General features: G+C 56.5%; 51 protein-coding genes and 2 pseudogenes (1 of these 53 running past the window's edge). 33 read left to right on the top strand and 20 right to left on the bottom strand.

Annotated features, from left to right (window positions below):
• The 3 genes from DRW39_RS17775 to DRW39_RS17765 all read left to right on the top strand — a co-directional run.
• A protein-coding gene (locus DRW39_RS17775) for a SusC/RagA family TonB-linked outer membrane protein (RefSeq protein ID WP_116108430.1) crosses the window boundary here: on the top strand, positions 1-1,325 show its end. The gene continues 1,831 nt to the left of window position 1, outside the view; the window shows 1,325 of its 3,156 coding nt (coding positions 1,832-3,156); its start codon lies off the left edge, out of view; it ends in the stop codon at positions 1,323-1,325.
• 37 nt (positions 1,326-1,362) lie between these two features.
• A complete protein-coding gene (locus DRW39_RS17770; protein WP_116108429.1) occupies positions 1,363-3,462 on the top strand; it encodes a RagB/SusD family nutrient uptake outer membrane protein in 2,100 nt (699 codons plus the stop codon).
• A gap of 417 nt (positions 3,463-3,879) precedes the next feature.
• A complete protein-coding gene (locus DRW39_RS17765) occupies positions 3,880-7,002 on the top strand; it encodes an Ig-like domain-containing protein (protein WP_116108428.1) in 3,123 nt (1,040 codons plus the stop codon).
• Between the two features lie 198 nt (positions 7,003-7,200).
• On the opposite strand, the gene DRW39_RS17760 is transcribed toward DRW39_RS17765, so the two are convergent.
• Positions 7,201-8,847 carry an N-acyl-D-amino-acid deacylase family protein gene (locus tag DRW39_RS17760; RefSeq protein WP_116108427.1) on the bottom strand — a complete coding sequence of 549 codons (1,647 nt, stop codon included), beginning with the start codon at positions 8,845-8,847 and terminating at the stop codon, positions 7,201-7,203.
• Between the two features lie 205 nt (positions 8,848-9,052).
• Here DRW39_RS17760 and DRW39_RS17755 point away from each other — a divergent pair, with 205 nt between their 5' ends.
• The 10 genes from DRW39_RS17755 to DRW39_RS17710 all read left to right on the top strand — a co-directional run bounded on the left by DRW39_RS17755 (position 9,053) and on the right by DRW39_RS17710 (position 20,997).
• On the top strand, positions 9,053-11,983 hold the full coding sequence (locus DRW39_RS17755) for a T9SS type A sorting domain-containing protein (RefSeq protein ID WP_116108426.1): 2,931 nt from the start codon (positions 9,053-9,055) through the stop codon (positions 11,981-11,983).
• A gap of 326 nt (positions 11,984-12,309) precedes the next feature.
• On the top strand, positions 12,310-12,888 hold the full coding sequence (locus tag DRW39_RS17750) for a GNAT family N-acetyltransferase (protein ID WP_116108425.1): 579 nt from the start codon (positions 12,310-12,312) through the stop codon (positions 12,886-12,888).
• A 75-nt stretch (positions 12,889-12,963) separates the two neighbouring features.
• Complete coding sequence (locus tag DRW39_RS17745; RefSeq protein ID WP_116108570.1) at positions 12,964-14,151, top strand: argininosuccinate synthase; 1,188 nt, start codon at positions 12,964-12,966, stop codon at positions 14,149-14,151.
• Positions 14,148-15,113, top strand: coding sequence for an N-acetyl-gamma-glutamyl-phosphate reductase (argC, locus tag DRW39_RS17740; protein WP_116108424.1), 966 nt, complete (start codon positions 14,148-14,150; stop codon positions 15,111-15,113). The genes DRW39_RS17745 and argC overlap by 4 nt, the downstream gene beginning before the upstream one ends.
• A gap of 111 nt (positions 15,114-15,224) precedes the next feature.
• A complete protein-coding gene (locus tag DRW39_RS17735; protein ID WP_116108423.1) occupies positions 15,225-16,370 on the top strand; it encodes an aspartate aminotransferase family protein in 1,146 nt (381 codons plus the stop codon).
• Positions 16,371-16,561: 191 nt separating this feature from the next.
• A complete protein-coding gene (locus DRW39_RS17730; RefSeq protein WP_116108422.1) occupies positions 16,562-17,506 on the top strand; it encodes an N-acetylornithine carbamoyltransferase in 945 nt (314 codons plus the stop codon).
• Between the two features lie 57 nt (positions 17,507-17,563).
• Positions 17,564-18,982: a TonB-dependent receptor gene (locus tag DRW39_RS17725; RefSeq protein ID WP_116108421.1), complete on the top strand. Its 1,419-nt coding sequence runs from the start codon at positions 17,564-17,566 to the stop codon at positions 18,980-18,982.
• 248 nt (positions 18,983-19,230) lie between these two features.
• Positions 19,231-19,647 (top strand): BrxA/BrxB family bacilliredoxin, encoded by a 417-nt coding sequence (locus DRW39_RS17720; protein WP_116108420.1) that lies wholly within the window; start codon positions 19,231-19,233, stop codon positions 19,645-19,647.
• 87 nt (positions 19,648-19,734) lie between these two features.
• Entirely contained in the window at positions 19,735-20,166 is a 432-nt protein-coding gene (locus tag DRW39_RS17715) for a DUF2141 domain-containing protein (protein ID WP_157976197.1), read from the top strand.
• Between the two features lie 15 nt (positions 20,167-20,181).
• The gene (locus DRW39_RS17710; RefSeq protein WP_116108418.1) at positions 20,182-20,997 is read left to right on the top strand and encodes a sulfurtransferase; all 816 of its coding nucleotides are present in this window, start codon (positions 20,182-20,184) and stop codon (positions 20,995-20,997) included.
• Here DRW39_RS17710 and DRW39_RS17705 read toward each other — a convergent pair.
• Complete coding sequence (locus tag DRW39_RS17705; RefSeq protein ID WP_116108417.1) at positions 20,986-21,897, bottom strand: NDP-sugar synthase; 912 nt, start codon at positions 21,895-21,897, stop codon at positions 20,986-20,988. The genes DRW39_RS17710 and DRW39_RS17705 overlap by 12 nt on opposite strands.
• A 33-nt stretch (positions 21,898-21,930) precedes the next feature.
• A complete protein-coding gene (locus DRW39_RS17700) occupies positions 21,931-22,593 on the bottom strand; it encodes a hypothetical protein (RefSeq protein ID WP_157976196.1) in 663 nt (220 codons plus the stop codon).
• Between the two features lie 231 nt (positions 22,594-22,824).
• Between DRW39_RS17700 and DRW39_RS17695 the strand changes: the two genes are divergently transcribed.
• From DRW39_RS17695 to apaG, 6 genes are all read left to right on the top strand, one after another.
• Complete coding sequence (locus DRW39_RS17695) at positions 22,825-23,454, top strand: SH3 domain-containing protein (RefSeq protein WP_116108415.1); 630 nt, start codon at positions 22,825-22,827, stop codon at positions 23,452-23,454.
• 24 nt (positions 23,455-23,478) lie between these two features.
• On the top strand, positions 23,479-24,390 hold the full coding sequence (locus DRW39_RS17690) for an LpxD N-terminal domain-containing protein (RefSeq protein ID WP_116108414.1): 912 nt from the start codon (positions 23,479-23,481) through the stop codon (positions 24,388-24,390).
• A gap of 64 nt (positions 24,391-24,454) precedes the next feature.
• Complete coding sequence (locus DRW39_RS17685; RefSeq protein WP_116108413.1) at positions 24,455-26,677, top strand: RelA/SpoT family protein; 2,223 nt, start codon at positions 24,455-24,457, stop codon at positions 26,675-26,677.
• 19 nt (positions 26,678-26,696) lie between these two features.
• Positions 26,697-27,158, top strand: coding sequence for a Fur family transcriptional regulator (locus DRW39_RS17680; protein ID WP_116108412.1), 462 nt, complete (start codon positions 26,697-26,699; stop codon positions 27,156-27,158).
• Between the two features lie 94 nt (positions 27,159-27,252).
• Entirely contained in the window at positions 27,253-27,630 is a 378-nt protein-coding gene (locus DRW39_RS17675) for a DUF3127 domain-containing protein (RefSeq protein WP_116108411.1), read from the top strand.
• 108 nt (positions 27,631-27,738) lie between these two features.
• Positions 27,739-28,131, top strand: a complete 393-nt coding sequence (gene apaG, locus DRW39_RS17670; protein WP_116108410.1) for a Co2+/Mg2+ efflux protein ApaG — start codon at positions 27,739-27,741, stop codon at positions 28,129-28,131.
• Between the two features lie 9 nt (positions 28,132-28,140).
• Here apaG and DRW39_RS17665 read toward each other — a convergent pair whose 3' ends face one another.
• On the bottom strand, positions 28,141-28,905 hold the full coding sequence (locus DRW39_RS17665; protein ID WP_116108409.1) for a segregation and condensation protein A: 765 nt from the start codon (positions 28,903-28,905) through the stop codon (positions 28,141-28,143).
• 173 nt (positions 28,906-29,078) lie between these two features.
• Positions 29,079-29,594 carry a GAF domain-containing protein gene (locus DRW39_RS17660; RefSeq protein WP_116108408.1) on the bottom strand — a complete coding sequence of 172 codons (516 nt, stop codon included), beginning with the start codon at positions 29,592-29,594 and terminating at the stop codon, positions 29,079-29,081.
• A gap of 66 nt (positions 29,595-29,660) precedes the next feature.
• On the opposite strand from DRW39_RS17660, the gene DRW39_RS17655 reads away from it, so the two are divergent.
• Entirely contained in the window at positions 29,661-30,674 is a 1,014-nt protein-coding gene (locus tag DRW39_RS17655; protein ID WP_116108407.1) for an SDR family oxidoreductase, read from the top strand.
• A gap of 174 nt (positions 30,675-30,848) precedes the next feature.
• On the opposite strand, the gene DRW39_RS17650 is transcribed toward DRW39_RS17655, so the two are convergent.
• The 6 genes from DRW39_RS17650 to DRW39_RS17625 all read right to left on the bottom strand — a co-directional run bounded on the left by DRW39_RS17650 (position 30,849) and on the right by DRW39_RS17625 (position 36,506).
• On the bottom strand, positions 30,849-31,688 hold the full coding sequence (locus DRW39_RS17650) for a DUF2911 domain-containing protein (RefSeq protein WP_116108406.1): 840 nt from the start codon (positions 31,686-31,688) through the stop codon (positions 30,849-30,851).
• A 282-nt stretch (positions 31,689-31,970) separates the two neighbouring features.
• On the bottom strand, positions 31,971-33,170 hold the full coding sequence (locus DRW39_RS17645; protein ID WP_116108405.1) for an acetyl-CoA carboxylase biotin carboxylase subunit family protein: 1,200 nt from the start codon (positions 33,168-33,170) through the stop codon (positions 31,971-31,973).
• A gap of 74 nt (positions 33,171-33,244) precedes the next feature.
• Positions 33,245-33,679, bottom strand: coding sequence for a pyridoxamine 5'-phosphate oxidase family protein (locus DRW39_RS17640; protein WP_116108404.1), 435 nt, complete (start codon positions 33,677-33,679; stop codon positions 33,245-33,247).
• A gap of 99 nt (positions 33,680-33,778) precedes the next feature.
• On the bottom strand, positions 33,779-35,053 hold the full coding sequence (locus DRW39_RS17635; protein ID WP_116108403.1) for a TRAP transporter large permease: 1,275 nt from the start codon (positions 35,051-35,053) through the stop codon (positions 33,779-33,781).
• Complete coding sequence (locus DRW39_RS17630) at positions 35,050-35,526, bottom strand: TRAP transporter small permease (protein WP_116108402.1); 477 nt, start codon at positions 35,524-35,526, stop codon at positions 35,050-35,052. Before DRW39_RS17630 ends, DRW39_RS17635 begins: the two co-directional genes overlap by 4 nt.
• A complete protein-coding gene (locus tag DRW39_RS17625; protein WP_116108401.1) occupies positions 35,523-36,506 on the bottom strand; it encodes a TRAP transporter substrate-binding protein in 984 nt (327 codons plus the stop codon). Before DRW39_RS17625 ends, DRW39_RS17630 begins: the two co-directional genes overlap by 4 nt.
• Positions 36,507-36,629: 123 nt before the next feature.
• Between DRW39_RS17625 and DRW39_RS17615 the strand changes: the two genes are divergently transcribed.
• From DRW39_RS17615 to DRW39_RS17605, 3 genes are all read left to right on the top strand, one after another.
• On the top strand, positions 36,630-37,187 hold the full coding sequence (locus DRW39_RS17615; protein WP_116108399.1) for a thioredoxin family protein: 558 nt from the start codon (positions 36,630-36,632) through the stop codon (positions 37,185-37,187).
• 50 nt (positions 37,188-37,237) lie between these two features.
• Entirely contained in the window at positions 37,238-37,819 is a 582-nt protein-coding gene (locus DRW39_RS17610; protein WP_116108398.1) for a Crp/Fnr family transcriptional regulator, read from the top strand.
• Positions 37,820-37,912: 93 nt separating this feature from the next.
• Positions 37,913-38,995, top strand: coding sequence for an SDR family oxidoreductase (locus DRW39_RS17605; protein WP_116108397.1), 1,083 nt, complete (start codon positions 37,913-37,915; stop codon positions 38,993-38,995).
• A gap of 172 nt (positions 38,996-39,167) precedes the next feature.
• On the opposite strand, the gene DRW39_RS17595 is transcribed toward DRW39_RS17605, so the two are convergent.
• Positions 39,168-39,740, bottom strand: coding sequence for a Crp/Fnr family transcriptional regulator (locus DRW39_RS17595; protein WP_116108396.1), 573 nt, complete (start codon positions 39,738-39,740; stop codon positions 39,168-39,170).
• A gap of 86 nt (positions 39,741-39,826) precedes the next feature.
• Between DRW39_RS17595 and DRW39_RS17590 the strand changes: the two genes are divergently transcribed.
• From DRW39_RS17590 to DRW39_RS17580, 3 genes are all read left to right on the top strand, one after another.
• Positions 39,827-41,137: an NAD(P)/FAD-dependent oxidoreductase gene (locus DRW39_RS17590; RefSeq protein WP_116108395.1), complete on the top strand. Its 1,311-nt coding sequence runs from the start codon at positions 39,827-39,829 to the stop codon at positions 41,135-41,137.
• A gap of 374 nt (positions 41,138-41,511) precedes the next feature.
• Positions 41,512-42,366 carry a helix-turn-helix domain-containing protein gene (locus DRW39_RS17585; RefSeq protein WP_157976195.1) on the top strand — a complete coding sequence of 285 codons (855 nt, stop codon included), beginning with the start codon at positions 41,512-41,514 and terminating at the stop codon, positions 42,364-42,366.
• A gap of 88 nt (positions 42,367-42,454) precedes the next feature.
• On the top strand, positions 42,455-43,189 hold the full coding sequence (locus tag DRW39_RS17580; protein WP_116108393.1) for an SDR family oxidoreductase: 735 nt from the start codon (positions 42,455-42,457) through the stop codon (positions 43,187-43,189).
• 102 nt (positions 43,190-43,291) lie between these two features.
• On the opposite strand, the gene DRW39_RS17575 is transcribed toward DRW39_RS17580, so the two are convergent.
• The 3 genes from DRW39_RS17575 to DRW39_RS17565 all read right to left on the bottom strand — a co-directional run bounded on the left by DRW39_RS17575 (position 43,292) and on the right by DRW39_RS17565 (position 44,949).
• A complete protein-coding gene (locus tag DRW39_RS17575; protein WP_116108392.1) occupies positions 43,292-44,014 on the bottom strand; it encodes a DoxX family protein in 723 nt (240 codons plus the stop codon).
• Positions 44,015-44,229: 215 nt separating this feature from the next.
• Positions 44,230-44,460 (bottom strand): helix-turn-helix domain-containing protein, encoded by a 231-nt coding sequence (locus tag DRW39_RS17570; protein WP_116108391.1) that lies wholly within the window; start codon positions 44,458-44,460, stop codon positions 44,230-44,232.
• Between the two features lie 3 nt (positions 44,461-44,463).
• Positions 44,464-44,949 carry a DUF2975 domain-containing protein gene (locus tag DRW39_RS17565; protein WP_116108390.1) on the bottom strand — a complete coding sequence of 162 codons (486 nt, stop codon included), beginning with the start codon at positions 44,947-44,949 and terminating at the stop codon, positions 44,464-44,466.
• Between the two features lie 195 nt (positions 44,950-45,144).
• On the opposite strand from DRW39_RS17565, the pseudogene DRW39_RS22930 reads away from it, so the two are divergent.
• From DRW39_RS22930 to DRW39_RS17540, 5 genes and pseudogenes are all read left to right on the top strand, one after another.
• Positions 45,145-45,327: pseudogene (locus tag DRW39_RS22930) on the top strand (SDR family oxidoreductase); the annotation flags it as partial.
• Positions 45,328-45,687: 360 nt separating this feature from the next.
• Positions 45,688-48,552, top strand: coding sequence for an ELWxxDGT repeat protein (locus tag DRW39_RS17555; RefSeq protein WP_198664931.1), 2,865 nt, complete (start codon positions 45,688-45,690; stop codon positions 48,550-48,552).
• An 83-nt stretch (positions 48,553-48,635) separates the two neighbouring features.
• Positions 48,636-49,550: a DUF3147 family protein gene (locus DRW39_RS17550; RefSeq protein ID WP_116108388.1), complete on the top strand. Its 915-nt coding sequence runs from the start codon at positions 48,636-48,638 to the stop codon at positions 49,548-49,550.
• Positions 49,551-49,724: 174 nt separating this feature from the next.
• A complete protein-coding gene (locus DRW39_RS17545; RefSeq protein WP_116108387.1) occupies positions 49,725-50,282 on the top strand; it encodes a Crp/Fnr family transcriptional regulator in 558 nt (185 codons plus the stop codon).
• 181 nt (positions 50,283-50,463) lie between these two features.
• Entirely contained in the window at positions 50,464-50,859 is a 396-nt protein-coding gene (locus DRW39_RS17540) for a RidA family protein (protein WP_116108386.1), read from the top strand.
• A gap of 577 nt (positions 50,860-51,436) precedes the next feature.
• Here DRW39_RS17540 and DRW39_RS22925 read toward each other — a convergent pair.
• Positions 51,437-51,985, bottom strand: a pseudogene (locus DRW39_RS22925) (DUF6584 family protein).
• 226 nt (positions 51,986-52,211) lie between these two features.
• Between DRW39_RS22925 and DRW39_RS17535 the strand changes: the two are divergent.
• Positions 52,212-52,430 (top strand): hypothetical protein, encoded by a 219-nt coding sequence (locus tag DRW39_RS17535; protein ID WP_157976194.1) that lies wholly within the window; start codon positions 52,212-52,214, stop codon positions 52,428-52,430.
• Between the two features lie 289 nt (positions 52,431-52,719).
• On the opposite strand, the gene DRW39_RS17530 is transcribed toward DRW39_RS17535, so the two are convergent.
• Entirely contained in the window at positions 52,720-53,220 is a 501-nt protein-coding gene (locus DRW39_RS17530) for a hypothetical protein (protein WP_116108384.1), read from the bottom strand.
• 472 nt (positions 53,221-53,692) lie between these two features.
• The gene (locus DRW39_RS17525; RefSeq protein WP_116108383.1) at positions 53,693-55,537 is read right to left on the bottom strand and encodes a T9SS type A sorting domain-containing protein; all 1,845 of its coding nucleotides are present in this window, start codon (positions 55,535-55,537) and stop codon (positions 53,693-53,695) included.
• A gap of 508 nt (positions 55,538-56,045) precedes the next feature.
• Between DRW39_RS17525 and DRW39_RS22330 the strand changes: the two genes are divergently transcribed.
• Entirely contained in the window at positions 56,046-56,207 is a 162-nt protein-coding gene (locus tag DRW39_RS22330; RefSeq protein ID WP_157976193.1) for a hypothetical protein, read from the top strand.
• Between the two features lie 102 nt (positions 56,208-56,309).
• Here the strand turns inward: DRW39_RS22330 and DRW39_RS17520 are convergent, their stop codons facing one another.
• Both DRW39_RS17520 and DRW39_RS17515 read right to left on the bottom strand, forming a co-directional pair.
• Positions 56,310-56,822, bottom strand: a complete 513-nt coding sequence (locus tag DRW39_RS17520) for a transcriptional regulator (protein ID WP_116108382.1) — start codon at positions 56,820-56,822, stop codon at positions 56,310-56,312.
• On the bottom strand, positions 56,822-57,316 hold the full coding sequence (locus tag DRW39_RS17515) for a hypothetical protein (protein ID WP_116108381.1): 495 nt from the start codon (positions 57,314-57,316) through the stop codon (positions 56,822-56,824). The genes DRW39_RS17520 and DRW39_RS17515 overlap by 1 nt, the downstream gene beginning before the upstream one ends.
• Between the last annotated feature and the right edge of the window lie 355 nt (positions 57,317-57,671).

Here is a 57,671-nt window from a genome sequence, read left to right as displayed (position 1 = left end):
ACATGGTCCGTATGAATTACGGATTTAATAACCGCTACCTCCTTACGGTGTCCGGTCGCTGGGACGGAGCCTCCCAGCTAGGGGAAGGCCGCAAGTGGGACTTCTTCCCATCCGCGGCGCTTGCCTGGAAAATTAAGAACGAAGATTTCCTGGCGGACTCGGATAAGATCACCGAGTTAAAACTGCGGGTTGGCTACGGAAAGACCGGAAACTCGGCCGTTGCTCCCTACGCTACCATCGGCGACATCCGGTCCATCTTCCTCCCCTTCAACGGTCTGAGTAATCAAATAGGCTACACGACCAACGAACCCTACTATTCCAGCAGCCAACTTAGCCTCGCCAACCCCAACCTGGGTTGGGAAACCACCTCACAGTATAACGTGGGGGTTGACTTCGGGCTCCTGCGGAACCGGATCTACGGTAGCCTGGATGCCTACGTATCCAAGACCTCCGATCTGTTGCTTTCCGTGAATATTCCTACCCTGACGGGCTTTCCGTCCACGATTGCGAATATTGGTAGAACGTCCAATCAGGGCGTCGAACTCAGCCTAACCGGAACGCCGATCCAGGCACCCAACTCCTTCTTCTGGGAAACCAACTTCAACGGTGCCTGGCAGAAAGACCAGATCGAAGAACTGGCTTACGGAAAGAACGATATGGTCGATAACGGTTGGTTCATCGGGGAGCCGATCGGGGTAATGTATGGATACGACAACCGCGGTATCTGGCAGGATACGCCGGAGGACCTGGCCGAAATCGCCAAATGGAATGAGAACGGCTATGACTTTACGCCCGGCAATGTTCGCCCCCGCGACATCAATGGCGATTACGAAATGACGATCGACGACCGGGTGCTGCTCGGGAATACCGCGCCGCGGTGGACGCTGGGATGGACCAACACCTTCGGGTACAGGGGTATAGAGCTCGGTATCTTCCTCTATTCCCGCCTGGGCTACAACAGCTCACTGGGCGGACAGGCCCTGACCGCGCACAGCAATCAACGGGAAGTTGACTACTGGACGCCGGATAATCCGGATGCTGAATTCCAGAAGCCCATCCTCGGCCAGGCAACTTCCGGTTCCCAGGATGATTTCTCGGGACTGCTCGGTATAAAGAAAGCCGGATTCGTCAAAATCCGCTACATCAATCTGGGGTACAGTCTGCCCGAGCAGCTGAGCACCAAATACGGGATCAGCAATATGAAGATATATATCCAGGCACTGAATCCGGGAAGTATCTACCAAGCCGTCGACTGGTACGACTACGATGTCAACAATACCATTTTCAACCGCAGCTTCGTCGTCGGTCTGAACCTGGGAATTTAAAGAGCCAATCCATATCTCGGATTTAAAAATAAATATCATGAAAACGAATTTCATCATACGGGTCGGGGCGGTAACCCTCGCCTTCGCTAGCGTACTTATATCATCCTGTTCAGAAGATTTTCTCGATGAGGAATTGACCACCGCCTATTCTACCGAGTACTTTGAAACCGCCGAGGGATTGGAGGATCTGGCTATATCCCTGTATGGCAACCTGCGTTGGCACTTTGGTTACGAATGGGCTTACGGCACGACCCTGTACGGTACGGACGAGTTTACCAATGCCAACGACCTAACCAATGAGATGTGGAATACGTACGATAATCGCCTGGGTCCGATCGGCGCGACCCCGGCCACCGGCGCGGCCAATAATAATGCCACTTCGCCCGCTTCTCTCTGGGATCAATTGTATTACGGTATTTCATCGGCTAACCTGATCATCGCCAACGCCGACAACATCGACAACGAGGTCATTAAAAAGCGCTCGCTGGCCCACGCCTACTTTCTGCGCGGGTATAATTACTATCGGCTTACGGCCCAGTACGGCGGCGTCGTTCTCCAGCTCGAACCGGCTACGGGGGTAGTCCGCAACTTCACCCGCTCCTCCGAAGAAGAGTGCTGGGCACAGGTGATCTCGGATTTACGCAATGCCTACGACAACTTTGAGGGCGAAGAATTTACCTACGGAAAAGGCATCACCTGGACGAAGGCTACGGCGGCGCACTACCTGGCCAAAGCCCTTCTATTTCGGTCGTCGGAAAGAAACAGCGACTGGAACGCGGCTTACGTCGATGAGGATTTGGCGGAAGCCATTGAAGTATGTTCCTACGCCATCGGCGCTCGTGCCCTGACGGATGAATACCGTGACCTGTACGCTAACTGGACGGGCGTTGACAGTGAGATCGAACAGCTGGACGAGATACTCATGGCTGCCGGGCATAACGCGGATGAGTCCACATCGGGACGGTTTGGAAACCGGACCTACAACTACTTCACTCCCCAATTCTCGAATTTCTCCGGTGGTTGGGTAAGACGGGGTGTCTGGATCGGCGGTATGGACTTCCAGCGTCTTCGGCCGACGGAGTATACCTATGCGGTTTTCGATCACGTGAACGACTCCCGCATGTGGAAAACCTTCAAGACCGTATACGGCATCAATAACATCATCGATCCGGAGCTCGATCTGGAGCTCGGTGATCCCGGCATCGTCATGATCCTGAATACGATGGACGATAATACCTACGACGGGTACACCTTCGGTGCATCGGTCCAAAATCCGACCTGGCAGGATGACGCCGGTCGTCTTGCGGAGTGGGAGTACGGAGAGCGTCAAACTCCTACTTCGGGTGAACTGACCGATACCGTCGGGCAATTCGTTCCGAACTCCCTGGTACTGTACCAAAATGGCGAGTACGTATCGGCGGAATTCAAGTCGACGCCTATTTCTAATTTCTTCGCCGGCATCAATAAAACGGACGACGGCTCCCGCTTCGCGGAGAAGGGGGACGCGCACCGCGACGTAACCATGGCACGGATAGCGGAAACTTACCTGCTCCGAGCCGAGTGCTACGCCCGGCAGGGGAATTATTCGGCGGCTATGGATGACATTAATGTCATACGCGAAAGAGCGGAGTGGAAAGAGGGGGAAAACCGGTCCTACTACATCGACGGTTCGGTCGCTTTCGAGAATAATTCGCTGAACACCGAATCCGCGGCTGATAATTACATCAATTCCAACCTCAACATGAATACCTATTACCTGTCCAATCCGGATTTAGAGGTAACGACGGCCGCGTCCGATTTGACCCTAAGCTCGTTCCCCGAAAACTTACCGGCGGAAGATGAAGCGGTACTGGAGGCCGTAGGGGCGTCTACTCCATATGAGCGGGCGCTGCATTTCATACTGAATGAAAGAACGCGGGAATTACTGGGCGAATGGCAGCGTTGGGAAACACTTTCGAGAACCGGAACCCTTATTCAACGGGCCCGGGCATTCAATCCGGAAGCCGCCGCGGGCATTCGGGAAAACAAGCACGAATTACGTCCCATTCCCCAATCCTTTATTGACGGCCTCCTGAACGAAGACGGATCCAACCTAAGCGAAGAGCAGCGGGCGATCTGGCAAAACCCCGGATACTAATCACATCAATGCAAATTTCCCTGGCCCGCGTCCGTTATGCGACGCCGGTCAGGGGATTTTTATTACCAACTATCAGAGTCATATATGCTGCTACCTCCTCTTTAATGATTATTCGCGCATCCCACGCCTTAATGAAATAGCGCAATAGCTAATCGGGCTTCTGCAAGCCGGTCGATTACTGGCTTCGCCTGCTCTGATCGCTGTCGCCCGTAGCCCGAATTGCCGGTGCGGCAACAAAATTTTGCTCCTTAAGCGCTTTTCCCCGTATTGCCTTTTCGATCGACTTCAGATCATCCAGCAAAACACATTTTAATTGGAAGGCTGATTTTCTTTTACGTCATCACATCCATTTTCTGCCATTGCCCCTCATGGGGCATCGTGCGGCATTATCCAAAAACCCACTTAATTAAGTCAGACATGCAAAAAACAGTTCAAATCTTTATTTACACCTTATCCCTGCTGATGATAGGCGCTCCCGCCTTCTCGCAGCAACGGGTGATGGAAAAACTGAACCGTGGCCTGGTCGCGCTGGAGAGCGATGACGGGGTCTTCCTAAGCTGGCGGAGGCTGGTTTCGGACGCGGAAGACGTTTCCTTCCGGTTATACCGCGACAATACCCTGATCACGGCGGAGCCGCTCACGGACGTCACGAACTACGTAGATGCCGCGGGCACCAGCGATGGATACTATCACATCGAAGTTCTTTCCGGCGAAGAGGTAATGGAAACCTCGGATGCCGTGGTCGTGTGGGGAAATGGCTACCGGGAGATCCCTTTACAGACACCAGAGGGGTATACACCCAACGATGCCGCCGTCGCCGATCTCGATGGCGACGGAGAATTCGAGATCGTAGTGAAAATGGAAGGTTCCAGCAGGGACAACTCCCAGAGTGGCTTCACCGATCCGGTCTACCTGCACGCCTACAAAATGAACGGCACGCATATGTGGAGCATCGACCTGGGGGTGAACATTCGCGCCGGCGCTCACTACACCCAGTTCATGGTTTATGACCTGAACGGAGACGGAATGGCCGAGGTGGTCTGTAAGACGGCTCCGGGTACCAGGGACGGGGCCGGGGAATACCTGAGCGACGGTATTGCCGGCGACGACGACGACGCTGCGGACTACCGCAATGACTCGGGCTACATCCTGGACGGACCAGAGTACCTGACGCTTTTCGAAGGAGCTACCGGCGAAGAAGTGTCCACGGTCGAGTACGTTCCCGTACGCGGCAACGTGAATGATTGGGGGGATGGTTACGGCAACCGCGTCGATCGTTTCCTGGCGTGCGTTGCTTATTTCAATGACCTGCCCAGTGTCGTGATGGCCCGCGGCTACTATACCCGAACCGTACTGTCCGCCTGGGATTACGTAGACGGAGAGCTGGTCCAACGCTGGATATTCGACTCCGACGCGGAAGGAACCGGCCAGGATGGCAATGACCTGAGCCTGTACGCCGGACAGGGCGCGCACAGCCTGACGGTCGGCGATGTGGATGATGACGGGCTCGACGAGATCATGTACGGAGCGATGGCCGTCGACCACGACGGAACGGGACTCTACACAACGGGAAACAACCACGGCGATGCTACCCACCTCGGAGATTTCCTTCCGGATCGACCCGGACTGGAGTTCTACATGCCGAGTGAATCCGCCTATTCCGTAAATCAAGTGACCGGTGATCGAATTCCCGGCGTGTACGTACGAGATGCAGCCGATGGGACCATTGTCTGGCAAAAAGACGTATCGGAATCCGCGGATATCGGCCGGGCCATGGTAGCGGACATCTCCGCGGAACACGAAGGCGCCGAGTTCTGGGCGTCGAGCGGATTGGGGATCTACGACGCCAACGGCGACCAGATCGAGCGGACCACTGGAGGTCCCTCCATCAATTTTGCTTCCTGGTGGGATGGCGATCTGCAGCGGGAGCTGCTCGACGGAAATACCATCAATAAGTATACCCCCGATATGCAGACCATTTTGCTGCAACCGGCCGATGTGCAATCTAATAACGGATCGAAAGCCAATCCCGCACTCAGTGGAGATATCATCGGTGATTGGAGAGAGGAGGTGATATGGCGAACCTCCGACAACCAGAGCTTACGCATTTACTCCACGACCATACCGACCGAGCATTCTTTCTATACGCTCTTGCAGGACCCCCAGTACCGGCTTGCCCTGACCTGGCAGAACGTGGCCTACAACCAGCCCCCGCACACGAGTTTCTATCTCGGGGGTGGAATGGAGGAGCCACCCGTCCCGAATATTACCTACGCCATGGCGGCTGTCTCCCCCCGCATCCAGATCACCAACCCGGTGGTCAATAGCGCTACTCCACAGGGCAATAGCATCTACGTGACGGTAAACGTGGAAGGGTTGCCGGAATCCGCTATCGTTTATCTGAGCAGCGACGGGAAACTGCTGGCTTCCGACGACGAAGCGCCATACGTCATGAACCTGGACACGCTATCCAGTGGGACCTATAACCTGACGGCCTGGGCATACGATGCGGACTCCAACATAGTGGAATCCTCGCCGGTGTCCATCGAAGTGAATCTGGGAGAGCCCACGATAATGCTTACCTCACCCGAAGAAGGTGCCGTATACCGCGTGGAGGACCGGATTGCCATGACCGTTGATGCGCGTGACGAGAATGGTTCCGTCGAACAGGTTACCTACTATTTCGGGAGCGAGGAAGTGGCCACGGTCACCGAGGCTCCGTATTCCGCCGAGGTGGATAATCCGGGCTACGGTATGTTCGAGGTATGGGCTGTCGTAACGGATAATGACGGATTGAAGGACACGTCGTCCCGTCGTTCCATCTCCGTTGGTGAGTCTACCATCATTCAGGAGACGGATGACGGATTTTGTGGATTTTTGAATCTCGGCACCATAGATAATAACAACGAGGGTTTCACGGGAGAAGGATTCGCGAATACCGAGAATGCCGTGGGTGAAGGCGTTTCATACCACATCAGTATCCCGGCCGAAGGGAATTATCAGTTTTTCTGGCGGTATGCCAGCTCGGGGCAGCGTAGTGCGACGCTTTCGGTCGGTACGGTCGTCACCAGTGATACCTTAACCTTTGCCAGTACCGACGGCTGGACCACCTGGCGTATGGAATCTTCCGAAGTCCTGAATCTTCCCGCCGGTAATTACGAGGTCAAGGTCACCGCTACTTCGGGAAGCGGTTTGGGGAATATCGATTACATGGAAGTGCTGGCCTTCAGTGAGAACGGCGTGGATGCCCTTTCCTGCGATATGCTCGATAATGTCGACCGGGTACCTTACGGCGTCGAAAGTGACGTGAATGTTTATCCGGTGCCCGCCTCCAATCTGGTTAACCTGGAAATGAAGGATCCAGATACGCAGATTACCCGACTGACGCTCTACGGTTTCGCAGGTAATCGACTGTATACGAGGGAATACTCGACCAATAAGGTCGCGTTGGACATCAGCCACCTGCAGTCCGGTGCCTATATGGCGGAATTGGAAACCAATTCCGGGCAGAGGTACATCAAGCGCTTTATCATCAACTAATCGCGTGGCCCGCCCGCGGGCCTGAATGATGGCAGAGCCTGTTCGCGCTTCGATCGGTCAACCCTTGTGGTGGCCCTCGAAGCCCGGACAGGCTCTGGTCGTTTAGGTCCAGACCCTTTTCCACGAGCTTGGAAGACTCACTTGCCTACACGATCGTATTCCAAACGCACGGAAAGCTTGACTTGGCAATTGAAATACTTACCGATTACCCGTGTACCCCGGTCCACGCACGAAGCGACCGCAAGCATTGCCGGTGGCCTCGCCATTCTCCAAGGAGATGCATCCGTTTACGATAACGTCGCGCACGCCGGTGGCGTACTGATGCGGCTCGGCGAAGGTGGCGCGATCACCGACGGTATTGGGATCAAAGATGACGACGTCGGCAAAGTAGCCGGGCTTGAGTTGACCCCTTCGCTGTAGTCGCAGGTTTTCGGCGGGCAGGGAGGTGAGCCGGCGAATACCCTCTTCCAGCGGGAACAGCCTGAGGTCGCGGCTGAAGTGACCGAGTACCCGGATAAACGATCCGTAAGCCCGGGGGTGGGTGCTCCGCTCAACGAAAATGCCCGAATTGGTGTAAGCGCCGGCGTCGGAGCAGAAGCTCATCCAGGGCTGCTGCATTTTTCGATTGATATTTTCCTCCGACATGGAAAAGTAGACGACCTGGATCCGGCTATCGTCTTCGTGGATCAAATCGACGACTGCTTGCTGCGGAGACACGCCCCTTTCTATAGCAATCTCACTGAGCCGCCAGCCCGTATATCGCCGCAAGGCGGGGTTTTTGAATCCGACAAAGAGAATGCTTTCGGGCGGATTTCGGAAGGTGATCTGCCGCACGACCCGTTGCCGGACGCCGGGGTCTCGGAGACTGTCGAGCATGCTATCGACGCCCTGCTTGCGTACCCACTCGGGCAGTTGTACGTGAAGCCCCGTCGAACTGGCATTGTAGGTGTACATATCCGCCGTGATGGGAAGTCCTTCCGCACGGACGCGGTCGATCCACCGGATGACACTGTCCAACTTTTCCCAATTTTGCTCGCCGCTGGACTTCAAGTGGTAGATTTCGGCGCGGGCCCCGGAGTTTCGACTTATGGTCATCAACTCCTGTACGGCCGCGTACAGATCATCTCCCTCGTTGCGGATGTGGGAAATGTACATCCCCCCGTGATCCGCGGCTTCCCGGGCAAGGGCCGTCAGCTCTTCAGTGCCAGCGTGCATACTCGGTGAGTAGAGTAGGGAAGAAGATACGCCGACGGCTCCCTCTTTCATGGCTTCGGCCAGGAGCCGGCGCATTTCGTCCAATTCTTCCGGGGTGGCCTCGCGGGCCTCGTAGCCGATCACGTGCTTACGCAGGGTGCCGTTGCCAACGAAGGACGCCACGTTCACGCTGACACCTTTTGCCTCCAGGTGTTGAAGGTATTCGCCCAGCGTAGTCCAGGTGACGTCGTAGCGAAGGTCCTGCTGGTCATCTTGCATCTCGCGTTTCATACGCTCGTTAAGCGGGCCCATGGAACTTCCTTCGCCCATCACTTCCAGGGTCACTCCCTGGCGGAGATCGCTCTGGCCCCGACCGTCGACCAGTAGGGCTTCGTTAGCCCAGCTGAGCATGTTGATGAATCCGGGAGCTACGGCCATGCCTTCGGCGTCCATGATCCGGTCGGCCGTACCGAGTTTTTGACCAATAGCGGCAATGGAGTCCCCCCGGATCGCCAGGTCGGCACGCAGGGGTGGCGCGCCCGAGCCATCGTATAACAGACCATTGCGGATAATCAAATCGAAGGTATCCTGGGCCACAAGCACGTGGGTGAATAGAAAGAATAGAGCGGTCAGGGGGAAGCAGTGCGGCATGGGGCGAAGTCGGGTCCATCTCAAGATACGCCGGGGGCAGTTGGTTACCTCATAGCCAGCAATGAGGGGTTTCTTATATTGTCCGACCGACGCCGTCAGCCCAAAAATTTTCTTTTTCTTGTAGGGTAAGTGTAATATTGACCCGATGGATTGATCTCGCCGATCGACCTGCCACTGGGGACTTCCCGACCATTAAACATCCGCTATGCCAAAAATTTTACTTTCAATCGGGTTGCTGTTTACGGCGCTCGCCGTACAGGCGCAAGTCGTGTACGTAGACGCCGATGCCACCGGCGCCAACAACGGAAGCTCGTGGGCCGACGCCTATTCCGATCTGATGATGGCACTCGACAGTGCCGATGCGGGGAGCGATCTGTGGATTGCCGCCGGTACCTACGTAACGCCGGACACTTCGGCCTTTTTCATCGACCGGGAGCTATCGCTCTACGGAGGATTCGCCGGTACCGAAACGGAAGCTACCGCCGCCGACCCCGCGGCGAATGTCGTCGTACTCAGTGGGGACATCGACGGTAACGATATAGCCGGCAGCTACGACAGCTTGCTGGCCGTAGACAACAACCGCGTACTCGAAATCATCGATACGGCGGCTACCAGTCGGTTCACCGTTACCATTGACGGCGTAACGATCAGCCACGGCGTGATCGCTGCAGACTTTCCGGGCGATACGACGCTGATCCCCTACGCGGGCGGCGGCATTTATTCGGAAGCCAAAACGGCCATCAGCCGGACCGTCTTCACCGATAACCGAGCTTCGTTCGGATCCGCTACGGCCCAACTTTTTGCCACCGCCATCGGCTCATCCTTTGATAATATTACGAGCGAGGGAAACCATATCGATATGGCTGGCGCGCACTACGTCCGGGCAACCGATTCGATCAGCTTCACGAACAGTTCGTTTACCGGCACCAACGGAACCAACCCATCCTCTGGCTTCATTGAAGTCAACCAGGCAAACAACCTGATGGTAGACAATTGTAGCTTCTCCAACCTGCAAGGATCGGCATCCGCTTCCGGAGCCGCTATCCTGTTCATCAACAGCATCCGCCATCGCATATCCAATTCCACCTTTACGAACCTTTCGGCTTATACCGGTGGCGCTCTATATGCAACGATCGATGGCAGTTTGGCTCCGGGCCTGCCGGCGAATATGATGGATTTCGTAGTCGAGGACTGTACCTTCGACAACGTAACCTCCGAGGCCTGGGGGGGCGCCATCTTCCTGAATAACATGAGCCACCGGATTACCGGAAGCAGCTTCACGGACGGTGCCGGTGCCGTTTCCGCCGGTCTGGGCGGCGCGCTCTACTTTCAAAACAGCAGTACGCAACGCGTCTTTGAGGCGTACGTTGACGACTGCCAGTTCCTGCGCAACGTGTCCGGCGGAGCTGGTGGGGCCATTTTCTACTTTGCCGACACCATGGATGTAAGCATCAGCAATAGCCTGTTTCAGGCCAATTCCAGCGGCGGCGCCGGCGGGGCTGTGTTTATCCAGGGTACCGCGGGGGTAAGTACGACCGAAACCATGGTTACGAACTGTGATTTCTTCAGTAACTCAGCTCCATCCTTCGGCGGAGCCGCTCTCTTCCTGTCGGAAAAGGCTACGGTCGCCCACTGCGAATTCACCAATAATCAATCCAATAACGGGTCGCTTTACCTAGGTTCGGGGGGAAAGACTTTCCGGGTCGTAAAGAGTCACTTTAACCGAAACGGTGGGGCTTCAACGGGTCCGAGCATGGTTCGCGGGGCGGCCATCTGGGCCGGGCTCGATGCCGGCATCCTACCGGATACGGTCATGATCGATAGCTGTAAATTCGAAGGAAACACCGTAACGAGTGACGAATTCATCAGTGGAGGCGGCGCTATCTACGCATCGGGCAACGCCGGACTTAACCCCCTGATGGACATCCGGAACTCGGCCTTTCTCGGGAATACGGCGAGCGAAGCGGGGGGCGGTGCGATTGAAGTCGTGAACGGCCTCGATCTACGCGTCTATAATACGGACTTTCTGGGCAACTCCGGCGCCTCGGCGGGGGGAGCCATTAACTTCACCCGGACGGTGGTACGGGATACCATCGATAATGTCCCTATCGTGTTCTACAACACGGACGACGAGCCCCGGCTAACGATTGAACGCGGACTGTTCGTAGTCAACTCCACAGAAGGACAGGGGGGTGCCATCAACCTCTTCAGCAGTTCCATCGATATGCGCAATTCGCTGCTCATCGGCAACCGCGTTGAAGTAGGCGGCGGCAGCGGCGGTGGCCTGATCATTAACGGCAGTAATATCGTTGGTGCCGAGCTTGACAATTACCTGGTCAACAATACCTTCTACAACAACCTCGACGCGGGAAGCCCGGCTACGAACGACAGCCCGGCCTCCGTCGGAAACGCCGTGGCCCTCTACCAGCCCGGCGGTACGAATGCCGATACCAATTCCATTACCCTGACGCTGCAGAACAACGCCTTCGTAATGGAAGCCCGCGATGAGGAAAGCCTCGGGTTTGAAGAGAACGTAGGCGATACCGAAGACGAAACCGGTTTCGGAGCCATCAGCGTCATCTCCTTGGGTGGTAACTTCTTCAACAACGAGCTATCCGACTACTTGGAATTCACGACCGAGCAGGACATCGTGGATACGGATGTATCCTCCGAAGACATCTTCGTCGATCCATTACAGGACGACCGGGAGTCCGAATATCCGAACGTCGAATTGCTGGATGTCGCCGGTAATCCCCTCGTCGATGCCGGGACTACCGGTGAACTCGTTCCCGAAATCGACCTCTACGGAAATACGCGGGATGAGCTACCGGATATCGGTGCATTGGAGCTGGGTAGCGTCGCTCCCGTCGGCGTGGCCGAACCGATCGAACGGAGCGGACTGGACTTCGAGTTCTTCCCCAACCCCGCCGTCGAAGCGTTGAATATCATCAACCGCGACGCCGGCGTCCGTGACTTTACCGTTCTGCTTTCCGACGCACAAGGTCGGTTAATCAGCAGTCGGCGCTACAACGGAGAACGCAACGTGCTGCCCGTCAGCCAGCTACCCGCCGGGGTTTATAACCTGACGCTGATCGTAAACCAGCAAGTTTACAGCAAGCAGTTCCTAAAGCGGTAACCATTGGTTACTCGTCGCTTGGAGCCGGGCCGTCCTACGTAGGGTGGCCCGGCTTCTTTATTTACGGTCGCTAATGAAAAAGCATTTTACCTGCGCCCCGCCGCAAAATGAACTCCGGGGGTCCCTTATCGTATTATTTACCCTAACTTTGCAGCATGCAACAGGTATCGACCCGCATCCGTCTCCTTAGGCGAAGGATTTAATACGCTTTCCGTCCCGTCCGGGACCCGGAAGCACTGGCTGTGACAGCCACCCTCCTCCCGATACCCCATTTCCAATTACCCCAACGACCCGATTCTCCACCGGTCGTGCTTTTCTCCCCTCCTATGCAAATCAAGATACTGGTTGCCCAGCCGGAACATACCGTGTTCGCCCGGGCCATTTGTGACCTGATCGAAGAATCCGCCAAGGCGCGCGGCACCGGAATCGCCAAGCGGAGGCCGGAATACGTGGAAGAAAAGATGCTTACCGGTAAGGCCATCATTGCACTGGTCGACGGTGAGATTGGCGGGTTCAGCTACATCGAGACCTGGGAGCACGGCAAGTACGTGGCCAATTCCGGCCTGATCGTCAACCCGGCATTTCGTCGCCACGGACTGGCGCGTCGTATCAAGGCCGCGATCTTTAAGCTGTCCCGCACGAAGTATCCCGAAGCGAAGATCTTCGGGATCACCACCAGCCTGCCGGTCATGAAGATCAACAGCGACCTGGGCTACCGCCCCGTCACCTTCAGCGAACTGACCCAGGACGATGCCTTCTGGGGCGGCTGCAAAACCTGCCCGAATTACGATATCCTGGAGCGCAATCAGCGCCGGATGTGCCTGTGCACCGCCATGATGGCCCCCAGCGCCGTGGAAGCCAAAAAGATGGAGGTGGACCTGACCGATATGATCGTGGAAGGCTAAGGATAGACGATTTACGATATTTGATTTACGATGTACGATTGGGGGACCGCTCCCAGTCCCAAAACCAGCATAATTTTGAAGAAGATCGTTCTGGCTTACTCCGGTGGCCTCGATACCAGTTTTTGCGTCAAATACCTCACCGAACAGGGCTACGAGATTCACGCCCTGACGGTAGATACCGGTGGATTCTCCGCGGAGGAGATCAAGGAAATGGAAGCCCGGGCCCTGCGCCTCGGCGCTGCCTCCTACAAGAGCGTCGACGTTACGGGTGAATACTACGACGAGTGCCTGCGGTACCTGGTATACGGAAATTGCCTGCGCTACCAGACCTACCCGATGTCAGTGAGTGCCGAACGCATGTTCCAGGCCATGACCACCGCGCGCTACGCCGTGGAGATCGGCGCCGACGGGGTCGCCCACGGAAGTACGGGGGCCGGTAACGACCAGGTACGCTTCGACCTCGCCTTTGAACTGAGCGGTAAGGAGCTGGAGATCATCACGCCCATACGCGACCTGAAGCTGTCGCGGCAGGAGGAAGTCGATTTCCTGGCCAAGCACGGTTTGCAGTGGCCGGAAAAAAAGGGTACGTACAGCATCAACGCCGGTCTTTGGGGCACCTCCGTCGGCGGAGCGGAAACGCTGACCAGCAACAAGCCGCTTCCCGAGGACGCCTGGCCGGTGCAGGTCACCGAGACCGAGGCCCGCAAGCTGGATCTTCACTTCACGGAGGGGCAGTTCACCGGCTTTGACGACCAGGAGTTCGACGGGCCCGTAGCCGCCATAAAGGCCCTGGAAAAACTGGCCGCCCCCTTTGGCATCGGGCGGGACGTACACGTGGGCGATACCATCATCGGCATCAAGGGCCGGGTAGGATTTGCCGCGGCAGCCGCGGTGCTTATCATCAAGGGGCATCACCTACTGGAAAAGCATACGCTGGGCAAGTGGCAGCTCTTCTGGAAGGAGCAACTGAGCAACTGGTACGGCATGATGCTGCACGAGGGGCAGTTCCTGGACCCGGTCATGCGCGACGTGGAGGCCTTCCTGGAAAGCTCGCAGACCACGGTGAACGGCACGGTACACGTTACCCTGCATCCGCACCGCTTCCAACTCGATGGCATCACCTCCAACGACGACCTGCTGGGCGCTGGCTTCGGTTCCTACGGGGAGATGAATAAAGGCTGGTCGGGCGAGGACGTCCGCGGCTTCACCAAGATCATGAGCGTCCCCGGGCGCATCCGTAACGCGGTACAAGACAAGAAATGAAACGGATAGGCATCATCGGCGGGGGAGGATATACGGCCGGCGAGTTACTACGCATCCTGGTGAACCACCCCGGGGTAGAGATCGCCTTCGTGGAAAGCGGCAGCCAGGCGGGAAAGGCCGTCACCGAAGTACATGACGACCTCATCGGCGACACGGACCTTCGGTTTACCGGTTCTTCCGGCACGGCCCTCGGCGAGGTGGATGTCATCTTCCTCTGCATGGGACACGGCAAGTCGCGCGGCTGGGTGGAAGCGCACCGCCCGAAGCAGAGCCAGTTGGTGGTCGACCTGAGTACCGACTACCGAATGGACGAAAGCTGGGTCTACGGTCTGCCCGAAATTAATCGGGAAGCCATCAAGGGGGCAAAACGCATCGCCAATCCCGGGTGCTTCGCCACGGCCATCCAGCTGGCGCTGTTACCCCTGGCCGCAGCCGGACTCGCCGAGGGAGAAGTACACGTCAACGGCATCACCGGCAGCACGGGCGCTGGACAAAGTCCGTCCCCGACTACCCACTTCAGCTGGCGGAACGCCAACGTAAGTGTATACAAAGCCTTCGATCACCAGCACCTGGCGGAGATTGGCCGCAGCGCCGGGCAGGTCGGACGGGTAGCAACCGATAACATCCATTTCCTCCCCGTCCGCGGCCCCTTCGCCCGTGGTATTCTAGCGACCTGCTACCTGGAAACGGATCGCTCCGAAGCGGAACTACGGCAGAACTTCCGCGACTTCTACCAGGGCGCCGCCTTCACCCACGTCACCGACGAAACGATCAACCTGAAGCAGGTGGTCAATACGAACAAGGGCCTCGTGCAGGTCGAAAAGCACGGCAGCAAAGTGCTCGTCACCTCAGCCATTGACAACCTCCTGAAGGGCGCCAGCGGTCAGGCCGTACAGAATATGAATCTGGCCCTCGGCCTGCCGGAAGACCAGGGACTCAGGCTTAAGGCCTCGATGTTTTAGGCTCGGTCGAACTCGGCGGACGAAGCCGCACAGCGGTCTTCGGCAGACAAGCCGGGCGATGACGTCCGCCACCTTTACCCCTTATCTCCTTCACCCCTTATCCCCTTGAACATGCAACTCTTCGACGTCTACTCCCTATACCCCATCGAGCCGGTCCGCGGCGAAGGGGCGTACGTATTCACGGAAGACGGAACGAGGTACCTCGACTGCTACGGGGGGCACGCGGTGATCAGCATCGGCCACGCGCACCCGCACTACGTGAAGATGATTTCGGAGCAGGTAGCCAAGCTGGGTTTCTATAGCAACAGCGTGGAAAATCCCCTGCAGCAGGAACTGGCCGACAAGCTGGGCAAACTCTCCGGACTGGATGATTACCAGCTCTTCCTGGTGAGCAGCGGGGCGGAGGCCAACGAAAACGCCCTGAAGCTGGCGAGCTTCCGGACCGGACGCAACCGCGTGATCGCCTTCAAGGGCGGATTCCACGGGCGGACGTCCGCGGCCGTCAACGCAACGGATAACGAGGCGATCAAAGCCCCGATCAATAGAAATTACCCGGTCACCTTTCTGGAGATAAACGATTTGGGCGCCGTAGCGCAGGAATTGGAGAAGGGCGACGTGGCGGCCGTCATTATCGAGGGCATTCAGGGCATCGGGGGCATCCACGTACCCGACGCCGACTACCTGGAGGCGCTGCCCGATCTCTGCCACGACAATGGTGCGTTACTCATCCTCGACGAGGTACAGTCGGGCTACGGACGGAGCGGCAAGTTCTTCGCCTTCCAGCACAGCAAGGTTCGTCCCGACATCATCTCCATGGCCAAGGGCATGGGCAACGGCTTCCCGATCGGCGGCGTCCTGATCGCCCCGGAAATCGAGGCGAAATCCGGTATGCTGGGTACGACTTTCGGCGGCAGCCACCTGGCCTGCGCTGCGGGTATTGCCGTACTGGACGTGATCGAGGAGGAAGGCTTGCTTAACAATGCGGTAGAGCAGGGTAACTATCTGATGCAGGCGATGCGCGAAACCGGTGTGTTCAGCGAAGTGCGCGGCCATGGTCTGATGATCGGCCTGCAGTTGGAGGAACCGATCGGACCACTTCGGAAAAAATTACTCTTTGAGCATCGGGTATTCACCGGTTCCGCCAAGGACCCGAACACGATCCGTTTGCTTCCGCCCCTGAACTTTACGCGCGAGCAATGCGACCGGGTAGTGGAGGCCTTTACCGCAGTGCCCTCGCTGGGCGGTGTCGAACGCTGAGGCTTGTTTGATCTGCGGCATCCGTAGGATGCAATCTAGTAAAATCATGCTCTTCCATCCATCGCCGCCGGCGAGAAATAAGCGCTATCCGCTGAGCTACTGAAAGCGACCGTAGAGTTGAATACCACCGGCCCGCTACCGCTGTACATTTCTTTGCCGTACCGTATCATGTCCACCCATACACTCAAACTATGAAGAATTTTCTATCCGCGAAGGACGCCACCGACATCAATCAGCTAATCGAACGCGGCCGCTACTTCAAAACCCACGCCACCGAAGTGGGCTACATCGGGCAGCATAAAACCCTGATCAATCTCTTCTTCAATCCGAGCCTGCGCACCCGACTCAGTACGGAGAAAGCCGGTACCACCCTGGGTTTCCAGGTGATCACGATGGACATGGCCGGCGGCTGGAAACTAGAATTCGAGGATGGGGTAGTGATGAATCTCGACCGCGCCGAGCACGTCAAGGAAGCCGCCGGCGTACTCAGCCAGTATTGTGACATCCTGGCCGTCCGCTCCTTCCCCGGGCTGGAAGACCGCGACGCCGACTACGAGGATCGCATCATCAACGCCTTTAGAAAGTACGCGACCGTGCCGGTCGTAAGCCTGGAATCGGGCACCCGTCACCCGCTCCAGAGCCTGGCCGACTGCATCACCATCGCCGAGCACCGCAAAGTCGCGCGGCCGAAAGTCGTGCTCACCTGGGCTCCTCACCCTCGCCAGCTACCGCAGGCCGTACCGAATAGCTTCGCGGAGTGGATGACCGCCTGGGGAGAAGTGGACCTCGTGGTAGCGAACCCCGAGGGTTTTGACCTGGCCCCGGAATTTACCGATGGCGTGGAGGTGAGCCACGACCAATCCGAGGCCCTAAAGGGCGCCGACTTTGTCTACGCGAAAAACTGGTCGGCCTACGAACCCTACGGCGCCACTACCGACCGTACCGACTGGCTGGTCGACGACGCGAAGATGGCCCTGACCAACGACGCCTACTTCATGCACTGCCTGCCCGTACGGCGCAACGTGGTCGTCGCGGATAGCGTACTGGACAGCCCCCGCTCCCTGGTACTCCAACAGGCGAACAACCGTACCTGGTCGGCGGCGGCCGTACTGGAGGCACTGCTGCTAGCGAACTAAAGCGGTTGGCGGCCACGTTCGACTTTGTACCTTGTACTCTACAAATCGTCCTGACCCATGCCCCGCCAGCTACTTGAAACCGAACAGAAAGCCCTGGAGATCAACCTGAACCCTAAGATTTATGGCACCTTCGCCGAAATCGGCGCGGGGCAGGAGGTGGCCCGGCATTTCTTTCAGGTCGGCGCCGCGGCGGGAACCATCGCCAAGACGATGAGCGCCTACGATAAGGTGTACTCCGATCAGATTTACGGTACGGAACCCAGCGGGCGCTACGTCTGCGAAAGCCGTATCCATAAAATGATGGACCATGAGTATGACCTGATGGTGGACCGCCTCCGCCATGACCGGCCGGAAACCAACTTCTTCGTTTTTGCCGATACGGTAGCCGCGATCAACTATACCCGCACCATCCGGGGCAATGGCTGGCTCGGGCTACGCTTCGAGCTCAGCCCGAACGGCGGGGCAAACGACCTACTACTGCACGCCCGCATGCTGGACAACGATAACCAGCTGCAACAGCAAGCCATCGGTATTCTCGGGGTGAACATGATCTACGGGGTGTATCATCTCCACGACGATCCGGAGTCACTGGTGGAAAGCCTGCTGGATGGACTCAAGGGCCGGATTGCCATCGACATGATCGTGCTGAGCGGTCCGGACTTCCAGGTGGACAATCGGCTGCTCAGTCTCTGGCTGGTGAAGCACGCCCTGACGGACATCACCATGTTCGACCCCCGCGGCCGCAGTATCCACCCCAGCGAATTTCTTTACCGCAAGGCGGTGATGGTCGTCCGCGGCAGCTTCCGCCCCACGACCTTGGTCAACGCCGATATGCTGGAGGCGGGCTACCGGCAATTCCGCGCCGAGGAGAATATCGATCCGAGTAATAGCTTCCTGCTTACGGAGCTGACCCTGGACAACCTCCAGCACAGCGCGGAGATGAACGAGCGGGACTTCCTGCACCGCGCTACGCTCCTAAACGCCATGGGGCAGACCGTTATCATCAGTAACTACCACCGCTACGGCGACCTCATCGAGTACCTATCGCTGTACAAGGTTTCCCAGTTGGGTATCGTGGTAGGCGTAAACGACCTGCTTACCCTGATCAGCGACAAGTACTACGCCAACCAGGACGGCCGGCTGCTGGCGGCCTTCGGGGAGATCTTTACCCGGAACGTCAAATTGTACGTTTACCCCGCCCAGCAGGAGGGAAGCGCCGATCTGATGACGGCCGAGAACGTTCCCATTCCGGAGGGCGTCAAGTTTCTGTACCGCCACCTGATCGATAGCGGGCAGATCGTCGACATCAGCCACTTCAAGGGAGATAATCTGCATATCTATTCGCGCGACGTCCTGGAGATGATCCGCGCCGGGCAGGATGGCTGGGAAAAGATGGTCCCGGACCGGGTGGCCAAGTTGGTCAAGGAAGATTGCTTGTTCGGCTACCCAAGCGAAAAACTGGAGTTCGAATACTAGTCGACCGTCCAGCATTAGGCGTCCGCCCAGCGAAGCTGGTCTGCCGACGGGTCTTAGTGAATAAGCATACCCCATTAAGACCTATCCCAGAACGGACCGACGAGCAGGAGAATCCATTTGATGGCGAACACTAATTCTATGTACTTGACGGTCCAACCCCCGGGCAACGGGTAAGATCAGGTACAACCAAAGCAGGACGCAAAGTGTAGATACAGCAGCCCCCATCATCAACAATTAAAGAAGAGATTATGTACCCAGTCGAGCTAACGACGCCCATGTCTAAAGACCTGACCAACTTCGGATTCGAGTCGCTGACCACGCCCGAAGAAGTCGATACCGCCCTGAGCCAGGAAGAAGGCACCGCCCTGCTGGTGGTCAATTCCGTTTGCGGATGCGCGGCCGCCAACGCCCGCCCCGGCGCGAAAATGGCCGTGCAGAACGAAGCCAAGCCCGACCGCATGTATACGGTATTCGCCGGTGTCGACCGGGACGCAACGGCCCAGGCACGTGAGCACCTGCTGCCTTATCCCCCGAGCAGCCCCAGCATCGGTTTATTCAAGGACGGCAAGCTGGTTCACTTCCTCGAACGGCACCACATTGAAGGTCGTCCCGCCGAAGTGATCGCCCAAAACCTGAAGATGGCCTTCGATCGCTACTGCAGCTAAATCAACAATAAGATAGCCTTAACGCCCCGGAAAACACTTTTCCGGGGCGTTTTTTGTTATTGGCAGTATCACCTAGACATCACTATCTTGACTTTCCTGTTATCTCTATTTACGCTTCTCTTCCCTTTCGTCTCGGCTCCCGCGCCCCAGGTGCTCAACTTGCGTGTGCTGGCCCCCACGGCCGGTGGCCAGGTCTACGTAGCGGCCTACGATACGCCCGAAGGTTTCGAGGATGAGGATAACATCGCCCATGCCATTCATCCGCTGCCCGATGAATCCGTGCGGGCCGAAATAAGCCTCGAAGTTCCCGCAAAGGGGGAATATGTGCTGGCCGCATTTCAGGATCTGAACGGAAACGGTGAGCTGGATAAGAATTTTTTCGGTGTCCCCACCGAGCCCTATGGCTTCGCCAGGGTCCCTCCGAGTAAATGGCGGACGCCACACTTCGGTGAAATCGCGACGGTGGTTAACGCGGGCGATGAATTCCACATCGAACTACGCCATTGGGCCGACTACTGATCGTACCTTGGGGTTATGAATACCCCCATTCTATCCGTCGAGGAGCTCGATGACCTCCTCACGGAAAAACCGCTGATCCTCGATTGCCGTTTCGATCTTTTCGATACCGAAAAGGGGCACCGCCAGTACCTGGAAGGGCACATCCCCGGAGCTTTCTACCTGCATTTGGATCTCGACCTGTCCAGCGCGAAAGTGGACGGGAAAACGGGCCGCCATCCCTTACCCCTGCGGGAGACATTCGCCAGACGGATGGCCGACCTGGGGCTCACCCCGCACCGGCCGGTGGTCGCCTACGACGACAAGGGAGGCGGAATTGCCGCGCGGGCGTGGTGGCTGCTGCGGTACATCGGACACGAGCGGGTTTCCGTTCTCGACGGGGGCTACCCGGAATGGCTCGCCGCGGGTCTGCCTACCGAAACCGGAGAAGCAGTGACCGAGCCCGCCGACGCGTATCCGGTGGTCGAAAGCGAACTGATGATCCACGAGCTGCCGGCTATCCAGAAGATTCGGGAGGATGAACGGTACCGGCTGATCGACTCCCGGACGCCGGAACGCTACCGGGGGGAGTCCGAACCCATCGATCCGATCGCCGGGCATATCGCCGGGGCCATCAATCTGCCGTGGCCGGATAATTTGCGGCAGGGCAAGTTCAAATCACGGGAAGAACTGCGTGAACGCTTCGCCGGCCTAAAGAAAGAGCCGCAGCAGAATGTCTTCTACTGCGGCTCCGGCGTGACGGCTTGTCACAATATTCTGGCGTATAACTACGCCTTCGGGGAGTTTCCGGCACTGTATCCCGGAAGCTGGAGTGAATACCTCCTAACTGAATAGGGGGGTAGGGTAGGTATTCTCGGCCACCAGCATGGAGAAGGCCTCCTGTACTTTCGGCTTGTCTTCCTGGTAGGTGACGCCGTACCATTTGTCTTCACTGACCAGCACCTTAACGGTAGCGCTGCCGTCCTTGATCATACCGTCCACCAGTTCGGGGATGAGGTATTCGGCGCGTGGATTATCAACGTTGTCCTTGGCAAACTCCGCGAAGCCTTTCTCCAGGCGATCGAAGACCGATGGGTGGAAACCCCAGAAGTTCATGGATACGACGGCATCGTCGGCTAGTTCATAACGGTGTCCGTCTTCGCCCAGGTAGGTGACCTTGCTGTCGGTACCCCGCTGGATCTTGAGGCGTTCGTTGACGTCGCGCAGCAGGTAATCCTCGGCTACGACGGTCACGCCGCGGTTGACCGTTCCGTGATCGGACAGCGTCCGGTGCAGCACGTAACCGACCATGGAGAAGGTCTCGGGATCGGCCTCGGCAACCAGGAAGGACGCCATCTTCTGGAAGGCTTCCACGCCGTAGTAGTCATCGGCGTTAATGACCGCGAAAGGTTCGTCAACGACATCCTTGGCGACCAGCATAGCGTGGGAAGTACCCCAGGGCTTTTCCCGCTTTTCGGGGTCGATGCCTGCGGGTACGAAACTGTCCATGCCCTGGAAGGCATAGGCGACTTCGATGTCGTCCTTGAATTTTCCGTTGAATTTCTCGCGGAAGGGTGCTTCGATGTCCTTGCGGATAACGAATACGACCTTGCCGAAACCGGCGCGGATCGCGTCGTAGATGGAGTACTCGATAATGCCCTCTTCGCTGGGGCCGACGCCGTCGATTTGCTTGAGTCCGCCGTAGCGGCTGCCCATTCCGGCGGCCAGAATGACTAAGGTGGGTTTGGTTGCCATGTATTAGTGTGAATTTTTCCTGTATAGCGGCTACTAAGGCCGTTTGTTTAAGCGCGCGGCCCGAAATTGCCTGGCCTCGCTCCAGGAAAGGTAATAAGCGTAACCGTAGGTCCCAAACAGCGCCAGTAGTCCGGCACCGAAGACATCCAGGCTGATCCACGTGGCAAGCGTGGAATAGGCCGGATAGAAAGACTTGACGACCAGCAGATTGACGGTCACGACCACGGCCGTCAGCAACATGCAAAAGATGCAGGCGGCGCGTCCGAACTGCAGGATGTCGGTCTTACGACGGAAGAGCGTAGTCCGCATAAAACGGAAGTACACCTCTTTTCCCGGGCGCATGGCGATCAGCTCGCGCAGCACGTGCTCGGCCGTGGCGTAGTCCTGGATACGAAAGGCACTGGCGGCTTTCCGGAAGAGCTGGTATTCGAAGATCTCCTCCTCCCGTCCCGGCACGTGGCGTATGTCGTGACGTATGCTGGCGTGGATCACGAGGTCGACCATCATTTGGTGCTCGCGGTAGGCCCCCGTTTCGAAGAGAGCATCCACGTAACAGACCGTCAGTTCGAAGTTCTCCAAAACGTCCAGCCGGCCGATCTCCGCCTCCTGCTCCTCGTACATCCGTATGATGCGGTGGTAGTCCGTCGGGTCAACGGCGCGAAGCTCACGGTAAAGTTGGGAGTAGTGACGGGGCATGTACGGGTTGCGGGTTGCGGGGGTGGGGGGGCCGTCCACATTAGTGTTCAATAGCGAAACCCCGGTTGGGTCGGGAGGGTTTTCAATTTTCCCCACCAAAATTGGGTGACTCCGGACACATCAGCGGCTTTGGGCAGGCCATGCCTCCCTTCAGCCGTAACACACGTACCTTGCACTCCATTTAGCGATGTACTACCGCACCCCGCACCAACTCGCAACCAGTAAATCAACATGGCCACGCCTAAGCGTACTTCCACCCAGTGGTTTCCTTTCGTGATCGTTTCCCTCGTGACGCTGCTCTTCATGGTTTGGGCTATGCGCCAGTGTAACGCCAACGACGGCGACTACGCCATGATCGAGGAGCAGGAAACCCGCGAGGACTACCTCGAGCGCCGTGACAGCATCCTGCGCGACTCCATCCGTAAGCTGCGTGAGGCCCAACCCCGGGTATCGGCCGCCGAGTCCCTCCTTTCCGATGCCGAACAGGAACGCCTCGCGCGGGAGGCCGCCCTACTTCGGGCGCGTACCCAACCCCTCCCCGGCGATAGCGTGGCCTACCTGCCGGGGCAAGTCAACCGGGCCGTCGTCGTCCAAAAGGAGACCACGCTCTACAGCACCATCGACGGGCTCAACGTCCGCGTCCAACCCAAGCTCGGGGCCCCCATCATCGGTCGGCTCGGCCTTTACGAACCCGTGACCTACATGAACGAGGTGACGGACTCCCTTTTCACCATCAACCTGGGCGACGTCACCCCCACCGAACCCTGGGTCAAGATCCGCCTCGAAAGCGGCAAACAGGGCTGGGTATACGGCGCCGGCGTCAGCTTCTACAAATACAAACTGGAAGGCGTCATAAACTGACACCCGACACCCGACAACCAACAAATGAAACTCCAAACCCCCACCACCGCCGCTAGCCTGGCCGACCAATTCGGAGCGGAATTGTTGGGCGACGGAGCGCAGGTAATAAGCGGTCTCAACGAAATTCATCACGTAGAATCCGGAGATCTTTGCTTCGTCGATCATCCCCGGTACTACGCGGCCACCCTGGCGTCGGCGGCCTCGGTTATTCTCATCGACCAACCCCATCCCTGCCCGCCGGGAAAGACTCTACTGGTCCATCCCCAACCCTTCGCGGTGTACAACGGATTGGTTTGGGGACAGCGCCCCCGCGATGAGGGAGAAGACGGGGATGCCCCCCGGGTCGGAACGGGCACCTATGTCGCTCCCGGTGCGCACCTGGGCAGCGGCGTCGTTATAGGCGAGCACTGCCACATCGGTCCGAATGCGGTAATCGGCGACGGATGCACGATGGGCGACCGCGTCGTGGTCAGTGGCGGGACGGTCGTCGGCGGCGAAGCCTTCTACTTTAAACGAAGCGGCGATGGCCTGATTCCCTGGCGCAGCGGGGGCAGCGTTCACCTGGAGGACGACGTTTTCCTGGGCCCGTGCTGTACGATTTCACGGGGTGTTTCCTCCACGACGGTGATTGGTGCAGGTAGTAAGCTGGACGCTCAGGTGCAGATCGGCCACGATTGCAAGGTCGGCCGCCACGTGCAGATGGCTGCCCAGGTGGGGGTGGCGGGCAACTGTACCATCGGCGATTGGTCGATCCTACAGGGGCAGGCCGGTATCGCCCAGAACGTGAGTCTCGGGGAGCGCACCGTGATCATGGCCCAGAGTGGCGTCGGTCGCGATCTGGAGGGTGGCAAGAGCTGGTTCGGATCCCCCGTGCAGGAAGCGCGGAAGGCTTTCCGGGACCTGGTTCAGCTGCGGAAATTAGGCGACAAAGCCTGAATGTGACGTGACGGGACGGGCTTCCGCTCGTCCGATTTCTACGTATACTTGTTAGTAATTAAGTATGGCTGAAGTACTGGACATTACGGTAGAAGAGCAGAAGGCGATCGATCATGCCTACGAGGATATGATCGCCAGTCTGCGCACGTCTTATTCCCAGGAGGACCGGGACCAGATGAACCGGGCATTCCGGCTGGCTAACTACAGCCATCGCCACCAGCGCCGGAAATCAAAGGAGCCCTATATTTTCCATCCCATCGCCGTGGCGAAGATTTGCGCGGAAGAGATCGGCCTCGGCCCCACGGCCATCTGCGCCGCTCTCCTGCACGACGTGGTGGAAGACACGCCGGTCACCATCGAGGAACTACAGGACCAGTTCGGTGACCGCATCGCCCAGATGGTGGGTGGCCTGACCAAACTCGACAGCGCCTACCAGAGCGAAAGCAAACAGGCGGAGAACTTCAAGAAGGTACTGAGTACCCTCATCGTAGACGTGCGGATCGTGTTGATCAAGATGGCCGACCGCCTGCACAATATGCGGACGATCAAGAGCATGCCGGAGCACAAGCAGCTCAAGATCGCCGCCGAAACCAGCTACATCTACGCCCCCCTGGCCCACCGCCTCGGCCTGTACAATTTCCGGTCCGAATTCCTCGACCTGTGTATGAAGGTGCTGGAACGGGATGAGTACAACGCCGTGGCCCGCAAGCTCCAGGAAACGAAGGCCGCCCGGGAGAAGTACATCGAAAGCTTCATCTCTCCGCTGCGCTCCAAATTGGATTCCCTGGGTTATAACTACCGCATCTTCGGGCGGCCGAAGTCGATCTACAGCATCGCCAATAAGATCAAGAAGAAGCAGGTCCCCTTCGAGCAGATCTACGACCTCTTCGCCGTACGCGTGATCCTCGACGTGCCCCGCGAGAAGGAAAAGCTGGCCGCCTGGGCCATCTACAGCACCATCACGGATACCTATCAGGCCGTGCCCTCCCGCCTGAAGGACTGGATCACCATCCCGAAGTCGAACGGTTACGAAAGCCTGCATACCACGGTGGTCGGACCCGGTGCCCGTTTCGTAGAAGTCCAGATCCGCAGCGAGCGCATGAACGAGATCGCCGAGCGGGGCTTTGCCGCCCACTGGAAGTACAAGGGCGTCAGTAACCAGCGCGACGTCTACGAACAATGGTTTGAGAGTGTCCGCGATATCCTCGAAAATCCGAACAGCGATACGGTGCAGTTCCTGGGTGACTTCCGGGCGAACAGCTTCTTCAACGAGGAGGTGTACGTCTACACCCCGGACGGCGATATGAAAGCCCTGCCGAAGGGCTCGACGGCCCTGGACTTTGCATTCAGCGTGCATAGTATGGTCGGCTATCACTGCCAGAGCATCCTGTGCGACGAGCGGATCGTGCCGATGTCGTACGTCCTGCGCAACGGCGACCGCCTCAAGGTTAATACCAACCCCCAGCAGAAGCCCAATCCGAACTGGCTGGATATGGTTAAAACCGGAAAGGCCAAGGCGAAGATCCGGCAGTCGCTGAAGGAGGAAAAGCGCCAGCAGGGCGAGTTGGCCAAGGAGGCGCTCCATCGCAAACTGAAGAAGCTGCACGTAGAGGACGAAAAGGCCGCGGTCGAGACCTTAGCCAGGCATTGGACGGAAGGGAGCCACGTCGATCTTTTCTATGACCTCGGACGGGAGGCGCTCAGTATCGCCCAGATCCTGAAGCCCTTCGAAGTGGACCACGGGAAGCTGGCCATCGCTCTACCTGCGCCCGCCGCCCAAGAAAAAGAGCCCGACAGCAAAAACCGCCGGAACGGCGCCAACCGCCTCAAGGGGACCACCAAGCTACTGATCAACGGGGAACCCGGAGATCAGCTGGAATACACCATGGCGAGCTGCTGTAATCCCGTGCAGGGCGACCAGGTCTTTGCCTACCTGACCTCCAATGCCGGCCTCAAAATCCACCGGGTCATCTGCCCCAACGCGGAAAACCTGATGGCGAACTACGATTACCGCATCATGAAGGCGGAGTGGGTGAGTACCACCGATCACAGCTTCGTAGCCGAACTGGAGCTTACCGGCCTGGATAGCGGCAAGGGGGTCATCGAGACCATCAGCCACGAGATCACCCAAATGGACCTGGATATCCGCAGCTTCAACATCGCCGCCGAGAGCGGCCACTTCACCGCCAAGATCAGCCTGCTGGTGCGCAACACCGACCAATTGCGACTGGCCTCCAGGGCTTTGCAAAACTTAGACAACGTCTCAACCGTTTCCCGGGTAGAATAAAGATTCTTTTCCACCACGCATGCAATCCAATCCAACCACCGACATTCAACAGGTCAAGGACATCTTTTCCGAGCATCTGCGCGAGCGTAAGGCTCGCCGGACCCCGGAGCGGTTTGCCATACTGGAAGAGATCTACAATCGCGACGACCACTTCGACGCCGAGTCGCTCTACATCCACATGAAGACCAACAACTACCGGGTCAGTCGGGCTACGGTCTACAATACGCTGGAACTCCTCGTCAGCTGCGACCTGGTCAAGAAGCACCAGTTCGGTAAGAACCTGGCGCAGTACGAGAAAAGCTACGGCTATAAGCAGCACGATCACCTGATCTGCAACACCTGCGGCCGGGTCACGGAATTCTGCGACCCCCGGGTGCAGCAGATCAAGAATATGATGGGCGATATCCTCAACTTTAAGGTCACGGGCCACAGCCTGAACCTGTACGGGGAGTGTGCCGGGGCCTGCGAGCGCACCCAGTAAGTCCGTTTTCCATTTTCCTCACCTTAATTAAGCCGGTTTTCCGAACCGGGAGCCTTCAATAATTGCTAGATTAGCAACGATTAAAATTCAACTTATGTCATTCGAAATTACCGGAACGCTCGAAAAGAAATACGAAACCGAAACCAAGGGCGAGAGCTTCCGCGTCCGTGATTTTGTCATCAAAGCCAACGACGGCGGGCAGTACGATAACTTCGTCAAGTTCCAATGCACCCAGGACCGCACGGCCATCATCGACCAGTACAACGAAGGTGACGAAATCAAGGTCCACTTCGACCTCCGCGGTCGCCAGTGGCAGGACAAGTACTTCACGAACCTCAACGCCTGGCGCGTGGAAGCCGTCAGCGGCGGCAGTGACGCCGCCCCGGCCGCCAGCAACAGCGACGCCCCCGGAGATTTCCCCTCCGCGCAGGACGCCCCCGTTGTCGAGGCGGACGACGATCTGCCTTTCTAGGTAAGCGAGCTATGCCGGCCTCGGCCTTCCCCCGGAATACCGGGGCCGGCATAAGCCCCACCACCATAAGCATTACGAACTAACGATGGCCCAGCCATCCCCCCCACTATGACCAGCCAAACGACCCAACGCATCACCGTAAGCGCCGAGAGTTTCTACCAGGAACAGTACTCGCAGCCCGAAGACGACCAGTACGTCCACGCTTACCGCATCCGGATCTCCAACAACAGCGCGCTCCCGATTCGGCTCCTCAGCCGTTCGTGGGAAGTCATCGAGGGCACCGGCGAGCGGCGCCTGATCGAAGGCGAAGGCGTGGTCGGTCAGCAACCCATCATCGCGCCCGGCGAATCGTACGAATACAACAGCTGGGTACAGTTTAAAACCCCCATCGGTGCCATGCAGGGCAGCTACGTAATGTACCGCGAGCACGAAGGCACCGAAAATTACTTCCAGGTGGACGTACCCAGGTTCCTCCATCTTTCCCCGGCCGTATTGAACTAGTATCGCCGACTATTCCTCCTCCTCCGCGTTACCCGCTTCCAGATAAAAGTCGTTTACCCCGGCGGCATCCACCAATCGGACCTGGTGCGTATTCAGCAACTCCAGCAGCCCTAAAAAGGTAATGATCGCGTGCAACCGGCTTTCACACACGCCGAAAATCTCCTCGAAGCCCGGCCGTCCCTTCCCGAACTGGATACCACCCACTAAGCCGAGGATCCGGTCCTGCTGCTCTTCGATCGTATGGGTAAACTGGGCCACCTCGTGGATCACCGGCCGTTTGTTGGCCTCCTCCAGCCGCAGCATCATCCGCTCGTAAGCACGCAGCAACTTGAAGAGCGTAACGCTTTCCAACTCCACGTCGACCAGCGCTTTTGTCGCCAGGTGATCGAGCTCCTCGGCAATGTTGCCCCGGTAGCTCCGCAGTCCCCGCTTCGTTTCCAGGTCCCGCAGTTCCTTCAGCACGCTTTTGTAGCGCTTGTATTCCAGCAGCCGTTGGACCAGTTCCTCCCGGGGGTCGATCTCGTTGCCCTCCTCGTCCACGGGCTTGCGCGGTATCAGCATTTTCGCCTTGATCCGGCAAAGGGTAGACGCTACGAGTACGAACTCACTGGCCAGGTCGATGTCCATCCGCTCCGCCTGCCGCATGTAGGCGAGAAAATCATTAGTGACCTGCGAAATGGGTATATCGTAGATATCCAGTTCGTCCCGTTCGATAAAGAACAGCAGGAGGTCGAAGGGACCCTCGAACTGGGGGAGCCGGATGGTGTAGCTCATGGGGATTTACGATAGCCGATTTACGAAGTACGATTGGGCGGGGATGCTCGCTTCGCTCGTTTGACCGGCAAAGGTACATTGCACTGGTGGTCTGCCCGGCGCAGCTGGTCCGCCCACGGGTCCGTTATACCAGGCTCCCTGGGCAGACGAGCTCCGCTCGGCGGACCAGGGAGCTAGCCGAACACGGTAAGTATCCGCTCCAGCCACCGCTGATCCACTTCGTCGAAGCTGTTTTCCACGCTGCTGTCTACGTCGAATACGCCGAGCAAGCTACCGTCGGTGCGGCGGACCGGGAGCACGATCTCCGAGCGACTGTTGGGGTCGCAGGCGATGTGTTCCTTTCCCTGCTCGAGGGCGTGGGTATCGGCTACGATCTTGGTCTGCCCGCTGCCGGCGACCGTACCGCAGACGCCCCGTCCGAAGTCGATATAAAGGCATCCGAGGGTACCCTGATAGGGTCCGACTACCAGCCGGCCATCGCGCACGAGGTAGAATCCGACCCAGTAGTAGTAGGGGAGGAAGGTCTTCAGCAGGCAGTTGATGGTAACCATCTTCATCACCTCATCCGTTTCGGTTCCGATGGTGGCGGTGATGGCGTTGTAAGCCTGATCATAGGCGGTGTCCTTGTCTTCCGGCGAGAGATTCACCGAGGGGCGGACGAAGTAGGGCATTTCGGAGCTGGCGGACATAGATATCCGAACATTGTAACCCGGCGACCCGGTTGTATTAAGTGTAAAACAACAACTATAAAGATTATGTCAACCTCCCAATTTGAACGGCCACGGACCATTGTTATCACCGGTGCCTCGGCGGGTATCGGACGAGCCATCGCCCGCGAATTCGCCAAGGAACACGCCCGCATCGGCCTGATTGCTCGCAATAAGGAGGGACTGGAAGCCGCCCGCCGCGAGGTGGAAGCCCTCGGCGGTGAAGCCTTAGTGCTTTCCCTCGATGTTTCCGATTTTCAGGCACTCGACGAAGCGGCTAGCAAGGTTGAGGAAACCTTCGGCCCCATTGATGTCTGGGTCAACAATGCGATGAACAGCGTACTCGGTCTCTTTAAGGATATCGATATGGACGAGTTCAAGCGGGTCACCGATGTCACCTATCTCGGCACGGTCTACGGCACCAAATGCGCCCTCAAGCGGATGCAGCCCCGCAACCGCGGTAGTATCGTCTTCGTCGGTTCGGCTCTGGCCTACCGGGGAATCCCCCTCCAGACCGCTTACTGCGGCGCCAAGCACGCCATCGAAGGCTTCTACGACAGCATCCGTGCCGAACTCAAATACGAGAACAGCAACGTCATGACTACCATGGTACAGTTGCCGGGCATCAACACGACCCAGTTCAGCCTCGTCCGCAACAAGCTGAACAAGCAGCCCCGTCCGATGGGAACGATCTATCAACCCGAGGTAGCCGCCCGCGCCGTCGTTACCGCTTCCGATACCAACGACCGCGAATACTACGTCGGCCTGCCCGCCTTTCAGACCATCCTGGGGAGCAAGCTCTTCCCCGGCCTGATGGATCTGTTCCTCGGCAAAACCGCCGTCTCCGGCCAGCAAACCGAGGAAAGCGCTACCCATGATAAGGACTACCTCTTCGATACCGTCTCCGGCGATCACGGCAGCCACGGTTCCTTCGACGATAAAGCCAAGAAGAGTGGCATCGTGATGCGCGGATCGACCGTACGGGCCTTGGCTTCCGCCGTTGTTTTCGGTACCGTGATCGCGGCCACGAGCCTCATCACTAGTTCTATCAACCGGCGGTAGGGTAGCGATGACGGACACTCAAAGGTGGCTTCGCCGACACTTTGAGGTCCTCGCTAATCCTCCTGCTTAAGGGCAGGACCTCGAAGCGTGCTTGCACCTTCGAGCGTCCAAACAAAAAAAGGGCGCACCGAATTTTCGGTGCGCCCTTTCTGCGTCTGCTGTATCGGGTCCGGATTACATATCCCACTCCTCGATCGAAGCCTCGTTCATACGGACGTAGTCCATGTTACCGGCCTCCTGGGCCAGCTCCATCGACTTCCGGGCGGTTTCCACGGCCTCCTCATCACGACCGAGGTCGTGCAGGATCAGGGCTTCGCGCCGCAGCATCCAGTAGGCGGGGTTCTCGGCCTGGGTGGTGGCCTTCTGGACGTACTCCAGCGCCTTCTCGTTCTCTCCGATCTCGTTCAGGAAGGTAGCGGCCTGGAAGTAATCGTTGGTGCTGGGTCCGGCCATGACGCGGTCGATGGTGGCCATGACACTTTCCTTCGCGTTCGACTGGATCGGCAGGGCGACCATCGTCTCTCCCCACTTCATAATCAGTTCGGCACCGTCGAGGCTGTAGTTGGCGATGTCGATGGTGAAGGTTTCGGCTTCATCCTCGGCCTCCTGTACTTCGGCGGTTACGGTAACGGCGGGCTCGCGCTCCACGTAGGCGGTCCACTGGCCACCGGCGTAGTCAAAGAACATCACTTCCCACTCGTCCTCGGTGGGGCGGGACAGGATGGCGTAAGCACCAGCGGGTACTTCCTTACCGGCTACCATAACGGCGTCGCCGAAAATAATCTTTGTAGCCTGATTGGCACCGGTACGCCAGATCTCGCCGTAGGGTACGAGTCCGTCTTCGTCAAACAGTTCGCGGCCCTTCTTCCCGGGGCGGCTGTATTCGATGGTCACGTCCGTCAGCCCGACGGAAGTCTCCACTTTGGAAGTGGGCGAAGGCGGTGGCGACTGGATCTGAGCCGTCAGGCCGGCCGTCAAAAACGCAAGGCAAAGGGTGAGAATATGTACGCGCATCGGTTGTTAGTTGGTTTAGCCGGCAAAGATAGCCTTTTGGGGGCGGCGGGGCGCAGGTAAGGTGCCTTTCGGTTTGACGTTTGGATATCAGTACCTGTGACTTGGTTAGGTGCTGTCTTGGGAAGTGGTGAATGGTGGAATTACTGAATTAGTGGATGGCTGCCGCACGTGGGCAACTTGCCGATGATGAGAGTGACAAGTCGGACCGGAGGTCCTCCACCCGAACCCGTGACCACCCTGAGAGCTGTAACCCTGTGCCAAGTTGCCCGCCTACCGTTCTAACTAATGAGGGCTCTTACTGGCCGGCGGCGCCGAAGCGTGAAAATCCCGCCCGACCCGTTCCGCATAATCGTCCAGTAATTCAAGGATGCGTTGCTGGGAGTCGGACGCGACGATCAGGCCGATGTGCTGTTTTTTATTCATGCGCCAGACGATCTCCGGGTCGGTGAAGGAAGAGGTGTCGGGGTGCTCGTAGCGGGAGAGGCTGACGATGATGCCGGCCTGGTCGTAGCGTCGGGGCGGGACCTGGTAGGAGCGTTCCTGCGCCATGGCGGTTTCGATCTTGGCCCATTCCTCCCAGAGGCTGACGCCGGTGGCGGCTTCGACCATTTCGGCCAGGTGGGCTCCGCCGACGCGGCTGGCGGTTTCGAGGAAGACGAACCGGCCGTCCTCGGTTTTGATGAATTCGGTGTGGGAGGCACTGAACTGCATGCGGAAAGCGTGCATGACGTCTTCGGTCAGGCGGCGCAGGATGACGGCGTCCTCGTCGTGGTAGGGTACACTGACGGAGCGAAAGATGCCCCCGCCGTGGGCTACTTCGAAGGGGGTGCTCAAGTAGCGGGATACCTGGCAGAAGGCAATTTCTCCGTCTACGGAAAGGGCGTCGACGTGGTAGACATCGCCCGGGCGGAATTGCTCGACGAGGAAGTCCTTACGTCGCTCGCCTAGGCTATTGACGTGGTCCCATAACTCCTGGGCGGAATGGACCTTCTTGATGCCGGTCGCGCTGGCCTCGCCGCGGGGTTTGACCAGGCAGGGGTAATCTACCGCGTTGGCGAATTCGGTGAGTTCTACATCATTGAACAGGTCGGAGAAGCGCGGTACGGGTACGCCGTGGTCCCGGGCGCGAACGCGCATGGCCAGCTTGTCGCGGAAGTGGCGGGCCGTGGTTTGCCCCATCCCCGAAATGCGGAACTCCTCGCGGAGGAAGGCGGCCTTTTCGACGTCGAAGTCATCGAGGGCCACGATCCGGTCGATCTTACGGCTGCGAGCCATCCAGGCAAAACCCTTGGCGATATTGGCCAGGCTGTTGGCGTCGTTATTCTCGTTCTCCAGGTAAAAGAACTCGTCTACCGCCTCCCGTGGCCACGCCTCGTGCTCGAGTTTCTTGACCGTAAGCAGGTAGACGGTGTTACCGGCCGCCTTGGCGGCGCGAAGGAAGGCCATTCCTTTATAGTAGCAGGAAATGCAGAGGATGGTCATAGGCGGACAATTTAGAGCAGTACCCTGGAAAGGTAGGCATCCATCCGCAAACCACTCCGTCCCTTGCTGGCCGACTAGGGAATCAGTTCGCCTTCGTCCTCGCCGTCCCAGTAGTGGATCCGCTCGGCGGTCACCTTGATCATCACGAGCCCCGGGGTGTCGATGCCCTGCTTGAACCACCGTTCCAGGTCCTCTACCCAGTGCTCGGCGAAGCGGGCCTTATCGCGGATGAGCTCGGCGGTGCCTACGATAGCGATGAAGATGGGCGGCTTGCCGAGCAGGCCTTTCTTTCCGGTGAAGGTCAGCCCGACGTGCGGGTCGCCCGCGATGTCGCTGACCATGCGCGTGGACTCGTGGCAGAAAAAATAGGAATCGCCGTCGTAGTCGACCTCCCCGTTGTTACTCATCGGGCGGCTCGCGACGGCGTCGCCGTCGGTCCGCGTCGAGAGCATACCGAAGTCGATATCCCGGATCTTTTCCGATAGTTGTTCCAAAGTCATGCCGGCCATAGGTTGGGTTGTTTGTCGCCGACTACCGGCGTTTAACGGGATATAACGTGCCTCCGTTTTCGTTGTTCCCTTTCTACCTGCGCTCCGTCGCCCTAAATATTAGTCCGTAAACAGTTCCGGCAACCACAGCGAAAGCCCCGGGAAAAGCGTCACCAGTGCCAAGACCAGCAAACTCATCAGCGAAAAGGGAAAGCCCGCCCGCGCTACGCTGCCGATCGACGTCTTCCCGATGCCCGCGGCCACGAACAGGCAGACCCCGAGCGGCGGCGTGGTCAGGCCGATCATCAGGTTGAGCAGGGCCACCACGGCAAAGTGGATGGGATCGATACCGACGGCCACGGCCACGTTGAGCAGAATGGGAAAGAGGATGAGCAGCGCCGCGATGGTTTCCATGAAGGTGCCGACGAAGATCAGCAGCAGATTGACCAACAGGAGCACCATGTACGGATTATCGGTGAAGTCTAAGATCCCGGAGGAAACGGCCTGCGGCAGCCGCTCGATGATCAGGATCCAACCGAACAGATTGGCGAAGCCGATCAGCACCATCAGGGAAGCCGACGTCTTCATCGAATCCAGGATAACAACCAGGGCTTTCCTGACCGTCAGCCGGCGGTAGACGAATAGCCCGACCAGCAGCGCGTAGACCACCGCCACGATGGAAGCCTCCGTCGGGGTAAAGAAGCCACCGATGATGCCCCAGAGAATGACGACGGTCATCAACAGCGCCCAAAAGGTATCGAAGAAACTGCGCGCGATCTGCCGGAGGCTGCTCCGCTCGTGGACCGGGTACTTCCGCTTGCGGGAGATGTAGTAGGTCAGCCCGAGCAGGGAGATGCCGAGCAGGAATCCCGGCAGTGCTCCCGCCAGGAAGAGCTTACCCACCGACAAGCCAGTCAGCGTAGCCGCGATGATCATCGAAACGCTGGGCGGAATGATGGGACCCACGGTGGAGGAGGCGGCCGTCACCGCGCAGGCGAAGGGCGCGTCGTAACCTTCCTTTTTCATGGCCGGGATCATGACCGATCCGATGCTGGCCGTATCGGAAATCGCGGTACCCGAGATACCGGCAAAGAGCATCGACGCCGCGATATTCGCCAGGGCCAGGCCACCCCGGATGTGGCCGACCAACCGGTTGCAGAAGTTGATGATTTTCTCGGTGAGTCCTCCCTGGTTCATGAGGTTACCCGCCATGATGAAGCCGGGGATGCTCAGTAGTACGAACACGTCGATGCCCGAGTACATCTTCATGGGGATGATGATGAGGGAGATATCCGCGATCACCAGGTAGAGCAGGCAGGACAGTCCCAGCGCGAAGGCGATCGGAAAGCGCAGCACCAGGAAGAGCGCGAAGCTGCCGAGTAGGATCCAGATCATGCCGCTGGTTTGTTAACCGATAGGTGCTTCAAAAGCCGGTCCACGGCGTAGAGCAGCACGGACAGGGCCAGTACCACCATGCCACCGAAGGCAATCGCCATCGGAAACTGCAGGCTGGGCGACCGCTCCGCGAATCCCATTATCGTAAAGGATACGGCGTGGTATAGGAAGAGAACAAAGAGCAGTACGGTCAGCGCGTCGATGGCCACCGTCAGTCGTCGCTGCCATGTCATGCCGAGCTTGTCGTACACGAAGTCAAAATAAACGTAGTAATCGCGCTTCAGGGCCGGGCCCGCGGCAAAGGCAATGGCGAGTACAAAAAAGAGGCGGGCTGCCTCTTCCGTCCACGATGGAGCCGTAGTCAGGAACAGGCGGGCGTAAATCTGCACCAGTATGCAGGCCAGAAAGCTGCCTGTCATCAGCAGCGTGCCCCACTTGAGGGCGGTATCGGCGATGCGGACGAAGGACCTCATTGCCCCGAAGATTTCAGCTCGCGGTACAATTGCTGCATCTCCGGGGAGAGGGTATTATAAACGGCATCGCCGCAGCCCGCCACGAAGGCCGGGCGGTCGACTTCCAGGAACTCCATTCCCGCGTCCTCCAGGAATTGGCGGGTCTCCTGCGCGTTCGCGTGGAAGAGCTCCCGTTCGTAGATCTGCATATCCCGGGCGCACTCCAGGAATATTTTCTTCAGGTCGTCCGGGAACTGCTGGAACTGCTTTTCGCCGATCACCGGGTGCGTCCAGCCGAAGACGTGGCTCGTCAGGTTGACGTACTGCTGTACCTCGTAGAAGCCGGCCATCTTCGTGAGGGGCAGGGGATTTTCCTGTGCGTTGATGACGCCCTGCTGCAGGGAGGTGAAGGCTTCGGAAAAGGCCATGGGGATCGCCTTGGCGCCGAGGGCGTCCCAGGCCGTCACGAAGGCGGGGATATTGGGAATACGAATGACGAGTCCGGTCAGGTCATCCGGGTGAAGGATGGGTCGGTTGGAGGTCAGGTGGCGGGGGCCGGCCTGGAAGTAGCCGACGGGCCGCAGTCCGGTATCGCGGATCATCGCCTCCTCGATCCGCTCGCCCAGGGTCCCGGCCATCAGGCTGTCGACCTCCTCCATGCTTTCCATGTAGAAGGGCATCTCACAGAAGCTCATGATCTCCGTCCAGTTGCTCAACAGGCTGCTGGTGCTGGTCATATCGATCACCCCCGACTGGATCATCCGGATCGCTTCGATCTCCTTCGCCAGCTGCTCGGAAGGGTAGGTTTGGAGCACCATCCGGCCGTCGGTACGCTCCTCCAGTATCTCTCCGAAGTATTCGAAGGCGCGGTACCAGGTATGGTCTTCGGCCACCAGCAGGCTGGCCCGCAAGAGAAATTCCGGTTCCCGTTCCGCCGAGCGGCAGCTTAATAGGGCGACGAGCGGCAGGAGAAACGAAATCAATCGACCGAATGGGCGCATAGGAGACCGGGGGATAGGCCGGGTAAGATACGCAAAGTCAGCCCCGGGGTCAACCCCAAAGCCGGTAAGCGCTTTATGATACCAACCAGCAACCAGCAACCAGTAACCAGCAACCAGCAACCCATGGCCCTTACCGAATCCAACATGATAGAAATCGGCACCCCCGCGCCCGATTTCAAACTGGAAGACACCATGTCCGGCGCGAAGCTCACCTACGACGACGTAAAGGGAAAGCAGGGCACGCTGGTCTACTTCATCTGTAACCACTGCCCCTACGTGATCCACACGATCGACGAGCTGGTCGACGTGGCGAATGATTACGAGCCGAAGGGCGTCGGTGCCGTCGCCATCAGCAGCAACGACGTGGAGAAGTACCCGGTCGACAGCCCCGATAACATGGAAGCGTTCGCCCTCAACAACTTCTTCACCTTCCCCTACCTCTACGACGAGGATCAGTCGGTGGCCAAGGCCTACGATGCCGCCTGTACCCCCGATCTCTACCTCTTCGACGGGCAGGGCAAGCTCTACTACCGCGGTCGCCTCGACGATAGCCGCCCCAACTCCGGTAAGCCCCTGACCGGGGAAGACCTGCGCGGTGCCCTGGATGACATGCTGGCGGGCAAGCCGAGTCCGGAGAAGCAGTACCCGAGTTCGGGCTGTGGAATTAAGTGGAAACAGTAGATCATGGCCTCCCGTACGGCACGGCCCCCGGTAGCGGATGAATACCCCCGATGTTTACGGAACTCTTTCGGCATATTGAGGAAAAGACGGCGCTGACGGAGGCGGACAAGCGCGGCATTCCCAATTTTTTCGTGCCCAAGCGGCTGCGCAAGAAGCAGTTCCTGCTGCAGGAGGGGGAGTACTGCCGCAGTCTCGCTTTCGTAGCCCGGGGCCTACTGAAGTCCTATACCCTCGACGGTGGCGGGCAGGAGCACATCAGCTTATTTGCCTGGGAGGGCTGGTGGGTATCCGATTTCAAGAGCTTCCTCTTTGACGAAAAGGCCATCCTTTCCATCGACGCGCTCGAGCAGAGCGAGGTATTGCTGATCGACCGGCCGAACTACGAACGGCTGCTGGTGGAAGTCCCGGCGATGGAACGGTATTTCCGGATCCTGTACCAGAACAGCCTGGTCACCAAAGACCGGCGGCTGATCGTGTCCAACACCTACTCCGCCCGGGAAAAGTACGTCCAGCTGATCACGACCTATCCCCAGATTGCGCAGCGCGTACCGCAGCACCTCCTGGCCTCCTTCCTGGGCCTGACCCCCGAAACGGTTAGCCGGATCAAGAAAGATATCCGCGAGGAAGCTTGATCCACATCAAGAATGCTTCCTGATCCACATCAATGCAGGGGCTGACGGTCGCCGGTACTTTTGTCCGCATACCTAACGGACAAAAATAACGGCATGAAAAACACGGCACTTATCGTCGGCGCGAGTGGAATATCGGGAAACAACCTCGCCCGCGAGCTCCTGGAGCAGGATTGGACCACCTACGGACTGACGCGAAGCTCCACCGTAGCCCTCGAAGGGCTCCACAGCCTGAAGGCGGATTTGCTCGATATGGACTCGCTACGCACCGCGCTGGCGGACGTGCGGCCCACCCACGTCTTCTTCACCGCCTGGATGCGGAAGGATACGGAGGCGGAGAACATTGAGGTGAACGCGGCGATGGTCCGCAACCTGCTGGAGGTACTTTCGCCCAAGGGGTCGGTTCGCCACGTGGCCCTGGTGACCGGCCTGAAGCACTACCTCGGCCCCTTCGAGGCGTACACCCAGGACGGTTTTCAGCCGGAAACGCCGGTGCGGACGGAGCACCCCCGGCTGCCCCTGCCCAATTTTTACTACGCGCAGGAAGACGAGGTTTTCGCCGCGGCGGAGCGCGACGGCTTCACGTGGAGCGTGCACCGGTCGCATACCGTGATCGGCAAGGCGGTCGGTAACCTGATGAATATGGGCACGACCCTGGCCGTGTACGCCAGTCTGTGCCGGGCAACGGGGGAACCGTTCACCTGGCCGGGCTCCGAGGCCCAGTGGAGCGGTCTGTCGGACGTGACCGACGCGCGCATACTCGCCAAGCACTTCCTGTGGGCCGCCACGACGCCGGCCGCCGGCAACGAGGCGTTCAACATCGTGAACGGCGACGTCTTCCGCTGGAGCTGGCTGTGGAAGCAACTGGCCGAATACTTCGGCGTGGCGTACCGGGGATACGAAGCCGGTAACCGCAGTCTGGAGGAAATGATGGAAGGCCAGGACGCAGCCTGGCGGAAGCTGGCCAGGGAGAAAGGCCTGGCGGAGCCGCAGCTGGACCGTCTCGCCTCGCCCTGGCACACCGACCTCGACCTGGGCCGCCCGATCGAGGTGATGACCGACATGTCCAAAAGCCGCAAGCTCGGGTTCACGGCTTACCAGGATACGCGGGAGTCCTTCTTTGATTTATTCGATACGTTGCAACGCGAAGGATTCATTCCTACCGTTGCGGGGCGGTAGTTTCGGATACTTCCTTTGCGCAGTGCTGTCCCCACGCAAGCTGCATGACGGCCGGCTGACCCCGCCGGTCAAGTCTAACAACGGAAAGACCTGGGCAATCTGCTGGCCGGTAAGTCCAGCCCGGAGAAGCAGTACCCGAGTGCGGGCTGTGGGATCAAGTGGAAGTAGGGCTTTACTTCCCCCGCTGGTGCCGCAACTTACTCAGGTATTCGGGCGTCAGGCCCAGATAGCCGGCGAGCAGGTACTGGGGGACGCTGTTGGCGATCTCCGGATGGGCGTCGCGGAAGGAGAAGTAGATTTCTTCCTTCGAGTAGTCGAACATGAATTTGATGCGCCGCTGCGCCGTTCCGTAGGCCGTCTCGTAGATCTTGCGGAAGTAGGTTTCGAGCTGGGGGTACCGGTGAAGTAGCTCCGCCTGCCGGTCGCGGCTGATCTCCAGCACCACGGACTCCCGTACCGCCTGGATCGAAAATTCGGAGCTCCTGCCGTGGTGCCAGGCGCGGTAGTCGGTCAACCACCAGTCGGGAATCGCGAACTGCAGAGTCTGCTCCAGTCCGCGCTGCGTGATGAAGTACAGCTGGAGACACCCACTGACCACGAAGTAGTGATGCAGGTTGGGCCGCTCCGCTTCGTAGACCACCTCCTTCTTCTCTAGGTGCCTTTCCGTGAAGTAGGTCCGAATGTGGCGGAACTCCTCCTCGCTGACGGTAGAGTACAGGTTGAGGTTAGTGTACAGCTGCTCCATGACGTTTCGGTAACTTCATTTCTTAATCCAGGTTAACTTTATTGGTATCCGGGGGGCAGACCTTTGCAGCATCAATACGCAAAGTTATGAAGGCTGCTAAGAGAATCGTGATCGTCGGAGGGGGCTTTGCCGGCCTTGAGCTGGTTAAGCAACTGGGAAACGCACCCGGAATTGAGGTCATCCTGGTAGACGGTAACAACTATAATTTCTTCCCGCCCCTGATCTACCAGGTGTCCACGGGTTTCATGGAGCCGTCCGCCATCAGTTATCCCTTCCGGAAGATCATCCGGGACCTGAAGAACGTCCGCTTCCGCCTGGGCCGCCTGCAACGCGTCGTGCCGACCGAGAACCGGATCGTGCTGGACAACGGAGAGCTACGGTATGACGTGCTGGTGATGGCCACCGGTACGGAACCCAACTACTTCGGCAACGAGCACATCGAGGAACTGAGCCTGCCGATGAAAAGCATCAGCGATGCCTTGTCGTTGCGCAACGTCATCCTGACCCGCTTCGACCGGGCTACGCGCACCGCCGACCCCGTGGAGCGGAAAAAACTGCTGACCTTCGTCATTGCGGGTGCCGGTCCGACCGGAGTAGAGCTGGCGGGTATCCTGTCTGAGATGAAGGCAACGATCATTCGCAAAGATTACCCCGAACTGGCGGAAGATGACCTGGGGGACATTGTACTGGTGGACGGACTGGCATCGCCGCTCTTCAGTATGTCGCCGGCCGCCCAGGGCTATACCAGTCGAAAATTGACCGAGCTGGGGGTTAAGCTGATCATGAACACCCTGGTGTCCGACTTCGACGGTAATACCGTCTACTTTGCCAACGGGGAGGAAATACGAACCAAGAACCTGATCTGGGCGGCCGGGGTGGCCGCCAAGACCTTCCCCGGCTTCTCCCCGGAGAGCTTCGGCGGGGGAAAGCGACTGAAAACCGACCGGTTTAATCGCCTGTTGACTTATGATAACATCTTCGCCCTCGGCGACTGCGCGCTGATTCAGGGCGACGACGAGTATCCCCGCGGCCACCCCCAACTCGCCCAGCCGGCCCTGCAGCAGGCCGTCAACCTGGGAGAAAACTTGCTCCGGAATGGCGAGGAATGGAAAAGTTTCCGCTACAACGACAAGGGGTCGATGGCCATTATCGGCCGGAACAAAGCCGTACTCGACCTGCCGAAGAACCGCTACACGCTGACGGGCTTCCTGGCCTGGTGCATCTGGATCTTCGTCCACATCGCCGGCCTGATCAACTTCCGCAACCGGATCCGCACCCTGCTGAACTGGCTGGGCTACTACGTCAATAAGGACCAGTACTTCCGGATGATCATTAAGCCGAACGAGCGGGTGGAGCGGGAGGAAGTTGCTGAGCCGGAGATGGAGTCGGTGGTGTGAACGGGCGAGTTGTCGTTTGTACAAGTGCAGGCCGCCTTTGAACTGTTCACAACACTGGAGCGGGGGCTACCCCTTCCGTTACGGCGAAAGGGGGTACTGCGAGGGGGGACACTTAGAAATCGTGTACCATAAATTAAAAAATTGTCCCCTATAGTGACGACAAGGGACAACGTGCACCATATCGCCTGACACATTTACCGCCAGCGACGGACAAGATCTAAATGATAACTACCCTAATGGAAGCTGCTTCGGCTATTCGTGGCTCAACACACGGAAGCGGAAGCGCAACAAACCCCCCAAAACTTTTCCCCACCCCCAGGCCTTTTTTCTCCGCGATCCACGCATGGTGCTGGACCGGTGAAGATGTGTACCCCATGAACGAGCAGGCAATGAATATCCCGGCACAGCGGAGCAGCTTACCGGTCTGTATGGCTACGCGGCAGGGGACGGTCTTGCCCAGTACGGGCTGCGTGGTGGACGAGCAGTCCACGCGTAGCGTAGGTTACTACCTCTCTTTCATTGGCAAGGGCACTTCGAGCTACGAGGTGGACCTTGAGAAGGTCTCCCTCACCGACGGCCAGCTACTGTTCGTCTATCCCAACCAGCTCTTCACGCATCCGGGTTACGATTCGGCGGAGGAGTACTACCACATCGCCTTCGACGACCGCACACTCGCCCTGCTACCCCGGCAGTTCGGTTTTCTGCTTAACCCGAACCATACCGCCGTGGTCGACTTCGACGAGGCTACGGTCGCGCGGGTGACCGCCGCTTTCGCGATCCTGGAAAACCTGCTGCGCAACCCGAAGAATGCCCGCACGGATACCCCTATCTTTTTGTCGTACCTCACTAGCCTGTTGACGGAACTGGAACTAGCTTACGCTACCACGGAGGAGCGCCCCGCCACCGCCCGGATGGCCAAATTCGCCGAGTTCAAGAACGCTGTAGAGCGCCGCCTGACGGAACAGGTATCGGTCAGCGATATCGCCGGTGAACTGGCCACCAGTCCCAGCACGCTGTACGGCATCGTGAAGGAAGTAGCGGGCACTTCCCCGAAAGAATACATCACCAACCGCCTGATGCTGGAGGCGCAGCGGCGGCTCTACCTCGGGCAACCCAGCATCAAGGAACTGGCCTACGACCTGGGCTACAGCGACCCGGATTACTTCTCCCGGCAGTTCAAGAAGTTTACCGGCAAGAGCGTCGGACAGTTTATGGAGTCCGTAAACTGATTTGTCCGGGTTTTCGAATAATTTGTACGGTATAGTGCCCCGGTACCCCCGGTAGTTTTGCCCCATCATTTAACGCAATACTACCCCCATGAAAACTGCATTAGTTACCGGCGCAAACAAAGGCATCGGACTCGGAATCGCCCGCCAGCTGGCACAGGAAGGCATTTACGTCTACCTCGGCAGCCGCAACCTGGAGAACGGCCAGAAGGCGGTCGAACAACTGAAATTGGAGGGCCTGACCAAAGTCGAGACGGTCCAGCTGGACGTTAACGACCAGGCCTCCGTCGACGCCGCCCGTGCGTATATCGCCGGAAAGGTCGATAGCCTCGACATCCTCATCAACAACGCGGGCGTCGGTGGCGGCACCGAGCAGGGGTCGCTGACCCAAAGCCCCGAAGCGATCAAAGATGTCTTCGAAACCAACTACTACGGCGTGGTTCGCATGACCCAGGCCTTCGTGGATCTGATGCGGGGATCCGACGCCCCGCGGATCGTCAACGTCAGCACGGGCCTGGCCTCGCAGACCGTGGCGACCGACTCGTCCAACCCATATTATGGCGTAAAGCTCACCGGCTACCAGTCCTCCAAAACCGCCCTGAATATGTACACCATCCAGGTCGCCTACGACCTGCGGGATACCAAATTCCGGGTGAACGCCGTCTGCCCCGGCGCCATCGACACGGATATGAATCGTAACCCCGGTACCGAACCCGTGGAAGTCGGTGCGGCGCGTATCGTGAAGTATGCGCTGATCGGGGATGACGGGCCTACGGGGCAGTACTTCAGTGAAGCCTTCTTTCCGGAGACTGCGGCACCCTGGTAACCTCAGAAAACCGGACTGCTTTAGTGTAGCCCTCAACCCCTCTACAAACATCGCTTTGTAGAGGGGATTTCTTTGGTCCGTAACGGAACTCGGGTCGTGAACTCAGTCCGCGTTGCGTGCCGCCTCATATTCCTGCAGACATTGGTCAAGGGTTTCTCCTCGGCGATGAATACAGTTGCAAAAGTTGTCTCCTGCGCTTCCGGCGCCCGAATCCTCGAACTGCAGCTTACAGTCGCGCAGAGAATTACGGGGCATCACCTCGTGGCCAAAGCGGGCGAATAGGACCACCGCTACTACAGTAAGCAAAACACTACCCAGGAACCGCCACGGGAATCGGTTGTCATAGACCGCCGGCTTTTCCACCAGCCCGAGATGAGAAAATTTCCGGAAGGGGAGCAAATAGCGGATGCGGTCGTAGTGCCACACCAATAGGTACAGATTGGCCAGCACCATGAGCGGCGAGGTAACGATCGACCCCTCGAAGCGCACGGCGTAGGAAAGCAGCCAGATGTTGACGATAATCGGGAAATAGAGTAGGGAGCCCAGTAGCACGGTGCGGGGGATCAGCAGCAGGATGGCGGCCAGCATTTGGGCGTAACCGATGAAAGTGTAGTAGTATCCGGTGCGGTGAAGCGCGGTCAAGTAGGCTCCCATCGGGTGCAGTTCGGACAGGCCGCTGGCGAAGCGCTCCCCCACCACTTTAGTCAGGCCGGCGGTGGTGAAGGCAAAGGCCAGCGCCACCCGGCAGAAAACAGAGAACAGCCAGTACCAACGATTCTTTTTCGCACGTAGGTAGAAGGCTTCGAAACGGGCTATTAAAGACATAACAATTGATTGTCGGGATAAGCCGGATTGATCCTCCCGTGCCGATTGTTTCAGCTCCGTTAGCGCTGGATTTTTCTAGAAAAGTATTGGTGAGTCCCTTTTTGGTCGGTCATACCTAAGAATTCTAATTTAAGCGCCTGTACGAAAGCGGTATAGTAAGACGGTTACATCTATATCGTCGGTAGATCAACCGGATAACCGAAGGTGGTCTACATCTAGCCATCCTGAATAACGGCCTGATTATCCGGTACGTATTCCAGCAGTTCGCCAGGCTGGCAATCAAGCTCCCTACAGATGACCTCCAGGGTCGTGAAGCGGATGGCCTTGGCCTTGCCCGTTTTCAGGATGCTGAGATTCGAGAGGGATAATTCTACGCGGGCGGATAGTTCGTTCAGTGATATTTTCCGGCGGGCCATCATTACGTCAAGGTTTACTACGATCGGCATGTGCTAGATAGTTAATTCGTTTTCGGATTGCAATTCGATGGCTTTGCGCAAAAGTTTCTCCACCACCGAAATTGCCGCGGTTGCCATGAGCAGGGCGAACGTCACGGCGATGCAGAGGGCTAGAAATCCGGCGGGATCGTCGTCGGGGTGGTGAAAGAGGCGGATATACATTCCGGCCAGTACGACGCATAGGCCCAAAATCAACGTGCAGACCTTCATGGTACGCAGTAGCTTGCCGGAGGGCGGCGAAAACAGTGAGTTATTGCCGATACGGTGGAGGAGGCGTATACCGTAGTATAAGCCGACGAAGAAAGCAATCGACGCCGCATAGCCAAAGAGAATAAATGGATCCGTGTACACCGACCACAGATCCAGATCCTGCGCCCGACCCTCTTGCAGGGGCATTACGATGAGCAGCGCGAGAACGACCAAGCCGAAGAGCACCAAGGCTACTTGTAGAAACAGTACGGGGATTCTTTTGAGCAGCATGTTGATAAGAATGATGGACTAAAGGCAAATATATTTATCGATAAACAATAAATAATTAATTTTTATCAATAAAATTTTGCCTTTCCAAATGCCTTTGCGACGCCCCCGCCCCCCCATCATCACGAACCTGAGCTCCTGACTGGCCTCACAGACCGCGGCTACTGACCCCGATAACCCCACGATTACTTCAAAACGACGGCCTACCAGACATCCAAGACGGTCCTCAATAGGTACACCATCCAGCTGGCGTACGACCTGCGGGACACCGACTCCAAGGTCAACGCCGTATGCCCGGGCTACATCAGCACCGACAGCAAAAGCCACGAGGGCCTGGAGCCGGTGGAAGTCGGCGCGACCCAGGCGTTTGGCGTGCCTTGATCAACTAGTAGATGGAAAGGGACACCCCCCGTACGTAGTATGTGCGTGCGGGGGTGTTCTGTTTTTTGCGGCGGGGCGCAGGAGAAAATCACTACCAGAAAAGGGAAGACACTACGCTCTTTGGTTCCAAGGATCACCCTGAACACTGTTTCCCGTTACCAACGCTGACGAATCAACCGGCCAAGTCGATTATTTGCCTGGCACTAAATGTACTGCTTCTTGCAGGTCCGTACTGCGGTGGCGTGCATCACCGGAAGGACAGCCCTTAAATTTGCTCCCCACAAAATGTTGAGTTTGTAAGCGCGTTACAAAGCGTTAAGGGTTGGAATACACCCCCACACCCGTAACTACATGCATTTTATGAAAAAATATAGCTGGCTTCTTCTATTCGTACTATGCGTGCAGGCACTCTTTGGGCAGGATCAAATAACAAATCTACTACGCGACCAGAACAAGGATAAATCATCCTATTTGCGTGATTTTGTGCAATTTGGTGACCAACTACTTTTCAGTGCGCTGACTGACGGCCACGGTCGGGAAATATGGGTGAAAGAGGGTGATGAAGCGGCACGGCTACTCAAGGATATCAATCCTGGTATGCAGAGCGGTCTGCAAGTGTCATTTGAGAGTACGGCGGTAGTACTCGATGATGCAATTTATTTCATTGCGGCTGACGAGTATTCGGAAGGAGAAATCTGGAAAACGGACGGGACTCGGTCGGGGACGATAAAGGTCACAAACAACCTAATGGGCAGGGTCAACAAACTCACGGTAGTGGAAAGTGATTTGTACTTCCTTGCCGAGGAGGAAGATATCTTACAGGTATGGACAAGTAACGGAACGGAGGCCGGGACCAGAATGGTAAAGGATAGTATTCCCTACTGGAATAATCCTTCCTACCAGGGCAAATGTAAGAACACCTTCATCTTCACTATTCAGGTACCCGGCACAAGTAACTCCAGAGTCTGGCGTAGTGACGGATCGGAGGCAGGAACCTATCCCATCACGCAGGAACTGGATGGTAATGGATCGGCCCCCGGCGGCACCACGCCCCTAAGCCAGTATATAGAATTTGAAGATAAGCTATACTTTATCAGCCGACGCTATCTACATCGTACCGACGGAACGGTCGAGAATACCGAGCAGGTAACCAGCTTTCACCAGGCCTTTACACAACTCATCGCATACGGAGACGTAATAGTCGCCAGTGGCAAACTGTATTTTTCATTTTTTGAGGAATATTCTAATCGGCTATTTATTTACGAGACGGACGGTACTGCCGTCGGAAGCAGCCTTATATACGACGAATGGCGGCCCGAATATTTTATGACTTCCAATCTGCTGCCCCGAGGAGATAGCCTGTTTTTTTGTGGTCCCAATCCGGAGGGGGGTACTTCTTTGCTTGGCCTGGACCTGACTGATCGCACGGTTTCTACTATTCAAAAACTTGCGGCCGATCCCGAGGAACCATACCAACGCAATGACGGTGTTTGCATGTTACAGCCGGTGAATGAAACGCTGGTCTTCTGCGCCGCGAAGAATGGTGCTTTTGAATCAGATGGATGGCTATCCGCGCTTACGACCGAAAGTACCCGAAGAGTGGAGGAACTGGATAACGTGGAGAAACTATATCCACTTGGCGGTCATAGCTACTTTCCGCGGTACGCGCAGGCAACGGGCTCTGAATTATGGCGGTCCGATCCAGACCACGCTTCCTTTTACTTGGTTGATAACATCCATACCCAAAAATTCGGGCTGGACGACCAACCGCTCCATGTGGTGAATGCACGACTGGTATTTACCGCAAATGACCATCCATACGGCAATTCGCTCTATAGTTTTAGTAGGTCTGTGGGTACAGAAGATATTCCTACCCAGGCCTGGCTTGTATACTCATTCTCTACGGTTCAATTGGGTGATCAAGTGCTCTTTGAGGCCCTTGACACTATTCACGGAAACGAACTATGGCGAACGGACGGCACGGAAAAGGGTACCTATATAGTGGAGGACATAAACGAAGGATATACTTCTTCCATGACCTCTGAGATTACCGTCCACAATGGTTTTGGGTACTTTACGGTATACCAAGGAGATTATCACTATTTGTGCAGGTCAGACGGAGCCGGTGTCGAATTCATCAGAAACTTAGGGGTTAATATGTATGGTGTTGCCCTCACGGTGAGTGAAATGGTGTCTTCGGGGGAATACTTGTATTTCACCACATCGGAATCCGGTGATCTACTCTGGAGAAGTGACGGAACTGAAAATGGTACCCTATCGATAAACCAGTTCAGGACCTGTGAAGGACTCATCAACGTCGATGGAAAGCTCTTCTTCCGAGCAAAGGAACAGGCAAGTGAGGACTACGGTCTGTGGGTTGCCACAGCGAGTCAACCCTTTGTTCGACGAGTGAAAGATTTTGGAATTCAGCCGGATTCGCAACCCAGCATGGTGGCCGGTTACAACGGTAGCCTAGTATTCACAGCCCATACCGATGATACAGGCAGGGAACTGTGGATTTCTGACGGAACGGAATCGGGCACCCGGCAGATAGCGGATATTAATCCCGGTGCGGAGAGTTCAGTCAGGAAAGTCGAATCCTGCCTATTTAAAAATCTGCTGTACTTCACCGCCCACAACGGTAAGGACGGTTTCGAACTATGGAAGACGGACGGCACCGCGGCAGGAACGGTCATGGTCAAGGACATTCACGCCGGTGAGCGTAGCTCCCTCCCCAGTTCCCTCGTGGCCATTGGGGATACGCTCTTTTTTCAGGCCTACGACGCCGAGCACGGCTTTGAATTGTGGACTTCCGACGGGACCGCTGCCGGCACCCGGCTGGCTGCGGATATCATTCCCGGTCCGGAGAGTTCCTTTCCCAGCCGTATGACTATGCTGGACGGCCAGCTTTATTTTATGGCCTACACCGTTGATTCAGGTCGGCAAATATGGAAGTTCGATCCCGCTAAATCCACCACGACTACCGTTTCCGTCGATCCCGACCAACTGACCGCTTCCGTCTTCCCCAACCCCACCACCGGAATATTTTACTTACCGGAGCTTGCCGGTGGACACCAGGTTGACATCTACAATACGGCGGGCAGGTTGATCCGATCCGTCGAGGTGGAAACGGAAATCAATATCTCCGATCTTCCGGCCGGCCTTTACTTCTGTAAACGCAGGGTAGGGGAGAGGTGCGTTGTGGACTCGGTCATCAAGCAATAGCTAGGCTCGGCCGCCATCTTCGTTGATGAGGTAAACACCTGCCCTATGGCTGCCAGCACTGCTCCGGCAGCCCTAATCTTGGATTGATTACGGGCACCAATAAAGGTAGCGGCTTCGGTATCGCCCGCCAACTTGCCCGGGAAGGCATTCTCGTGTACCTAGTGCTTCGGGCGGGTAATTTATCGACCACTATCCTCTACATGGAACCAGACTTCATCTATAAGGTAGTCGCCAGCATCCTAATTGGCGGAACCTGGGTAGCGCTAAGTACCGTGCTGGTGGAAAAACTGGGGACCAAGACCGGGGGACTGATCGCCGGACTTCCCAGCACCGTCGTGGTGGCCCTCTTTTTCATCGGAATGAGCCAGGGCACCGATGCCGTCGTGGCCGCCACCACGGTAGTGCCCCTGGCCTTTGCCGTAAACGGACCGTTCCTGCTGGCGTACGCCGCGCTGGCGAAAAGAGGTTGGTGGCAGGCGATGGTGCCCGCCTTAGGGATATGGTTTGGCCTATCGTACCTGATCATCGTTTTCCGGCTGGACGATTTCTTCTGGGGCGTAGTGATCTGCGGCTTGTTACTTACCCTGGTTACGGTCATCTTTGAACGGACGTTCAACGCCTTTTCCACGGCGGGGCAGCGGGCTGACTTCGGGTGGGGGCAACTCCTGACCCGGGCGCTGTTTGCGGGCACGATCATCGGCACCGCGGTGCTGGCGTCCCGCTTTCTTAATCCGCTGTTCGGAGGCATCCTGGCTTCGTTTCCGGCGGTATTCGTTTCTACCCTGATCATTCTGCACCGCAGCCGCGGCGCCGCGGTTTCCGTTGGCCTGGCCAAATCCCTGCTCATCAGCGGGTCGGTGAACGTGATCTCCTACATCATCGCGATCCGGTACCTGTACGGATCCGTCGGCCTCTACTGGGGCACCTTGCTCGGACTGCTGGTATCACTCCTCAGCGCCTATCTGACGCACCGCTTCATTATGCAAAAGCTGAAGTAGCCACTTCCCGAGGATCGGACCGGGGAGGTGTATCCTGCATACCAACGGCACGTCGCGGCGATCGCCCGTGACGGAAGGTGTCAACCATCGTCGTTGGCATAGAGTTACCTGATCGGGTAAACGGACCGTGACGTCAGCAATAATGCAGCGTTTATAGACTAGTCCCGCGTACGCATGAGAAAATTCCTCCGGGCGCACATCGAAGCGATCGTCCCCCTCACCGACGGGGAGTTTGCCATCGTACTGGACCACTTCTCCGAGCGGGAAGCGAAGAAGGGGGAGTACCTGATCCGGGAGGGAGAGCTGGTCCCCGATGCGTTCTTCGTCATCTCCGGGCTGCTTAAGCTTATTCACACGGATGCGGAAGGAAAGGAGTACATCGTAGCCTTTGCCATGGAAGACTGGTGGGAAAGCGACTACCTGGCCTACTTCACCGAGACGCGGGCCAGCATGTCCCTGCAGTGTATAGAGGATACCGAGGTGTACTGCCTGTCGCTCGCCGCCTACCGCAACCTGTGTAGCCGGCTACCCAAAATGGCCCTGTTCTTCCTCGAGAAGGCCACCCGGGGCAATATCGGCGCGCAGCAACGCATCCTGTCGCTGATTACTTCGAATGCCCGCGAGCGGTACCAACACCTGCTGGACCGCTACCCGGAACTCTTACAGCGGGTATCGAAAGCCCAGTTGGCGACCTACCTCGGCGTGTCGCGGGAGACCCTGAGTCGTATCTAGATGAATATAGTGACCTAAGTCACACCGCCCCGCCGGAAACGTGATATATGTCACGGGTGCCGGCCGCTTATGACTCTTAATTTTACAGCATTAGTAAACGACGCGGACCAGGTGAATATAATCTGTCATGGCTTACGCGATGATATGGTACCTGCGTGCCCGTCAAGCAATACAATTACTTATGGAAAAGCGAATCATCAACCCCTGGACCTGGTCCGAAAACCTCGGTTACGCGCAAGCCGTGGAAGTGAAGCAACCGACCAGCACCCTGTACTGCGCCGGACAGGCCGCCGTTCATCCCGACGGCACCTTCAGCGACGCGGATATGCGTACGCAAATGAAGCTAGCCCTCGAAAACCTGGAAACGGTGATCCGCGAGGCCGATTACGAACTCAAGAACATCGTGCGCCTGACCCTCTACAGCACCTCCGACGAGGAGCTATTTACCAACAATGCCTTCGAGATCTTCCTCGCATGGGTGCATAAGCACGAAATACGCGCCGCGGCCACCGCCATGGAAGTGAGCAAGCTTACCGGAAGCCTGTGTATTGAATTTGAGGCTACGGTCGTGAAGTAGGAAGGATCGCCTGACGGAGCTTGTTTAGGGTGCCGGTTTCTGTTCCTGTAATGACGTTTTGGTGGCGGTACGGGATGGACTCCTTTTCCGAAGGTATAGAAATGGACTATATCACATAAGTCGCGCCTGGATGTCGTCGTCGGCGATCGATTTACATAGCCCATGATAGATAAAGATACTGTAGTCGATTTTGGTATGTTTCGTTGGTAGGTACTTCGGCGAGGCCGTCTTTGGGGAGGGGGAGATTAAGTGGTAGCGGGCGCGGCCTAGGCCTTTGGCGTACCTTTATCACCTATAAAAATGGAAAGGACACCCCCGTGCGCGGTACATGCCTGCGGGGGTGTTTTATCTTTTGGCGGCGGGGCGCAGGCGAAGAGAAATGACCTGGTAGCTACCATCCCTGACGAATGATTTGGCCACCCGAAATTGGTGACACCTTACTGGATAAGGATCTACCGCAGGCTGGCTGGACCCATACCTATTCGACTCGGAACCAGGCGTAAATCAGCTGTTGCAGACTTCGTCGACTCCCACAGTACTCACGGCCGGCTTGACGATGGCGCAGGGTCAATGCCATTTAAAATAGCCACCTTAACGTAGTTACTACCCCAACCAATAAAAAGACAGCTACAAGAATCAGTATAAGAATAATCACACCGATAAACGCTGACTCTTTAAATTTCTGAACGGTCGTCCTTTTGTCTGCAAGCGATTCGCTTTTCTTTTTTCCGTACGTCGGAATATGGCCAACTTCTTTCTCGGCCTTGGTCTGTAGCGAGAAAAGAAGCTGTTTGACGCCGTCGGGTAATAGATTTTCATCGCCGTGAAACTTGATGTCCCTCAGCGCTTTCTACCCCGATCCGTTTATACTCTCCAGATACAAACTTACCGCGTCATTGATCCTTGGGTCATCGTCTTCGATCAGCAGCCAATAAAGACCGGCCTTATCAATCCTTCCTACTTGATAGTATATGTCTCCAAGTCTTCTTCTGAAGGTCAAGTTGTTTGGATAGGCACGGATAAATCCATGCGACCGGTCTATAGACTTCAAGACTAAGCCTCTTTTTAGATCGCTATCTATTCTTGCTAGTCTATCATTAACCTCAGAGCTGTTTAGCACCTTCATTTTTGCGTTGGGAACCTGGTTGGGTATTTGATTGAGTTGGCTAAAAGTAACGGTCGGTCTGTTTGGAAAGGTGACTCCCACGGGTAAAACCCACGAGCGCACTACGCCCAGCATAGCCTTCTACGACCAGTGGAGCGCCCAGGTCTCCGCCAGTGAGGAGAAAACAAAATAAGCTACCGTACATCGCGAGTACGCATACTCCATCAACCGGAACGTGACGGTGGGAATGATGCAGCGCTTTTTATACCACATCTACCTGGATGGCCCGGCCACCTGGCGAAGCAAAATGCTGGTTTTACTGGAGCTGATGCCCCGCTTCACCGAGCCCTACCGTCCGGATCAGGACCGGGTACGGAAGCGCAAGATAATGCGGATGAATAACCGCCATATCCACAACCGCCGTAAGGCAGCAGCGCAGCAAAAAAATTACAGAAAAGCGATGTAAACACCGGTATACTATCGTCACAATAGCCATCGTACAACGAGGGCGGGCTAGGGGGGGTGTTCACACCGAATCAACGAAAAGAAGAAGGCTCGTTATGGCCGGAAAACGGGCCCCGGCTGGGGGTGAGGGACCTGAAGTGATGCCCTAACCTAATGGTATTGGCGCGGTGTTGTCAGCTGGCCTGGATGTTTAACCAATTCAATGGCTTGCTGACAATGTCTATTGTATGGTGTCGTAGCTGACGATAGGAAGCTATGCGCTATACAAATTGTTGTATGCCATTTAATTATTAATTAAACCATATTATTTTATCAATAGGTTTATCAATTTTATTTATTTCTGACTTTGTAAATATAATTTCAAAATGAATTTTTATCTCGCTGTAATCAAGATTAGGATTAAAGAGCTGTCGAATAATCACATTATAATGTCCATTATCTAAGTGAATCTTTAAGTCAGAGTTATGCTTAGACGGAATTTTAGAACTAGGATAGGAGGCGGACATAGTTAAATCAGCATATTCGGTCAGGAATAATTGTCCATCAGTAACATTTATTCTAGCCTCAAATTCTCTGAAGGAATTTTTTGCAGTCTTTTCATTTTCAATTCTAATATTCCATTCGTCTCCTTCATCTCCTGTTTTCCATATTATCATATGTCCCTCATTGGATTGACTTATGAAATGAGAAATCAGTTGGTCAAACTCCCAGTCCTCTTTCACATAGGGTTGGTACTTATTTGAATCAACTAAAGCTAAAAATCCATCATTATCAATAATTTTCAGATTCATTTTTTTTTCAATTGTGTATTAAAGACCTTGTTAAAAGAAGTCAACCCACCTAAGTAACACTTTCTAAAATTACAGTTAAATTCACTGTTTCTCCTCTCCTGCGCCCGGGGCCTGCCTTCCTAAAGGCCGTAGGCCGGAAGGAAGCCAAGCCCGGGGCGCGCCAATTTCACGGTCGCCGGCTGCGTGCCTTCCGGTCCCGACTTCGCTGCGGAAAGTCAAGATCTGATGCCAGTCGGCAGTAGCGGCCGCTCTCGATCTGCTTACCTATCTCGGAGAACTGCTTACGCCAGGTATAGTAGGTGGCCGGATAGACGTCGTACTTCTCCAGGGTGGCTTTTCCGCCCTTGTCGGACGCCTCCTTAATGATCTACAGCTTGTCTTCGGTGGTGAATTTGCGCTTAGACATGGTGAAAAATTACAGTTTTTTAACTGTAATCCGTTCCGACAAATTAGGGGGCCAAAACAGAGCTTACTATTGTTTATGCACCTTGCTGGTGGTAGTTTTCGTTTTGACAAGATATAAGCCCGGATCCAAGTTGCCGATATCAATGACCAGGGAACCTTGTTTGGGCGCTCCCAAAATGGTGGTGAGGTTAGTGATGTCCTGCCCGGTGTTGTTGTAAATTCGAATCCGCTCTAATTCGGCTGCGGCGGCCGTTATTTTAATTTTGCTCTTGCTTGGATTCGGATAAATTTCGACCGGGGCGTATAGAGAACCTTGCGTTTTCACGCGCCGGATATCGGAATACGTGACCTGGCCTTCTACGGCTGTTTGTTTCAGACGGTAATATGAAATTCCGGAATGGGGATATTCATCGATCGCGGAGTAATATGAAATAGTGCTGGAATTACCGGCGCCCTTTAGTGAAACGATCATTTCCCATTCATTTCCATTTGGTGATCGCTCAATCGTAAAGAATTCGTTGTTCGTTTCCGATACGGTTTGCCATTCCAACTGCACGCGATCGTGGTAAAGGGTAGAGGCGGTGAAATTCCGCAATTCAATCGGTAGGGGTGTTTGGGCGATATTGGTGGTCCCTAACGTGAACCTGAGATTATTGGCAAGGGCCGTAACCCCCGCGAATTGGTAGATCTTGCCTTCTACGGGAGTTGCTCCCGCGATCGGAATTTCGTCGGCGAAAAGCCCATCGTTGTCGCTGTCTACCAAAAGCCTTAGGTCAGCGGCCGTAACCGGTCCCAGGCCGGTCAGGTCAAATTGAATATCTACCGCCCCTACGTCTACGGCTGTTCCCGAGGTATTTACTTCACTCGCCCGCCAAACTCGCTCGAACCTAGCTTCTAAAGGGGAGGGAATATCAGTGATTTGTACGGCATCCTGAAGACCGTTGTCGTGGCCCCAAAGCAAGAATTCATCATTTTCCAGATTCGTTGGATTAAGTATGTGGACCACCCCACTGCCTTTCGCATCCGGGTGCACATTGGAAGCATCCACTCGACCGATTCCGGCCACTTCGTAGTCGTAATTCCCGCCGGCTACCTCGTCTTCGTTGTAGACGTCATTACTGGCCAATGTTAGGCCGTACTTGGCTGCCAAATAATTCTGCAGAATGATTATCTGCGCCTTGTTTAAAAGCGTACTATAAATTATCACTTCGGCAAGGTGTCCATGCAGAAATTGCCCGCTGCCTCCTTTATTGGCACCGATTATCCAGTTTCCCGTGGCCGATTCTCCCTGGAATCCACTCCTCACATTGCTGGTGTTTCCGTTCAGATAAAACGTTTGGGTGGAAGAAGGTGAGGTTAAAGTGGGGTCATATGCGTCATAACTGTTCCCGGCTATTGTCCAGTTATTCGGGGCATAGATTAAGGGATCTGAGTTTTGTTTGGTTCCATCAATGAAGGAGAGCAAACGCGTGTTATTCATATAAAAGAGACTCCGTCCCACTCCGGTTCCATCCTGTTGAGAAATTAAGCTTCGGTTACCCGATCCTGATTCGATAAATACGGAGAGAAAGCTGAAATCAGTATTGGCGGGATTAATGGACAAGATGCTTTCCAGATAATGGCCACTTAAATAAACAGCAGGAAATCCATTGATTACCGACTCGTGCCAGGCGGGCTGGTAAAGGGATACGGTTTGCCTACTGTGGTTGCCGGAACCGGACAAATCGTTCCACTGCGCTATTTTTTCTCCCTCACGCGTTGGCGTCGTACCGGCATCCGAAAAGGTTAAGGAGTTAGCATCGTGCCACAGCGCTAAACTTGACGTTCCATCATCCGAACCGATCCCCCCAGGTCCACTTTGAGCTAGCCCAAACACGGGAAGCAAGACAAAAGCAAGGACCAAATTTCTCATATTTTCTGCTTTTCATGATTACTAAGGGTACGGGCGGGAGATTCCTGGACGGGCTGAACCCCACCTTTCTTACCCTTTTGATAATCGTGACCAGACATCACGGGCTACCTTTTGACCACTCCCCCGGGCTACTTTTTTAATTATCGTGCGGGTTGTCCGTTGGGGGATAACGGTAGTACACTTTCTAGGACCGGCTATCGATGACTCGACACCTACTTGCCGGCCGCACCCCGTTGCTTTGCCCGATGCACCAAAAGTTGAATCGGATGAATAGGGCTGTTATGCTCCAGCACGCCCTTCATACGTGCTTTGGGCGGGAGCGCGCGGTCCATGGCCGGTTCGACAGTCGATCCTGCCGACGAGGTGCGTAACGCCGTCGTAGGGGCTTTCATTGCCGGTGTGGAGCCGGAATGGTAGTTCGAAGCCGCAATAGACCGGAGTAGTAGTCGTTTACGGTAATTGCCGGGGCGTTGAAAGGGTCACCTTTCTCTTCAACTCTTTCCTGCAGTTGGCGCTGATCTCGGCCTACATGCATCCCGGGGTCGAACGCGATCTCTGGTCCAGCTTCGCCTTCTACAACCAGCAGAGCGTCCTGCTCGAGCGCGGGCAAAAACTAACGCGGGTGGTTAACCGCCATATAACGACCGCCGTACGGCAGCAGCGTAGCTAAAAAATTATAGGAAAGCGATGTAAACACCCGCATACTACCGTCGCAATAGCCACCGTAGAACGAGGGTAGTAGGGGATGAGGTACCAGGGGCAATTTCTTAAATTAATGGTGTTGGCGCGTTTTTCGGCGGGTATAATTTATTAGTCCTGCTAAATTATAATTCCCTTCTGGCTTCTCCTCTCTTATATATTTTGACAACTCATTCTTTGACTCTACGTGGAGCCAGACGACTGGATTGATGCCGAAAATATTTCCAATTTTTATGGCGAGATCTGGATTCATCTTTCGTCTTCCCTTCAAAACGGCAATTAGATTAGAGTAATCATAGTCAATGTATTTAGAGAAGCGCGCTTTTGTCACACCAATTGCCACTATCATCTTTTCAATGAAGGTGCCTGGCGGTATGATCTCTTCACTCTCTTCGTTTAGATAGGTTTCTAACTGGAATCTAATTGAAAGCAACGCGTTTTCAGTCCTTCTCGCCTCAGATTGACCCTGACTGTGGGCAGAAATCATCTGCTTGAGTTGTTTGAAGCTTTCGGCATTTTGATTCACGAGTGCTACTCCTAAACCATTTACTCCGCCCTCATTGATAAACTTCTGCTGCTTTTTCATTAGATCGATTGATTGAGATAGGTTTTCATCAGCTTTCGGCCTGCGTCCGGATCGATAAACATTTTTTGACCCATGGCTTGTGTCGCTCCGTATTTCTTCTGGTACAACGCTATCAGTTTCGTTTTGCTCTCAAAGGCTAGGTAACCTATGTAGTGGCCCGCTCCTTGCTCGAAGCTCTTGTAACACCCAAAAGCGATCAAGCATCCAGCCACCCGATCGTAGCGCCCGTGTTCGCCATAATTATGCGGTGCGACTTCGATGTTGTTCATGTATAGCATCTCCTCGTTAAGCAACGTGAGCATCAGTACGCCCTCAATTTTATCGGGCTCCCTTACGCTGACGATTTTATAAAACTCAGATCCTTCCGTTTTACCCAGTCGCCTCCAGGTAAATTGCCATTCGTCTTTCTTGAATGGCAAGTCCGATTTCGAGCACCTTATTATCAGCGCGTCGACTGATTTGCCGCTGACGACTTCGACAAGTTGAACTTTCACACTTACAAGATACAGTCAAATATTGACATGTACAACGCCATTTATGTCTAAAGTTGACAGTTGTTGGTTGTTCCGAACGGGTGCGCCGGCGCAGGCCGGCTTGACCAACCAACTTAGGGATCAGGAGCCTTCTATTCTAGCCGGTAAAGCGTCATCGAAACCCAAAACCACCACCGCCGGCTTGACGATGGCGCAATGTTCACGGCCATTAAGCTAAGCTTTTTACGGCATTAGGTTTCTCCTGATCTTAGACGGATGACCCGCGCCCTGACCCGCTTCCTCTCCTTTCTACGTGCCTTCCCCGATCTCAACGCAGAGGCTCGCCAGAAGTACATCGTGGAGCCCCACCGACGGT

Source organism: Lewinella sp. IMCC34191, from assembly GCF_003390935.1.
Lineage (GTDB): Bacteria > Bacteroidota > Bacteroidia > Chitinophagales > Saprospiraceae > Neolewinella.
Note: the sequence above shows the minus strand (reverse complement) of the source record. Positions and strands in the feature narration are given on the sequence as shown.

Bases quoted from the DNA above. Each gene is read 5' to 3' on its own strand.
- DRW39_RS17695 (WP_116108415.1), top strand. From the start codon at position 22,825: ATGGCCACGCCTAAGCGTACTTCCACCCAGTGGTTTCCTTTCGTGATC.
- DRW39_RS17615 (WP_116108399.1), top strand. From the start codon at position 36,630: ATGGCCCTTACCGAATCCAACATGATAGAAATCGGCACCCCCGCGCCC.
- DRW39_RS17540 (WP_116108386.1), top strand. From the start codon at position 50,464: ATGGAAAAGCGAATCATCAACCCCTGGACCTGGTCCGAAAACCTCGGT.
- DRW39_RS17580 (WP_116108393.1), top strand. From the start codon at position 42,455: ATGAAAACTGCATTAGTTACCGGCGCAAACAAAGGCATCGGACTCGGA.
- DRW39_RS17630 (WP_116108402.1), bottom strand. From the start codon at position 35,526: ATGAGGTCCTTCGTCCGCATCGCCGATACCGCCCTCAAGTGGGGCACG.
- DRW39_RS17555 (WP_198664931.1), top strand. From the start codon at position 45,688: ATGAAAAAATATAGCTGGCTTCTTCTATTCGTACTATGCGTGCAGGCA.
- DRW39_RS17570 (WP_116108391.1), bottom strand. From the start codon at position 44,460: ATGCCGATCGTAGTAAACCTTGACGTAATGATGGCCCGCCGGAAAATA.
- DRW39_RS17625 (WP_116108401.1), bottom strand. From the start codon at position 36,506: ATGCGCCCATTCGGTCGATTGATTTCGTTTCTCCTGCCGCTCGTCGCC.
- DRW39_RS17545 (WP_116108387.1), top strand. From the start codon at position 49,725: ATGAGAAAATTCCTCCGGGCGCACATCGAAGCGATCGTCCCCCTCACC.
- DRW39_RS17735 (WP_116108423.1), top strand. From the start codon at position 15,225: ATGCAACTCTTCGACGTCTACTCCCTATACCCCATCGAGCCGGTCCGC.
- DRW39_RS17710 (WP_116108418.1), top strand. From the start codon at position 20,182: ATGAATACCCCCATTCTATCCGTCGAGGAGCTCGATGACCTCCTCACG.
- DRW39_RS17530 (WP_116108384.1), bottom strand. From the start codon at position 53,220: ATGAATCTGAAAATTATTGATAATGATGGATTTTTAGCTTTAGTTGAT.
- DRW39_RS17595 (WP_116108396.1), bottom strand. From the start codon at position 39,740: ATGGAGCAGCTGTACACTAACCTCAACCTGTACTCTACCGTCAGCGAG.
- DRW39_RS17605 (WP_116108397.1), top strand. From the start codon at position 37,913: ATGAAAAACACGGCACTTATCGTCGGCGCGAGTGGAATATCGGGAAAC.
- DRW39_RS17585 (WP_157976195.1), top strand. From the start codon at position 41,512: ATGAACGAGCAGGCAATGAATATCCCGGCACAGCGGAGCAGCTTACCG.
- DRW39_RS17640 (WP_116108404.1), bottom strand. From the start codon at position 33,679: ATGGCCGGCATGACTTTGGAACAACTATCGGAAAAGATCCGGGATATC.
- DRW39_RS17765 (WP_116108428.1), top strand. From the start codon at position 3,880: ATGCAAAAAACAGTTCAAATCTTTATTTACACCTTATCCCTGCTGATG.
- DRW39_RS17575 (WP_116108392.1), bottom strand. From the start codon at position 44,014: ATGTCTTTAATAGCCCGTTTCGAAGCCTTCTACCTACGTGCGAAAAAG.
- DRW39_RS17725 (WP_116108421.1), top strand. From the start codon at position 17,564: ATGCCCCGCCAGCTACTTGAAACCGAACAGAAAGCCCTGGAGATCAAC.
- DRW39_RS17645 (WP_116108405.1), bottom strand. From the start codon at position 33,170: ATGACCATCCTCTGCATTTCCTGCTACTATAAAGGAATGGCCTTCCTT.
- DRW39_RS17690 (WP_116108414.1), top strand. From the start codon at position 23,479: ATGAAACTCCAAACCCCCACCACCGCCGCTAGCCTGGCCGACCAATTC.
- DRW39_RS17705 (WP_116108417.1), bottom strand. From the start codon at position 21,897: ATGGCAACCAAACCCACCTTAGTCATTCTGGCCGCCGGAATGGGCAGC.
- DRW39_RS17685 (WP_116108413.1), top strand. From the start codon at position 24,455: ATGGCTGAAGTACTGGACATTACGGTAGAAGAGCAGAAGGCGATCGAT.
- DRW39_RS17525 (WP_116108383.1), bottom strand. From the start codon at position 55,537: ATGAGAAATTTGGTCCTTGCTTTTGTCTTGCTTCCCGTGTTTGGGCTA.
- DRW39_RS17610 (WP_116108398.1), top strand. From the start codon at position 37,238: ATGTTTACGGAACTCTTTCGGCATATTGAGGAAAAGACGGCGCTGACG.
- DRW39_RS17535 (WP_157976194.1), top strand. From the start codon at position 52,212: ATGATGCAGCGCTTTTTATACCACATCTACCTGGATGGCCCGGCCACC.
- argC (WP_116108424.1), top strand. From the start codon at position 14,148: ATGAAACGGATAGGCATCATCGGCGGGGGAGGATATACGGCCGGCGAG.
- apaG (WP_116108410.1), top strand. From the start codon at position 27,739: ATGACCAGCCAAACGACCCAACGCATCACCGTAAGCGCCGAGAGTTTC.
- DRW39_RS17770 (WP_116108429.1), top strand. From the start codon at position 1,363: ATGAAAACGAATTTCATCATACGGGTCGGGGCGGTAACCCTCGCCTTC.
- DRW39_RS17590 (WP_116108395.1), top strand. From the start codon at position 39,827: ATGAAGGCTGCTAAGAGAATCGTGATCGTCGGAGGGGGCTTTGCCGGC.
- DRW39_RS17700 (WP_157976196.1), bottom strand. From the start codon at position 22,593: ATGCCCCGTCACTACTCCCAACTTTACCGTGAGCTTCGCGCCGTTGAC.
- DRW39_RS17565 (WP_116108390.1), bottom strand. From the start codon at position 44,949: ATGCTGCTCAAAAGAATCCCCGTACTGTTTCTACAAGTAGCCTTGGTG.
- DRW39_RS17680 (WP_116108412.1), top strand. From the start codon at position 26,697: ATGCAATCCAATCCAACCACCGACATTCAACAGGTCAAGGACATCTTT.
- DRW39_RS17720 (WP_116108420.1), top strand. From the start codon at position 19,231: ATGTACCCAGTCGAGCTAACGACGCCCATGTCTAAAGACCTGACCAAC.
- DRW39_RS17655 (WP_116108407.1), top strand. From the start codon at position 29,661: ATGTCAACCTCCCAATTTGAACGGCCACGGACCATTGTTATCACCGGT.
- DRW39_RS17760 (WP_116108427.1), bottom strand. From the start codon at position 8,847: ATGCCGCACTGCTTCCCCCTGACCGCTCTATTCTTTCTATTCACCCAC.
- DRW39_RS17520 (WP_116108382.1), bottom strand. From the start codon at position 56,822: ATGAAAAAGCAGCAGAAGTTTATCAATGAGGGCGGAGTAAATGGTTTA.
- DRW39_RS17660 (WP_116108408.1), bottom strand. From the start codon at position 29,594: ATGTCCGCCAGCTCCGAAATGCCCTACTTCGTCCGCCCCTCGGTGAAT.
- DRW39_RS17635 (WP_116108403.1), bottom strand. From the start codon at position 35,053: ATGATCTGGATCCTACTCGGCAGCTTCGCGCTCTTCCTGGTGCTGCGC.
- DRW39_RS17650 (WP_116108406.1), bottom strand. From the start codon at position 31,688: ATGCGCGTACATATTCTCACCCTTTGCCTTGCGTTTTTGACGGCCGGC.
- DRW39_RS17675 (WP_116108411.1), top strand. From the start codon at position 27,253: ATGTCATTCGAAATTACCGGAACGCTCGAAAAGAAATACGAAACCGAA.
- DRW39_RS17730 (WP_116108422.1), top strand. From the start codon at position 16,562: ATGAAGAATTTTCTATCCGCGAAGGACGCCACCGACATCAATCAGCTA.
- DRW39_RS17665 (WP_116108409.1), bottom strand. From the start codon at position 28,905: ATGAGCTACACCATCCGGCTCCCCCAGTTCGAGGGTCCCTTCGACCTC.
- DRW39_RS17755 (WP_116108426.1), top strand. From the start codon at position 9,053: ATGCCAAAAATTTTACTTTCAATCGGGTTGCTGTTTACGGCGCTCGCC.
- DRW39_RS17750 (WP_116108425.1), top strand. From the start codon at position 12,310: ATGCAAATCAAGATACTGGTTGCCCAGCCGGAACATACCGTGTTCGCC.